This window comes from Amycolatopsis sp. NPDC043887 (assembly GCF_056435665.1).
The window spans coordinates 1-57671 of sequence record NZ_JBWKEB010000022.1 but is presented as its reverse complement, the minus strand read 5'-3'; the positions used below and the strand labels follow the sequence as shown (position 1 = coordinate 57671).

Sequence of the window (57671 nt, the reverse complement as noted above, 5' to 3'; positions counted from 1 at the left end):
GAAACGACCGTCCCGAACACGACGTCCGTCCGGGCGGCCAGCCGCGACAGGACCAGCGCCCACGCGCCCTGCACGATCGTGCTCAGCGTCAAGCCGTGACCGCGGGCGAAGCCGGTGAGGTTCCGCGTCGCCGTCTCGGGCAGCGATTCGGCGTGCTCACCCGGCACGACCATCGCCTTGTCCGCGTCGGCGTCCACCACGGTCGGCTCGTCGGAACCGGCGAGTTCGGCCCGCCACGCCGCCTGGGTCGCCTGCTCGTCCTGGCGGCTCAGCCAGGTCAGATAGTCCTTATAGGACGGTGACTTCGACGGAGCTTGCCCGCCCGCGTAGGCGATCGACACCTCGCCCAGGACGAGCGGCGTGGACCAGCCGTCGAGGAGGACGTGGTGCGACGTCAGCACGAACCGGTGCCGCACCGGGCTGAGCTTGATCAGCATCAGCCGGAGCAGCGGCGCCTTGGTAACGTCGAACCGCTCCGCCTGGTCTTCGGCGAGCAGGCGTTCGATCTCCGCGGCCGCGTCCGCCTCCCCGACGTGCGACAGATCGACCTCACGCCAAGGGATTTCCGCTTCGGCGGCGACGACCTGCACCGGCTCGCCGGAAGCCAGCTGGTGGAAACCCGTCCGGAGCGAATCGTGCCGGGCGACCACCTGGTTCCACGCGGCGCGCAGCCGACCGGCGTCGAGCGGCCCGTCGAGATCCAGGATCCGCTGGCTCTGGTAGACGTCGACGCCGTCGTCGGCGACGGCTCGCTCGAAGAGCATGCCTTCCTGCAGCGGCGAGAGCGGCCAGATGTCGGTCAGCCCCGGCGTCGCGGCTTCCAGCTCCGTCACGTCCTGCTGCGCCAGCTCGACGAGAGCGAAGTCGGACGGCGTGTGCCCGCCCGCGGCCGGATCGTCGGCGAGCGCGTTCAGTGTCGCCAGCCAGGCCTCGCCGAGGCGCTCCACCGTGGCGGGGTCGACATCCCGGCCGTCGATGGCGAGCCCGAGCCGCGGCCCGTCCGGCGTGTCCTGCACCTCGGCGCCGACCTCGACGGGGTGGGCCAGGATCATGTCCGGCCCACCACCGAGCGGCCCTTCGCCCGCTGGCTGCCACGCACGGTCCTTGGCGGAAAGACTTGTGCGGCCGAGATAGTTGAAGCCGATCTGCGCGGACGGCAGCTCCGCGAGCCTGGCTCCGGTGTCGGGGTTGAGGTACCGCAGCAGTCCGTAGCCGAGCCCGTCGCCAGGGACGGCGCGGATCTGTTCCTTGGCGGTCTTCAGCAGATTCCCCGACGAGACGTCGAAGCGGACCGGGTGCACACTCGTGAACCAACCCACAGTGCGAAGCAGGTCCTCGCCGTCGGCGGCCTCACGGCCGTGGCCTTCGACGTCCACCAGCACCGCGCCGCCGGTCCCGCGCAGCCGCGTCACCGCACCCGCGAGCCCCGCCAGCAGGACGTCCTGGATCCCGCAGTGGAAGGCGCTCGGCAGCCGGGTCAGCAGGTCGTTCGCCACGTCGCCGGACAGCGTCGCGGACCACGAGTGCGTCTTGCCGGGGCTCAGTTCCACGGCCGGTTCCGCGCCGTCGAGGAGGGCGATCCAGCGTTCGGCTTCGGCCACGGTGCGCTCGTCGCGCGCCTGCTCGGCCAGCCTCCGCGCCCACTGCCGGTATGGCGTCGCCACGGGTTCGAGCGCCGCGTCTTCGTAGGCCGAGCGCAGATCGGGCAGCAGGATTCCCCACGAGACCGCGTCGACGGCCAGGTGATGCGCCACCAGCGCCAACCGGCCCTGCCCGGTTTCCGGGGAGTCGATCCACACCGCGCGCAGCATGGTCCCGGCCGCCGGGTCCAGCGCGGCCGTCGCCTTGCGGACCTCGCGTTCGGCGGCCTCGTCCAGGTTCTCGGCGACCACCCGCGTCACGAGGGCGGCCGCGTCCACCGCACCCGGCTCGGGGACGATCAGCCGTCCCGATTCCACCCGCGCCCGCAGCAGATCGTGCGTGTCCAGCACGGCCCGCACGGCCTTGACCAGCGCGTCCTGGTCGAAGCCCTCGGGGGTGACGATCACCCTCGCCTGCACGAAGCCGGGGCGCACGGCGTTCTCGCCCAGAGCGAGCATCACCGGTGTCATCGGGATCTCGCCGACGCCTGTGTCCACAGTGGAGGGCTTTGCCGGAGCTTCCTTGGCCAGCGCCGCCAGCCGCTCGGGCGTCCGGTGCTCGAACACCAGCCGCGGCGTCAGGGAGATCCCCTCCCGCCGGGCGCGGGCGGCCACCTGCATCGACGAGATCGAGTCGCCACCCAGCTCGAAGAAGCTGTCTTCGACGCCGACCCGCTCCAGGCCGAGGACGTCGGCGAACACTCCACAAAGGACTCGTTCGTCCTCGGTCGAGGGCTCCCGGCCCGCCACCTTCGCGGAGAAGTCCGGCTCGGGAAGTGCCTGCCGGTCCACTTTGCCGTTGACGGTCAACGGAAGTTCGTCCAGCACGAGGATCGCGGCCGGGATCATGAACTCGGGCAGCGTCTCGGCGAGTTGCCCGCTCAGGCGCGCCGGGTCGAGATCCTGCCCCGCTTCGGGCACGGCGTAGCCGATCAGCTGCTCACCACGGGCGATCACCACGGCCTGAGCGACCCCGGGCAGCCGGGCGATCGCCACCTCGATCTCCCCGGGCTCCACCCGGTAACCGCGGATCTTCACCTGGTCGTCGGCGCGCCCGGCGAACGCCAGCGTGCCGTTCTCCGTCCAGGACGCGAGGTCCCCGGTCCGGTACATGCGCCCGCCGGGCACGAACGGATCCGCGACGAATCGTTCGGCCGTCAGCATCGAGCGGCCCAGATAGCCTTGCGCCACGCCGGCTCCGGCGACGTACAGCTCGCCGGGCAACCCCGCGGGCACCGGCCGCAGGAACGCGTCGAGGACGTACACGCGCCGTCCCGCGAGCGGGCGGCCGATCGGCAGCACCGACCCCATGTCGTCGCCGGGTTCGAGCAGCCACCACGTCGCGCACAGCGTGGCCTCGGTGGGCCCGTAGAGATGCCGCACCCGCACGTCCGGGCAAGTCTCGCGGACCCGCTCGACCGCCGCGGGCGGCACCGCGTCGCCTCCGGTCAGCACCTCGCGCAGCCCGGCGACCGATTCGGGCGCTTCCTCCGCCAGCACCCGGAAACTCCCGGCCGTCAGGTGGGCCGCCGTGACCCCGGCCGCCACGTAGCCGGCCAGCGCCTCGCCGTCCACCGCACCCGACCCGGCGAGCACCAGCCGGGCACCCGACAGCAGCGGCACCCACATCTCGAACAGGGAGATGTCGAAAGCGTGCGACGCGTGCATCAACACCGCGTCGCCGGGACCGACGTCCCAGCCCGGCTCACCGACCAGCGCCGCGACGTTGCCGTGCGACACCGCGACACCCTTGGGCGTTCCCGTCGAGCCCGACGTGTACATCACGTACGCGACATCGTCCGCCGTGGCGCCGATCGACAGCCGGGCGGACTCCGCCACCGCTCGCCGGGTCTCCTGGTCGTCGAGGACGATCGGTTCCAGACCACCATCCAGGACGGCGTCCCGATGCGCTTCCGAGCACACGACCGCCGACGGCTCCGCGTCCGCCAGCATGAACTTCACGCGTTCCGCCGGGTACGCGGGGTCCAGCGGGATGTACGCCGCGCCCGCCTTCCACACCGCGAGCAGCGTCGCGATCAGATCGGGCGACCGGTCCATCACGACGGCGACCCGGTCGCCGCGCCGGACTCCCTTGCCGCTCAAGTACCCCGCGAGCCGTTCGGCACGCTCGGCCAGTTCCCCGTACGACAGCGTTTCGTCACCGGCGACGACGGCGACCGCGCTTTCGACCTGACGCGAGAACAGATCCGGCGCCAGTACGTCCGGTGCCTGCTCAGCCGAGACACCCCACTGCCCGACCGTTTCGCGCTCGACCGCGCTCGTCACGTCGATGTCGGCGACGGTGAGGTCACCCGACAGCTGACGCAGCACACCGGTGAACCGCTCGACGATGGCTCGCGCGGCCGCCTCGTCGTAAAGGTCCGTCAGGTAGTCGAGTTTGACGAGCATCGATTCGCCGGGGACGGCGACCAGCGTCAGCGGGTAGTGCGCGGCCTCCTGGCCCTGGTTCACGCGAATGCCGAAGGGCGCGGCGGAATCCGGCCCGCCGAGCTCACGCGGGAAGTTCTCGAAGACGATCATGGTGTCGAAGCTCGCGCCGGGTCCGGCCGCCTGCTGGATGTCCGCCAGCCCGACGAACTGGTCGGGGATGAGCGCCGACTGCCGCTTCTGCAACTCCGCCAGCATCTCGACGACCGGCGCCGAGCCACGCAGCCGCGCGCGCACCGGAACGGTGTTGAGGAAGAGCCCCACCATCCCCTCCACGCCGGGAAGATCCGGCGGGCGCGCCGAAACGACCGCACCGAACACGACGTCCGTGCGGCCGGTCAGGTGCGCCAGCACCATCGCCCACGCGCCCTGCACGACCGTGTTCAGCGTCAATCCGTTGCCGCGGGCCAGGTCCTCCAGCGATCGGATGAGCTCCGACGGCAGCTCGACCGTGATGCTCTCGGGAATTCCCGGCGCGCGTCCCGGATCGGCGGGCGCCACCAGGGTCTGCGCCTCGAGATCACCGAGTTCCTTCGTCCAGGCCGCGAGCGCCTTCGTCTTGTCCTGGCGGTTCAGCCACGCGAGATATTCGCGGTACGGCGTCACTTCCGGCAGCTCCGCCGCCGCGTACAGCGCCGACAGCTCGTCGAACACGATGGGCAGCGACCAGGCGTCCATGATCGCGTGATGGCAGGTCACCACGAGGCGGTGGCTGTCGTCGCCGAGCCGGATCAACGTCAGCCGCAGCAACGGCGCCGTCGCGAGGTCGAACCGCCTCGTCCGGTCCTCTTCGGCCAGCTCGTGCACGGCGGCTTCGGGCTCTTCGAGGTGGGACAGATCGATCTCGCGCCAAGGCAGTTCGACCTGCCTGGCGATGATCTGCACGGTCTCACCGGTTTTGCGCTGCCGGAAGCAGGCCCGCAGCGAGGCGTGCCGGGCGAGCAGCGCTTCCCACGCCGCGCGCAGCCTCGCCGCGTCCACGGGCCCGTCCAGCTCCAGGACCCAATGTCCGATGTAGACGTCGAGCCCTTCACCGTCGTAGACCGCATGGAAGACCAGCCCTGCCTGCAACGGCGACAGCGGCCAGATGTCCTCGATCCGCGACTGAGCCATCAATATCTCCCTCGATCAGCGAAGTTCTTCGGCGAACCAAGCTCGAATTCCCCTGCGCGAAGCCGAGGCGCCGACGTCGAATGCGGCATGTCCCCCCACCGAATCGTCGCCCGAAGGGCCGACCCGGACAACATGTCCAACGGGCCCCGTTTTCCTGCGGTACAGGGGGCCGCCCCAGGCCCCGGTCTCGCGAAAGCCACTTTCGCGACACGGCCCCCTGCACCACCGGAAAGCGAAAGAGGGTCGTGAGTGGCGTTTCGGGTAAGAACCCGAAACGCCACTCACGACCCCAAAGCGAAAAGCGAGCCTTACACGGTGTCGAACTCGGACTCGAGTTCCTCGATCTCGTCCTTCCCCATGTCGACCAGTTCGAAGTCGGCGGCGGGCTTCCGCGCCGCGGGGACCTCGTCCGGCTCCTCCCCCAGCTCGACGAACGACGCGAGCCCCGCCGGTGTCCGGTACTCGAACACCTCCCGCGCGCCGAAGGTCATCCCCTCACGCCGGGCCCGCGCCGCCAGCTGCATCGAGACGATCGAATCCCCGCCCAGCTCGAAGAAGCTGTCGTCCGCGCCCACCCGGTCAAGCCCGAGCATCTCGGCGAAGAGTTCGCACAGCAGCCGCTCGATCTCCGTGACCGGTTCCCTGCCGGCGATATGCCCGCTGAAATCGGGCTCCGGCAGCGCTTTCCGGTCCACCTTCCCGTTCGCGTTCACCGGCAGCGCGGCCAGCGCCATCACCACCGACGGCACCATGTACTCCGGCAGTAGCCCGGCGATCCGGTCGCGCAGCCGCACCGGGTCCACCCCGGCGCCGGACACGATGTAGCCGATCAGCCGTCCGTCGCGGACCGCCACCACCGCCTGGTCGACGCCCGGCTGGTCCGCCAGCACCGCCTCGACCTCGCCCGGTTCCACGCGATAGCCGCGGATCTTGACCTGGGTGTCCGCGCGTCCGGCGAAGACCAGCTCGCCCTCGTCGTTCCAGTACGCCAGGTCCCCCGTCCGGTACATGCGCTCGCCGGGGGTGAAGGGATCGGCGACGAACCTTTCGGCCGTCAACGCGGTGCGACCGAGGTAGCCGTGCGCCACCCCGGCGCCCGCGATGTACAGGTCGCCCGCGACACCCGGCGGCAGCGGCCGCAGGAAGACGTCCAACACGTACAGCCGCCGCCCCGGATGCGGTTTGCCGATCGGCAGCGTCGAGCCCAGCTCGTCACCGGGCCGGATCACCTTCCACGACGCGCAGAACGTCGTTTCGGTCGGCCCGTAGGTGTGCAGGACGCGCAGGTCCGGGCACGCCTGCCGCACCCGCTCCACCGCACCGAGCGGCACCACGTCCCCGCCGGTCTGGAAGTAACGCAGCCCCGCGAAACAGTCCGGTTTCTCCTGCACCAGCGCGCGGAACTGGCCGGCGGTGAAGTTCACCGACGTGAGGCCTCGCGCCGCGTGCGCGGCGAGGGTGTCCGCGTCGATCACGCCCGGACCGGCGAGGATCACCCGCGCGCCCGCCACGAGCGGCACCAGGACCTCGTACAACGCCGGGTCGAACGTATGCGGCGCGTGCATCAGCACCGCGTCACCGGGGTGCAGATCCCACACCTGGTAGCCCAGCAGCGCCGCGACGCCGCCGTGCGAGACGGCCACGCCCTTCGGTGTTCCTGTCGAGCCGGACGTGTACATCACGTACGCCAGGTCGTCCGCACCGACCGGGACCAGGGACGCCTCGCCGTCGACCGGATCGTCCACGTGGATCCGCGGATACCCGGACGGCGTCGCGGTCCCGGCGCGGCACACCACCGCGGCCGCCGAGGAATCCTCCAGCATGAACGCGACCCGCTCGGCCGGATAGTCCGGATCGATCGGCACGTACACCGCGCCGGCCTTCCACACCGCGAGCCAGGCCGCCAACAGTTCCGCCGACCGTTCGACCACGACCCCGACGCGGTCACCACGCCGCACACCTCGCGCGGTCAGCACCGTCGCGAGCTTGCCGGACCATTCGTCGAGTTCCGCGAACGAATACTTCCGGTCCGCGGCCACGATCGCCGTCGCGTGCGGAGTCCGTTCCACCTGGCGGCCGAACAGTTCCACCGCTGACGACGCGTCCACGATGTCGTCCGTTTCGTTCCAGCGCTCGACCACCAGCTCACGGCCGGCGTCGTCCAGCACGTCCAGCCTGCCGACAGGCGTCCCCGGTGCCGCGATGATCCGCTCCAGCACCAGGGTGAGCCCGTCCAGCGCCGCCTTGGCGACCGAGGCCTCGACAGCGTGATACTGCAGTTCGATTTCCAGGCTTTCGCCCGGCATCACGCCGAGGGTCATCGCGTACGGCGTCGCCTGGTTGAAGTCGCGCAGGGTCAGGCTGAGTTCGGACGGCGAGTCGGTCGCGGGGTCGGCGTAGTTCTCGAACACGACGATCGTGTCGAAACCCGCCTCGCCCAGCTTCTGGATCTCCGGCAGGCCGAGGTGGTGGTGCGCCATCAGGTCCGACTGCCGCCCCTGCAGTTCCGTGAGCATCTGCAGGACCGGCTGGCAGGCGTCCAACCGCACACGGACCGGCACCGTGTTGATGAACAGCCCCACGGTCTGCTCCGCGCCGGGCAGTTCGGCGGGCCGCCCGGAGACCACCGCGCCGAACACGACGTCCTGACGGCGCGCCAGCCGCGCCAGCACCAGCGACCACGCGCCCTGCACGAGCGTGTTGAACGTCAATCCGTTGCGGCGGGCGAACTCGGCCAGCGCGGAGGTGAACTCCGGCGAATGGCGGACCACCTCGCTCGACGGCAGCCCATGCGCCTTTCCGGGAGTTTCGGGAAGCCCGAGCGACGTTCCGTCGGCCCCGTCCAGCTCCACGCGCCACGCCGCCTTGGCCGCCTCCTTGTCCTGCTTTCCCAGCCAGGCAAGGTAATTCCCGTAGGAACCGGGAGCACGCGCGACGCCACCCGTCGCGTAGATCTCCAGGAGATCCGCCTCGATGAGCGCCCGCGACCAGCCGTCGATGAGCAGGTGATGGCTCGTGGTCACGAGGCAGTGCTTGTCCGGGCCGAGCCGGATCAGCATCAGCCGCAGCAACGGCGGCCGCGTGAGGTCGAACCGCGTGGAGCGCTCCTTCTCCGCGATCGCGCTCACCTCGGCCAGCGCGTCGGGTTCTGACAGATCGGACAGATCGCGTTCGGCCCACGGAAGCTTGACATCCCGGGGAATGAGCTGGATCGTCTCGCCGTTCTTCCGCCGTTGGAAGCTCGCCCGGAGCGCCGCGTGCCTGGCGAGGACGATCTCCCAGGATCTCCGGAATCGCTCCGTGTCCAAGGGCCCGTCGATGATCTGCGTCTGCTGGATGAGGTGGATGTCGGGCGCCTCGTCGTCCAGGGAGGCGTGGTAGAGCATGCCCGCCTGCATCGGGGAAAGCGGCCAGACCTCGGCCAGTGCCGATCCAGAAGGGGCCGATCCAGAATTTGTCGTCGAAGTGTTCACGATGCCCGGCCTTCGCTGAGTTCCGCTGCCAATGCTTCGAAGCTCTCGATCTCGTCCTGGTCCAATTCGAGGAGACCGAAATCGGATGCGGTGTGCCCGCCCGCGGCGGGGTCTTCCGCTTGGGAAGCCAGTCCGGACAACACATCCAGCAATTCCTGGACCAGTCGTGCGATTCCGGCTTCGTCGAACACGTCGTCCGACCATTCGAGCATGAGGATCAGCTCCGGCCCGTCCGGCAGGTCCTGGACGATCGCGTTGACGTCGAGTGCGTGCGGCAGCCGCATGTCCGCGTCGATCGAGCCGCCGATCTCGCCGACCTGCTGCCACGCCCGCACATCGCCACTCTCACCGGCGGCGAACCGGCCGAGGTAGTTGAACCCGATGCGCGCCGACGGCAGCGCCGCCAGCAGCGGCTCCGTCTCGGCGTTGAGATGGCGCAACAACCCGTACCCGAGCCCGTCGCCGGGCACCGCGCGCGACTGTTCCTTCACCGCCTTCAGCAATGTCCCGGCCGCAGCGTCACCGACGAGCACCCCGGCCAAATCGATCCCGGAGACGTCGAGCCGCACCGGATGTGTGCTGGTGAACCAGCCCACCGTCCTGGACAGGTCCATCCCCTCGGCCGGATGACGACCATGGCCCTCGACGTCCACCAGCACCGAGTCCGACGCACTCCACCGGGCCACCGCTCCCGCGAGCCCGGCCAGCAGGACCTCGTGCACGCCGCAGTGGAACACCACCGGAGCCCGCCCGGCCAGCACCGACGTCTGAGCCGAAGGAACCACCCACGACTTCGAGCGCACCTTCCCCGCCGGGGCACGTCCGGGCTTTTCCTCCCGCCCGAGAATCGCTTGCCACGCCGGGAGTTCCGCGACCCGCTCGGCGGAGACCGCCCACTCCTGGAGCAGACCCGCCCACCGGCGGAACGACACCGCCACCGGCTCCAGTTCCGGCTCCCGACCGGCCGCCGCGGCCTCGCACGCCGCTCGCAGATCGGACGCCAGGACTCGCCACGAGACCCCGTCGACCACGAGATGGTGCGCCACCACGATCAGACGGCCGACCCGGTCCGCTCCGGCGTCCAACCACACAATTTGGACGACCACGCCCGCGGCGGGATCCAGCCGTCCGACGGCCTCCCGTGCCGCGGCGGCCTCGTCCAGCGCGCCGTCGACCTTCACCCGGGTAAAGGTCGCGGGAGCGCCGCGCTCGCCGACCACCAGCCGTCCGTCGGCGACCCGCGCCCGCAGCATGTCGTGCGTGTCCAGCACCGCCGAGAGCCCGGCTGTCAACGTTTCTTCCGTCAGATCCGCCGGGGCACCCAGAACCATCCACTGCGCGAAGCCCGGCGCCGCGACGCCGTCCCCGAACAGCCGCATCACCGGCGTCAGCGCGACTTCACCGATGCCATCGGTGGCCCTGCCCGATTCCTGCCGCGGCGCCAGCGCCACCAGCTGCGCGAGCCGTTCCGGGGTCCGGTGTTCGAACACCTGCTTCGGGGTCAGCGCGATGCCGTCGCGACGCGCGCGGGACGCGACCTGCATGGACGAGATCGAATCCCCGCCCAGCTCGAAGAAACTGTCCTCGACCCCGACCCGCGCCAGCCCGAGCACCTCGGCGAAGACCTCGCACAGGATCCGCTCGGCCTCGGTCGCGGGCTCCCTGCCGACCGTCTTCGACGAGAAATCCGGTTCGGGCAACGCCTTCCGGTCGATCTTCCCGTGCGCGGTCAGCGGCAGGACGTCCAGCGCCATCACCGCCGCGGGCACCATGTACGCGGGCATCCGCTCGGCGAGTTCGGTCCGGAGCGCCTCCGGGTCGACGTCGCCCGGCGACACGTAAGCCACCAGACGGCCTTCGCGAACGGTCACCGTGGCCTGCGTGACCCGGGGATGGTTGGACAGCGCGAACTCGATCTCGCGCGGCTCGACCCGGAACCCGCGGATCTTGACCTGGTCGTCGGCCCGGCCGGCGGACACCAGCTCGTCCTCGTCCGTCCAGTACGCCAGGTCGCCCGTCCGGTACATCCGCTCACCGGGGACGAACGGATCGGCGACGAACCGCTCCGACGTCAGCGCCGCGCGGCCCAGATAGCCCCGCGCCACCCCGATCCCGGCCAGGTACAGCTCACCGACGACGCCGCGCGGCAACGGACGCAGGAACGCGTCCAGCAGATAGCCGCGCACCCCGGCGATCGGCCCGCCGAACGGGATCACCTCGCCGTGCGGCGCCAGCGGCATGCTCACCGTCGCGCAGATCGTGGTCTCGGTGGGCCCGTAGGCGTTGAGCATCCGGCGGTCGGCCGAGAGCCGGTCCACCAGTCCCGGCGGGCAGAGCTCCCCCGCCGCGGTCACCGTCTCGACCCCGGCCGGGAACACGTCGACGGTGGCCAGCACCGACGGCGGAGCCTTCACGTGCGTGACGTCCCACCGCTCCAGCGTGTCGCTCAGCGACGCCTGCGGCGGCAGATCCTCGTCCGGCGGCATCACCAGCGTCGCGCCCGAAAGCAACGCCATCATCACCTCGGACACGATGGTGTCGAAGCCGAGCGCCGCGAACTGCAGGACACGGGACGACGGCGTCACGGCCAGGCGTTCGATATGCGCCATCGCCAGGTTGCCCAGGCCCGAGTAGGTGACGATCACGCCCTTCGGGGTTCCGGTCGATCCCGACGTGTAGATCACGTACGCCGCGTCGCGCATCCCCACCTTCGGCAAGACCACGTCCGGGGCCGCCGAAAGGTCCAGCTCGTCGAGCACCACGAGCCGGTCCGCGAACTCCTCCGGCACCGCGTCGCACGTCTTTCCCTGACACACCACCAGCATCGGATCCGCGCTGCCGAAGATCAGCTTCACCCGCTCGGCCGGGTACGCGGGATCCACCGGGACGAAGACGCCGCCCGCCAGTGAAACCCCGAGCATCCCGATCAGCCACCACGCGGACCGTCCGGCCACCAGTCCGACGCGGCACTCCCGGTCGACGCCCGCCGCCCGCAGTACGGCGGCGAACCTCGTCGCCCGGTCCCACAGTTCCGCGTAGGTCAGGTCGCCTTCGCCGTCCGTGACCGCCACCGCGTCCGGCCGCTCGGCCGCCATCCGCCCGATCAGCTCCGGCAGCGGCTCGCCGTCCAGCAGCGCGGGTTCCCAGCGGGGCAACGGGATCTCGCCCATACCGGTCCGCCCGACGAGACCGGACGGATCTTCGACGATCGCGCCGAGGGCACCGGAGAACCAGTCCAGCAGGGAATCGGCGACGGCCCGGTCGATCTGCCCGCGCCAGTAGGCGAGCTGGATCCGGAACTCCTCGCCCGGGATCACCCCGACCGTCACCGGGTAGTGGGTCCCCTCGACCGTGCCCAGATACGAGAACTGGTCGGCGAAGTCCCGAGGGTAGTTCTCGAACACCAGCAGCGTGTCGAACATCGCGCCGGGTCCGGCCGTCTTCTGGATCTCCGTCAGCCCCAGATGCTGATGCGGCATCAGCTCGACCTGACGCCGCTGAAGGCCGGCGAGCATGTCCGCCACGGACTGCTTTCCGTCCAGCGAGACGCGCACCGGGATCGTGTTCATCATCAGTCCCGGCATCGACTCGACGCCCGGGAGTTCGGCGGGACGGCAGGCGACCGTGGTGCCGAACACGACGTCGGTTCGCCGCGCGAGCCGCGCCAGCACCAGCGCCCACGCGCCCTGCACCACCGTGTTGAGCGTCAGCCCGTGGTCGCGGGCGAACGCGGTCAGCCGGGTGTAGATCTCCGGTGCGAGATGGGTGACGCGGTAGTCGTATTCCGTCGCGGAGTCCGACTTGGCGACCAGTGCGGGCACGTCGATGTCCGACAGCTCCGCCTGCCAGGCCGCCCGCGCCGCTTCCTTGTCCTGCCTGTCCAACCACGCCAGATAGTCGCGGTACGAGGCGGCCGTCCGGTCCGGGAAGCCGCCGGAGGTATAAGCCGCGGACACCTCGTTGAGGATCACCGCCACCGACCAGCCGTCGGTCAGGATGTGGTGGTTGACGACCAGCAGCCGATGCCGGTCCTCGCCGGTCTTGATCAGCACGAGCCGGAACAACGGCGCCTTGGCGAGGTCGAACCGGTCCCGCTGTTCCTCCACGGACAGCGCCTTGACAGCCTCTTCGACATCGCTCGCGCCGGTCAGGTCGACCTCGCGCCACGGCAGCTCGACGCGTCCGGCGACGGCCTGCACCGCCTTGCCCGACGCGAGCCGGTGGAACGTCAGCCGGAGTTCGGGGTGCCGGGCGAAGACCGCCTCCCACACCGACCGCAGCCTGGCCACGTCCAGCGGCCCGGTCAGCTCCACGATCCACTGGGTCTGGTAGATGTCGGGACCCTGGTCGTCGAGGGTCGTCTGGAAGAGCAGACCCGCCTGAAGCGGCGCCAGCGGCCAGACCTCGACGGCGTCGGGGACCGCGGCCGCCAGTTCCGTCTCGTCTTCCGCGGTCAGCTCGACCAGGGGCCCGTCGACGGGCCGGTCGGCCTGCACGGCACCCGCCACCGCGGCCAGCCGCGCGGGGGTCCGCTCCCCGAAGATCTGCGACGGCGTCACCAGCAGACCGGCCTTCGCCGCACGGGCCGCGACGCGCACCGCGAGGATCGAGTCCCCGCCCAGTTCGAAGAAGCCGTCGTCGACGCCCGCCCGGTCGATGCCGAGCACTTCGGCGAACAGTCCACAAAGGACACGCTCCGCCTCGGTGACGGGTTCGCGTCCGTCGGCCTTCGCCGTGAAATCAGGCGCGGGCAACACCGCCCGGTCCACCTTGCCGTTGCCGGTCAGCGGCAGCGCGGCCACCGCCATGACCACGGCCGGGACCAAGTAGTCGGGCAGGACCGCCTGAAGCCGCTCGCGAACGAGCGCGGGATCCACGTCCGCCACCACGTAACCGATCAGCCGTCCGTCGATCGGCACCACGACGGCCTCGTGGACGTCCGGCTGGGCGGTCATCGCGGCTTCGACCTCACCGGGTTCGATCCGGAACCCGCGGATCTTCACCTGGTCGTCGACGCGGCCCGCGAAGAGCAATTCGCCATCCGGTGTCCACTTCGCGAGGTCGCCGGTGCGGTACATCCTCTTGCCCGGCGCGAACGGATCCGCCACGAACCGCTCGGCGGTCAGCCCGGCCCGGTCGAGGTAGCCGTCGGCCAGCCCGGCGCCGGAAAGATACAGCTCGCCGACCACGTCCGGGGCGACCGGCCGCAGCGAGTCGTCCAGCACCCAGGCCTGCCGTCCGGCGAGCGGACGGCCGATCGGCAGCACCGGCACCGGGTCGTCCTCCGGTTCGAGCACGTGCCACGTGGCGCACAGCGTCGTTTCCGTCGGCCCGTACAGATGCCGGATCCGCGCGCCGGGCGCGGCGTGGCGCACCCGGTCCACCGCGTGCGCGGGCACCAGGTCCCCGCCGGTCAGGATCTCGCGCAGCCCCGCGAACGACTCCGGCGCTTCCTCCGCCACCGCACGGAAACTGCCCGCGGTGAGATGCGCCCGCGTCACCCCGGCCGCGACCGCCTCCCGCAGCCGGCGGGCGTCCACCGGCCCCGGCGCGGCGATCACCACCCGGGCACCCGACACCAGCGGCACCCAGATCTCGCACAGGGACGCGTCGAAGGAATGCGGCGCGTGCATGAGGACCGCGTCGTCGGGTTCCATCGCCCAGCCGGGATCCCCCACCAGTTCCGCCACGCTGGAATGCGGGACGGCGACGCCCTTCGGCTTGCCCGTCGAGCCGGACGTGTACATCACGTACGCCAGGTCCTCCGGGCTCGCCGGAGCGACCGCGACGGCACCCGCTTCGTCCGCGACGACGATCGCCTCGATTCCGTCCGGGACGCTGTCGCGCGTCGCGGCCGAGCACAGCATCAGGGACGCACCCGAATCCGCGACCATGAACGCCACCCGCGCCGCGGGATACGAGGCGTCCACCGGCACGTACGCCGCGCCCGCCTTCCAGACGGCGAGGAGCGCCACCAGCAGATCCGCCGAGCGGTCCAGCATCACCGCGACCCGGCGGGCGCCCAGGGCGACCAACCGGCCGGACAGCCTGCCCGCCAGCTCGTCGAGCTCCCGATAAGTGAGGAGCCGGTCCCCGTCGGCCACGGCCACCGCGCCGGGCGCCCGGCCCACCTGCCTGGCGAAGAGATCGAGCACCGTCGGTGCGGCCTGCGCTGCGGAACTCATCGTCATCCTCCGTAGACCACGGTGTCCAGCGGTTCCGGCTCTTCGTCGAACTCGTCTTCCTCGGGCTCCGGCTTGGGCGCGTTGTTCTCCGGCCTGGCGAACTGCGTGTGGTAGAGCTCCGAATACAGCCCACCCCGCGCCAGCAACTCGTCGTGCGTCCCGCGTTCACGGACCGTTCCGCCGTCGATCACGAGGATCTGGTCGGCCTCGCGGATCGTGGACAACCGGTGCGCGATCACCAGCGACGTCCGGTCGCGCAGCGCGGTCTTGAGCGCCCGCTGGACAGCGGCCTCCGACTCGGAGTCCAGATGCGCGGTGGCCTCGTCCAGCACGACGACCGTGGGCGCCTTCAGCAGCAACCGGGCGATGGCCAGACGCTGCTTCTCGCCACCGGACATCCGGTAGCCGCGGTCGCCGGTGACGGTGTCGAACCCGCGGGGCAGCGACTGGATCAGGTCCCAGATCTGCGCCCCCTTGCACGCTTCGACCAGCTCTTCCTCGGTGGCGGTCGGACGGGCGTAGAGCAGGTTCTCCCGGATCGTGTCGTGGAAGAGGTAGGCGTCCTGGCTGACCACCCCGACCGTGCCGCGGATCGAGTCGAAGGACAGGTCGCGCAGATCGTGCCCGTCGAAGCGGACCGCGCCGGCGTTCGGGTCGTACAGCCGGGAGACCAGGTGGGTGATGGTGCTCTTCCCCGCGCCGGACGGGCCGACGAGCGCGGTGAGGGTCCCGGCGGGCGCCTCGAAGCTGATGCCGCGCAGGACGTCCGCCGTCTTGTCCCCGTTCTCCCGCTTGGTCCGCAGGTGTTCGAGCGACGCCAGCGAGACCTCGTCCGCGGTGGGATAGCGGAACACCACGTCGTCGAACTCGATGCCCGGCGCCGCGTTCTTCTCGAGTTCCTTCGCGTCCGGGCGCTCCTGGATCAGTGGCTTGAGATCGAGCAGCTCGAAGATCCGCGCGAAGCTCACCACCACGGTCTGCGCGGTCTCCTGCAGCCCGGACAGCTGGGTGATCGGCCCGAACAGCCGCCCCAGCAGGGTGGCGATGGCGATGAGCGTCCCGAGCTGGAACGCCCCCTCGATCACGAGCCCGCCGCCGACCCCGTAGACGACCGCCGTGGCGATCGACGCCATCAGCGCCATCATGGCGAAGGACATCCGGGCCCAGATGGAGATGCTCACGCCGATGTTGCGGATCTTCCCGGCACGCTTGCGGTAGTCGGCCATCTCCTCGTCCGGGCGGCCGAAGAGCTTCGAGAGCATCGCACCCTGGACGTTGAACCGCTCGTGGAGGAGCCCGCCGAGCCCGGCGTTCGTCTCCATCAGCGTTCCGGTGCGGCGCTGGATGATCCGCCCCACCCAGATCCAGGGAATGACGAACAGCGGGACCAGCACCAGCGTGACCACGGCGACCAGCCAGGACAGGTAGAACAGCTCGGCCAGCACGAGCAGGACGGTGACCACGCTGGTGGCCGCCATCAGCAGATGACCGAACGCCTGCTGCGCCATGATGAGCTCGGTGTGCAGCCTGCCGACCAGCACCCCGGTCTGGGTGCGGGTGAAGAACGCGATCGGCAGCCGCCGGACGTGATCGAGGGCCTGCACCCGGAGGTCGTAGGTGACCCCCTCCCCGATCTTCGCGGAGACGTAAGCGGACAACAGCGACAGCAGCGCGCCCGCCACGGCGAGGCCGGCCGTCAGGACCGCCATCAGGATGACGACCCCGAAGTCGTTCTTCAGGATGCCGCCATCGATGAGCTCCTTCATCAGCAACGGAGTCGCGACGACGACGAACGCCTCCATCGCGGCGATGAGGACGAAGATCGCCACCTTGCCGACGTGGGGGCGGAAATACGCGAGGACTCTGCGCACCGTCCCCGGACGGACCCGGTTCGACCAGGGATCGGGGTCGTCATCGCTCTTGGGCGACGCCCCGAAGCGCAACATTACTTCCATTTGGGCATCCCTCTCACGCACGAAGTCGGCGAGTTCAATCGTGCTGAATCGTGTCGATGTCCACGAGTGGCCCGGCGAACATCTCCGGTCTGTTCGTCCACAAGGGACGTTGTCCGCTCGGCGGCCGTGTCGCGAAAGCCACTTTCGCGACGCCTGATGTCCCGAAAGTGGCTTTCGCGACACGCCTCGGCCACCTGGGCAGGCCGACGTGGGCCGAAGGGGCCCATCACCGCATCAGATGCAGCGAAGGACGCCTTCACCCCGCTACCGGGCCACGGCCGGCCCGGCGGGGATCCGGCCCTGGCCGTCCACCCCACGCCACAGCAGATCCGTCACGTCGTCCAGGTCGCCCGCCCGCAGCGCCGACGCCGCCTCGGCCAGATCGGCCGCGATCCGGTCGAGCACCGCCGCCACCGGCACCGCGTTCCCGGCGAGGATCTTCCGCCACAGCAAAGGATTTCCGGCCGCGATACGGGTGACGTCGCGCAACCCCTGCCCGGCGAGGCGCAGGGCGACGTCGTCGCCGCCCGCCAGGCTCGCCGCCACCGCCGAGGCGGCGACGTGCGGAGCGTGCGACACCAGCGCCACCGCCGTGTCGTGCTCGGCCGCGCCGACGGTGACGGCCTCGGCCCCGCACAGCGACACCAGTTCGTGGGTCAGCCGTAGTGCCTCGGCCCCGGTTTCGACGCCGGGGCACAGCGCCCACGGGCGGCCCGCGAACAGGCCGGCACGCGCCGCGGCCGGACCGGATCGCTCCCGTCCCGCGAGCGGATGCCCTGGCACGTAAGAGATCAGGTCGCAGCCGAGCCGCTCCGCGTCGGCGATCGGACCGGCCTTGACGCTGGCGACGTCGGTGTACGCCCGTGCCGCGCCCTGCTTCTGGAGCGCGGCCAGCCGCTCCCCCACGAGGTGCGGTGGGACGGCGATCACCGCCAGATCCACTTTCTCGCCGGTCCATTCGCGGCCGGCGCCGAGCTCCCGCGCCACTCGTACGGCGTGTTCGTCGATGTCGGTGAGATGGACGGTGACACCCTTTTCCCGCAGGGACAACGCGGCCGACGTGCCGATCAGGCCGGTGCCGACGACGAGCGCCTTCTCGATGGTCACAGCTACTTCTTAGGCCGCTCTCCCGGCGATGTCGAGCCGCGCGGCCTGGGCACCGCGCGAGAAACACGAAGAGGACTTCTCCGCGTGTGGTGCGGAAAAGCCCCCTTCGCGCCTACCCGATGCCGCCCGCGATCACCGTGCGGCCAGATCGGTCGCCCGGCTCTCCAGGTGATCCGCGAACCCCGCCCAGACCCGGGCGTGATCCCTGGCGAATCCGGCGACCACGCCGTACAGGTGCGGCGGGACACCGTGCAGGATCCGTTCCCATTCCTGCCCGTCCATGGAGTGCATGGCGAGCATGCGCAACAGGATCCGGCCGACCTCGCTCAACCGCAGCGCCGGGTCGGCCTTGAGCCGCTCCAGCACGGTGAGCCGTTCCCGGTCCAGCGAGTGACCGAGGTCGGTTTCCGTCAGGCTCAACGGATCCGGCTTCGTGCGCAGTCTCCTGCTCCCGTCCGGGGTCGGGCTTTCCCCACGCTCCAGCCTGCCGCGCACGTCCCGGACCGTCTCCGGGGAGATGCCGACCTGCTTGGCCACCTGACGCAGTGAAAGACCGGGATCGTTGCGGATCAGCTCGGCGGCGAGCTTCCGCCGCTCCGAGCTGTCGACGGGCCGGATCCGCCCGTCCCGCCCGATCCTGGCGCCGTTTCCGCCTTCGCCGCCCCGCCTGCGCAGGTCCGCCACGGTTCCCGCGGAAATGCCGGTCGCCGAAGCAACCCGCCGATCGGACCACTGCGGATGTGTCCCGATGATCTGGACGGCCGCCCGTTTCCGATCCGCGAGGGAAAGCGGCAGACCGTGCCGGATGTTCGCTTCCACCGCGAGCACGAAGGCGTCGGACTCGGCGCCGTCGATGAACCTCGCGGAGATTTTCGTATCGCCTCGTACTCGTGCCGCCTTCAGCCGGTGCAGGCCATCGACCACCTGCATCGTCGGTCGGTGAACGAGAATGGGCGGTAGCTCCCACTCCGCCGACAACAGTGTCTCGACATGCTCTGGATCCTCGCCCGAAGTGCGCGGCGAACAAGCAGTGGACAGTCTCGACAGCTCGATTTCGACGACAGGGAGAGCGGACAAGTCAACTCTCGTCGGATCCACCTAGCCCCCATTGAATCTGTTGATTCAGCAACTTTCAGACACGGCACGGAAACCCACCGTCCAACTGCTCGGCTTCGGTGCTTGGACACCATGAACCCGTCCGACGCCGGCCTCGGCCGCAGGGCGGGATGTCCTCGACGGTGAGGAACCCTCAAGCGCCACAGGCAGAACCGCATGCGGCGGCCCGCCTCGACGGTCTCCCAGCTGACCGTTGGCGCGTATTCCGACGAACTACCGAAGCTGAACGGCATCCTCCCATCGCCCCGACGGCGATCTGCGAGACGAAACGCTCGACGGCTTCGGCCCGGCAGGACCGACACTTGGTCAGCCTGACGAAACCGACACCCGCTTCAGCGCGAGTCCCGGACATGTCCGATCTTATGACTCCATACCTGCTCGGTTCAGAGGATCGGCGAGTGAAGTCTTTGGTTTGGCTCGTGGTCGCGAGTCACCGACGCACCCCCTCTGTCCCCAGCAAAGCGTGCACACCATGTCAGCCCCAGCTGATGCGCACCTGTGCAGCATGGCATGAACAATCCATGTCGGCAATTGACGAACAGTGTGATTTTCGTAGTGAACAGGGGGCTCAAGATCAATATCCGGAACTCCGCATGCCGTATTGACTCGTTTGGCGAACATAAGTAAAGGGCCCGCGTACAAGCCTTGTTCCTGTCGTCCGGTTAGCCTGTTCGCAGGTCTTGTTAGGCCGTTCGCGCGGCTCGTCTTCTCTCCGGATGATCACAGCACCGGCGGTTCATGTTCCGTTCTTCGGCACTTGTTCACACGAACGGCCGAGCCCGCGTCCCACGGTCCGGGCGGAATCTCACCCGGCCGGGGATCACCCGCGAGCAAAGCGAAGCGTGGCAGGCTGGAAGCCGGCCCCGGTTCGTCCGTGCCGCCATGGTCGGCGGCGCCGTCCACCGATCCACCGGAAGGAGGTTTCGTGCGCACAGGACAGGAAGAGGACAGCGTTCGACCTCCCCCGATCACCACGCGGGACGGACCACACCGTCCGGCCCCCGCACGGAAATTCATAGGATGAAATGGTGTTCGCGGCAATTGTCGCCGCGAGAGTGCCTTCACAAACCCCGAAGCGCGTGAAGGCCCCCTTCCCTCGGCTGAACCGAGGGAAGGGGGCCTTCACGCGCGACACCTACGCGATGGGGAAATCGAAATAAGTGTCCGGGTAGGGCTCGTCCTTCAGGCTGTAGTGCCACCACTCGCACTCGTACGAGCTGAAGCCCGATCCCTCCATGGCCGCGCACAGGTGCGCGCGGTTCTTCGCGGCCTCTTCCGTGACGCCCGCCGCCCCGTGATGCGAGACGACGTCCATCAGGTCGTGGTCACCACCCATGTCGGCGAGTTCGCCGGTGTCCAGGTGGTAGAGCGTCAGGTCCACGGTGCTGCCGCGGCTGTGGCCCGACTTGGTGGCCACGTAGCCCTTTTCGAACATCTGAGGCCGGTCGATGTTCGGGTAGTGCCTGACCTTCTTCCGGCCGTCTTCGGGCTCTTCCGCCCAGCGCATGAAGCGGTCCACGGCGCGCTGCGGGCGATACCCGTCCCACAGGAGCAGGCCGAAGCCGAGTTCCTCGGCCTTGTCCCGCGCCTTCTCCAGCGCCGCGCAGAACGCCCGCGTGCCGACGATCCGGTTCACCAGGTACCCGTCCACCGGCTTGCCGGTGAAGTTGTCCCACGTGGCGTACTTGGCGTCCCAGCGAATTCCGGAGACGACCTCGTCTACGAAGACGAAATCATCCTTCATTCGTCACGGCCCGCCAGCGTCAGGTTCACCAGCCGGTCGATCACGTCGCCGAGCGAGAGGCCGGCGGCGTTCATCATGCGCGGGTACCGGCTGTACGAGGTCAGGCCCGGCAGGGTGTTGACCTCGTTGAGCACCACGCTGCCGTCCTCCTTGAGGAACAGGTCGACGCGCGCGAGCCCGCGGCAGCCCAGGGCACGGTAGATGACCTTGGCCGTCTCCTGGACGAGGTCACGCGCCTCGTCCGGGATGTCGGCCGGGACGATGAAGCTGGAGTTCTCGGAGCCGGTCTCGGGGCTCTCCTCCTGGTGGATCTTGAAGAAGCCGTGGGTCAGCGCGACCCGGTCGACCTCGCCCGCGAACAGGTCCTCGTCGTTGCCGAGGATCGAGCAGCCGATCTCGCTGCCGATGACGGCCTCTTCGATCAGGACCTTCGCGTCGTACTGGCGCGCCTCCGCCAGCGCGGCGGGCAGCTCTTCCTTCGCGGAGACCTTGCTGACGCCGAACGCCGAGCCGGAGCGGGCGGGCTTCACGAAGACCGGGTAGTTCAGCTGATCCGGGTCGACGTCGTTGTCCGGCGTGACGATGTAGAAGGTCGGCGTCGCGATGCCCGCGCCGCGGACGACGGAGTAGGTGAGGGACTTGTCGATGCACATGACCGAGCTCGGGAGGTCACAGCCGACGTAGGGGATGCCGGAGATCTCCAGCAGGCCCTGCATCGCGCCGTCTTCGCCGAACTTGCCGTGCAGCACCGGCAGCACCACGTCGAGGGCGATCGTCTCGTACTTGCCCTCGTCCAGGACGAGCAGACCGTGCACCCCGCGGTCCGGCGACAGCACGGCCGGACGGACGTTCCCGTTCTCCCAATCCCCGGCGGGACCGTCGCAGAGCATCCAGGAACCGCTCTGGGTGATCCCGATGTAGTACGGCTCGTACTTCTCGAGGTCGAGGTGCTTCTGGACCTCGCGCGCAGATTTGATGGAGATAGGATGTTCTTCGGAAAGCCCGCCGAACAGAATTCCGATTTTCAGCCTACCCATACTACTTCCCGCTTTCGAATTGGAGACAATTGATGATGGAGTTTTCGACAGTGTCACTCAGCGCGTGGTCCGTGTAATAGGCGGTATGCGGACTGATGAGCACGTTCGACAGTTTTTCCAACCGCAGCAACGTCTTGCTCTCTATCGCCTTGTTCCGGCAGTCGGCGTAGAAGATGCCTTCCTCTCCTTCGAGGACGTCCAGCGCCGCTCCGCCCAGTTTTCCGCTTTCCAGTGCCGAAATGAGGGCTTCGGTTTCGATCAGCGGGCCACGTCCGGTGTTGATGACGTACGCGCCGTCCTTCATCCGCTCGATGTTCTTCTCGTCGAGGAGATGATAGGTATCCGTGGTGAGCGGCACGTGCAGTGTCACGATGTCGCTCTGCTGCAGCAATTCGTCGAGAGGGACGTACTCGGCCGACGCGGTCAGCACCGTGTCGTAGGCGAGCACCTTGCAGCCGAAACCGCGCAGCCGCTCCAGGACGGCGACCCCGATACGCCCTGTTCCGACCACTCCGACGGTCAGATCGCGCAGTTCTTTCCCGCGCACCTCGTTCAGCCGGTAGTCGTGGACCTCGGTGCGGCGGATGATGGACTTGGCGTCGCGCACCGCCATCAGCATGAGCATCAGCGTGAAGTCGGCGACGCTGTCCGGCGAGTAGGCGACGTTGCCGACGGTGATCCCGACGCTCGCCGCGTACTCCACGTCGATGTGGTTGAAGCCGATGCTCCGCGTGGAGATGTATTTCACGCCCGCTTCGCCGAGCGCGAGAAGAATGGAGTTCGTGACCTTGGTCTTGTGACCGATACTGATACACCTGTTTCCGGAGACCAGTTCGATATTGGCCTCGGATACCGGCTCCTCCACAATGGTCGGCACAATGCCGAAACGAGGTGCCATATCCCGGAACAGGGCGGCCTCGTCCTGCCCGCATCCATAAATCGTGATTCCCGTTGCCAAGACGGCCGAGGAGGGGGCGGACGCCAGCGATCCGGTGCGGGGGGCAGCTGATCGCGCTGGTTCGCTGTAGGTCATGCCCGACATTGTAGGCAGCGCGATGTTGCCGCTTCTTATGGGGTTTTCGATGCCCCGACAATAAGTTACCAACTGGTAGCGCCGAGTGCACGACGCTGTCCTTCACCTGCGCCGTACAGCTCTATCGCAGATCTTGCCCGCCTGCCCCCGGCGTCGAAACCGTCCCGTGACGGATGCCACAAAGCCACCCCGACACGAGGTCCGCGAGGGCTTCCGGAGCGTCTCTGGCCACGAGGTGACCCGCCGCCGGGACACCGGGGACGGCGACCCGGGGATTGGCTTTGCGCAAACGATCCACATCGGCGTCGCGGAGCGGTGAGTTCTGTCCGGCGTGCACCACCAAGATGGGCATGTCCAGGGCCCCGGCCGTCGCGAGCAGGGCGGAACCCGAGCCGAGGACGTCCTCCACCAGGCGGGTGTAGCGACCGGCGAGCCCGTGGAAGTCGAGCCACGCACGCGCCCTGGCGGGTTCGATGCCGGGTACGACGTCGACGAGCACGAGCCCGGTGGCTCGGGCCGCGACGACGGGGTCCGCCAGCGCGGCGATGGCGGCCAAACCGCCGACCGAGGCCCCCACGAGGACGATCGGCGCCGGCTGACTCCCGATCATCCCGGCCACGTCGCCGGCCAGTGCCCGGAGCGTGGTCGCCCGGCCGGAACTGTCCCCGTGACCACGCAGGTCGAAGGCCACCGACCGGAACCCGCGCCGGGCCAGCACCGCGGCGACCGGCGCCCAGACCGCGCGGCGTTCCCCGCCCGCGTGCAGCAGCAGAACCGTCGGACCGGCGCCGGTCACCGTGCCCCGCAGGATGACATCGCCCAGGTCAAGACTGGTTTCGGCACTCATGACCGCCCTCCTCACCTTGAGGCGCCAAGGTAGCGCGGATACCTTGGCACCTCAAGGTACGATCCCGATCGTGACGACTCCCCGAGCACGCCGGACTCCCGAAGAGGCCCGGCGGCTGATCCTCGACGCCGCGGCCTCACTGCTCGGCGAGTCCGGTGTCGCCGCGGTCCAGATGCGGGCCGTTGCCGCGCGGGTCGGCATGACCGACGCCGGCGTCGCCCATCACTTCGGCAACCGCGAGAAACTGCTCGCCGAACTCCTCCGGCACGGTGGCCGCCGTCTGCGGGACGCCCTTCAGGACCTCCTCGCGAGCTGGCTCGACTGCGGCGCCGACCTGCTCGAACTCGTCGAGGCGCTGCACGATCTGTACCGGAACGGCTACGGCGAGCTCGCGGTGGCACTGCACGCGGCGGGCTGGCGCGACCCGGGCAGCGGGATGCTCGACCCGGTCGTCGACGCCCTCCACCGGCTGCGGCCGCCCGGCTGCTCCCTCGAAGACACGCGGCTCGCCGTCGCCGCCCTGCATCAGGCGATGGCCACGGAGGCCCTGTACGGGAGCGATTTCCGGCGCAGCGCCGGGATCACCGGAGCCGCGTCGGACGATTCGGCCGCGCAAGTGCGCTGGTGGGCGCGCCAGCTCCACCTCGCGCTCGGACTCAGGCCCGATGACCGGGCGGGCGACCGCGGGGTCGTGAGTGGTGAGGACGGTTAGAACCCAATGCCACTTGGCTTATCTTGAGGATGAAACCCAATTCCGTGTCTTCGTTGTCCTGGCCGGGGCCTGCGTTTCGCTGAGTGCTTCTCGGCGGTGCTGGTGTGGCGGGTGTGCCGTGTGGCGCCGGTACAGGGGTCGTGAGTGAAAAGGGTCGTTCTAACGACCCGGATCACTGACGACCCCGCGACCCCCGCCCGATGCCCGCACCGACAGTCGCCACCGACAAAACCGCAGGCCAAGAGATTGATCAACTTAAGCTACGTGGCATTGGGTCAGAACCGTCCTCACCACTCACGTAGACCCGGAAGGTCAGCGAATACCCTGCGAAATGCGCTCGCCCAGGCCTTCGACGTCATCGAGCGCTGCTCGCAGCTCGGCGGCGTACTCCTCGGCCCCGGCCCGCAGGCCCCGTTCGACGACGCCCACGGAGTCGAACGCCTCGACGTCCCCGCCGCTCAGCGCGGCGACGGACTCCTTGACGACGGCACCGAGCAACAATTCTTCGGGCACCCCCGGCTTCCCTTCCAGCGGCCAGACGAGGTCGTCGAGCACACTCTGTCCGCCGACCTCGCGGACCAGTCCGGCCGCGGTGATCCCCGGCACCCGGAAACCCTCCGGCAGCACCGCGCGGACGCTCAGGTTGCGCGAAAGCCAGTACAGCAGCTGCGCGTTCACTTCCAGCTTGACCGGCCTCGGCGCCAACCACAGCGTGAGGTTCACGTAGTACTCGGTGAGGCGGTCGAGCACCTCGCCGCCGTTCTGGAAACCCCACAGGTTGATGTCGAAATAATGGTGCCACGTGGCGTCGGCGACGATCCGCCCGACCCCGGCGGCCACACCGTCGTACACACTGGACACGCCGTAGACCTGACCGTTGCGCTTGTCGGTGCCCTGCGCGACGATCTCGGGTTTCGGCTGTCCCGCGCGCCCCGACGGCCACACGTCCGACGGATACCGCTCGGGAATGAGCAGCTGGCCCTCGTGCATGTGGTCCGGGAAAACGGTGATCGGACCCCGCCTGCCCTGGAACAACGCGTGCGGCCTGCCGAGCCGCTTCCGCAGGATCAGTTCCTGCGGGTACGGGTCGAGGTCGTTCGGGATCGGGTTGTCGATGTCGCTGCCCCACGGATCCGGCTGGTGGGTGTTGTGGCTGAACTCGATACTCGCGTCCGGCCGGTCGTTCCACACCCGCAGCTCACCCGCGCGCGGAACCCGGTGCCCCAGCGCCCGCCCCAGGTTCAGGTACTCGGGCAGCGACGGATCCGCCCCCGGCGGACGCGGATTCGAGTGATCACCGGTGATCAGCACGCCACCACCGGCGTCCATCCATGCCCGCAGCGCGGCGACCTCCGCGTCCACGAGCTCGTTTTCCGGCTCCCCCGGCATGTTGGACTGCAGCAGTCCGAAGAACCACACCTGCTCGTATCCGCCGAGGACATCGGAAGTGAGTTTGTTGGCGGCGTGCCCGCCCTCGTGCCGGTTGATCAAATCGATCTCGAACTGAGCGAAGAAAGGCTGATTCGCCAAGATCAGATCACGGACGATCCCCAATGAGAATCCGTTGTTCCCGGTGAAGCCGACAAAATCCGTGTAGAACAGGATTCTGATCTTCGGCTTGGCGAGCGGACTGACCTGATCGGCGACAATACGTGCGTCGAACATCGATTTCCCCCTTGTTTGAAGCGCCATGCCGTCCTCCCCGGCGGCGCCGTCCCTTCCACGTATACCGGAACTTCCGGCGGGCGCGCAGGCGCCGACGCACGGCTGAGGAATTCGCTGCGATCAAGCGGTGAGTCGGCCGAATTCCCTCTTTCACGGTTCCAACCGTCCTCACCACTCACGAGAGCCGGCGCGGCGCGGCCGCCTCAGGGACGGCAGCTTTCGCCCACGCCGGGTGACCTCCGGACGGTGATGCCCTGCCACCGTGGAACAGCCGATCGCCAGACCGTCTCCGGAGGATGCCGCATGGTGCGAATCTCATTCGACGATTTCCCATCGCACCCGCTCCGCCGGCCGCGATGGGCACGCCACCGCCGGGCAACGGACGAGCGACAGGAAGTCAGCCGCTTCGCGAGAGGGCTCTCCACCGGCGCGCCACCGGTTCCGTCGCCGCCTCCCGCCCTGCGGGGCACCGGCGCGCCACTGCCCCGCGCGCTGGTGGTGCTGCTCGGTTCCGCCGCCGCGGTCATCGTGCTGGCCGGACTGAACGCCGTCGCCTGGCTCGTCGGGCCCGTGTTCCTCGCCCTCGTCATCGTGATCACCCTCGATCCGGTGCGAGCGTGGTTGCGCGGCAAGGGTTTCCCGCGCTGGCTCACGGTCGCCGTCCTGGTCGTCACCGTCTACGCCGCGTTGCTCGTGCTGTTCCTGGTGATCGTGGTGTCCCTCGCGCAGTTGTCCGCCCTGCTCCCCCGCTATGCCGGACAGGCCGACGAACTGCTCCGGGACGGAATGGCGTTCCTCGGCCGGTTCGGGATCGGCGATCCACAGATTCGGGAAATGATGTCCGCTGTGGACACCGGGAAGCTGATCGGTTTCGCCGGTTCCCTGCTCGCGAGCGTCGGCGGCCTGGTCACGAACCTGGCCTTCCTGCTCGCCCTGATGTTGTTCCTGAGTACCGAATCGGCGTGGGCCGGGCAACGGCTCGGACAGATCGCGCGCGATCGGCCTTGGGCGAGCGCGGCGTTGCGCCGTTTCGCCTTCGGCACCAGGAGGTACCTGATCGTGACGACGGTGTTCGGCGGAGTGGTGGCGGCGCTCGACATCGTCGCGCTCGCTCTTCTCGGCATCCCGGCGGCCGTGCTGTGGGGCCTGCTGTCCTTCGTCACCAACTACGTGCCCAACGTGGGCTTCGTGATCGGTGTGGCCCCGCCCGCGCTCATCGCGCTCCTCGACGGTGGCTGGCGTGTCATGCTCATGACCGTCGCCGTATACGTCCTGCTGAACTTCGTGGTGCAGTCGTTGATCCAGCCCCGGTTCGTCGCGGAGTCGGTCGGTCTGTCCACTTTGGTCACCGTGCTGGCGCTCGTCTTCTGGACCTGGCTGCTCGGTCCGCTCGGCGCCGTCCTCGCCGTGCCGGCGACGCTGTTGGCCAAGGCCTTGCTCATCGACGTCGATCCGCGCGCCCGGTGGGCGGAGGCGCTGCTGTGCGCGCCGAACCGGGAGAAGGACTGACCGGTGCGGTCAGGTCAGGCCGTGATGGCGCGCGACCACCACGGCCGACCGGCGGTTGTTCACCCCGAGCTTGCCGTAGATGGACCGGACGTGGGTCTTCACCGTGTTGACCGAAACCGTGAGGTCCGACGCGATCTCGTCCAGCGAACGCTGGGACGGCAACCGCCTCAGCACCACCTGTTCTCGATCGGTCAGCTCGCTGGACGAGGTGTCCGGGACGAGACGGCCGCGGACCGTCTGCGCGAAGCGGTCCAGCGAGCCGAACCCGCCCGAATGGTCGATCAACAGGTTCCTGACCCGCGGCTCGGCGAGCGCGAACGGACGTACCAGCCGATGTGGCCGGGCGAGGATGAGCGCGCGGTCGAGCGCGTGCAGCGCCAGGGTCCGCCGATGGGAACGCAACGCGAGCGCGGTCTCCGCCAGGCAGGTGTCCACCGGGGTGGCGGGCAGCAACGCGGGAGCGGCGGCGGTGGCCCGCAGGGCCTTCTCGGCCAGATCGGTCTCTTCGGCCGCGAGGTGGGCCCGTATCCGAAGCAGTGCCAGCTCGGCGGTGCCGGGCAATCTCTCCTGCGCCCAGGCGAACACCTCGGCCGCGTGCAGCCCTTCGCCGACCACGAGCGCCGCGTGATGTTCCACGACCGTGCACATTCCCGTGATCTCGCGAGGCAGGTCCAGATCCGCGAGCCGTCGCCGTGCCGTCCGCATGGCCTGCGAGCCCGCCACCCGGTCGCCGCCGTCGAAGCTGACCATGCCCTCGAAGAACCCGCGGAGCGGTCCGAGAACCGGCGCGGAGCCGGGCACCTCAGCTCGCGGGGCACTGGCCAACTCGCCTGCCGCCGCCACCGGCTCGAAGCGCATCAAGTCGTCGTAAGCCAGCATCAGATGGCATTCGGCGACACCCGGTGACCGGCGCCACCCGTGCCGTCGTGCGACGGCGAGCGCTCCGATGCATGCTCGCCTCATCGCCGTGTGGTCACCGAGCAACGCCGTCGCGACAGCGAGCGCGAGTCTGCTGTGGAGCACGAGGTGTTCGAGACGTTCTCCGTGGGCCAGGCGCAGCGCTTCTTCGGCGCGGGTGACGGCGTGGCGCCGGGCGCCCCGATGCAGGGACCGCCAGACCAGATCGAGCTTCTCCCAAGCGCCTGCCTCCGGGGCCCCCGCCACCCGGGGCACCGTGGTCTCGGGTGGGCCGCTCCCCGTCACCAGCGCGAGATGGGGCACGGCCAGCAGGCGCAGGCCGTCGTCGCCGAGATCGGTGGCGGCGGCGGTGAACTCGCCGCGCTGGACGTGGTCCAGCGCGGACGCCAGCCGGAGCCGTGGGCTCGCGACCAAAGCCCCCTCCCCCAGGTAGGCGAGCGCTCCGCGGACGAGTTCCCCGTCGCCGGCCAGCACCTGACGCACCGCGTGGTCCCGCGCCAACCCCAGGACACGTTGGCGGTCACCGCCCGCGATGGCGTGCGTCAGTGCTTCCCCGAACCGCCCTTCCCCGGCGTACCAGCGGGCCGCGATCCCCTGCAGCCGCCGTACCCGCGCCGGGGACCGGCGCGCCAGCTCCGCCTGCAGGAAACCCCGCGACAGGGCGGGAAGCCGGTAGGTGTCGGCCGGTGTGCGCACGACAAGCCCGGTCTCGCGCTCCAGCTCGTCCAGTGTCACTCCGGCGTCCGGCGAGCCCGACAGCCGGGCCGCGAGGCTCGCGCTCACCGTGTCGCAGACACTGATGCACAGCAAGAGATCCGACGTCGCTGACGGCAGCGAGGCGAGGACCTCGTCGGCGAAGAACCGGGCCACGGCGAGCTCGTCGCCCCCGACGGCGCCGACGAGCCCGTCCGTGTCCCCGGCATCGCGCAGCGAAACAGCGGCCCAGCCGAGCGCGGCCGCCCAGCCCGCGGTGCGCTCGGACAGATCGCGGACGAGGTCTTCGCTCACCGCGGCCCCGGTGGCGCGGAACAGGCACGCCGTCTCCTCCACGCTGAACCGCAGTTCGGCGGCACCGAGCCGCGAAAGCGCGCCTTCGACGTGCAGGCGGGCCAGCCGGAGTTTCGGCTCGACCCTGGTGGCCAGCATCAGCCGCAACATCGGAGGCTGATGCCGGGCCAGCGCCGCGAGCGCCTCCAACGGCTCCGGGTCGGAAATCTCCTGGACGTCGTCCAGTACGAGCCACACCGGTTCGCGCAGTCCGGCGAACACTTCACCGAGGTCGGCCAGGAACTCGGTGCGCCGCCCGGGCACCGGCGGCCTGAGCCGGAACTCCGGCAGGCGGGGGCTACGCCGCAACGCGAGGAGGATCGCCGCCCACAGACGGCGTTCGTCGTTGTCGTCGTCGTCCAGCGACACCCAGCCGACGTCCCGCCGATCGCGGGCCCATCCGGCCAGTGCGGTGGTCTTCCCGGAACCGGCCGGGGCCCGGAGCACGGTCACCGGCCGGGTGCCGGCGCGGTCGAACAGGGCCATGAGCCGGGAACGGGGGACGAAGATGCCCGGCACCCGCGGCACCATCACCTTGGCTCCGGGCATCCGCCAGGACCGCGACGTCGTTCGAGCGGGCAAGTCAACCTCTTGATCGTCCGAGGGACCGCGACCCCGGCGAGGCCACGACTGTGCTGGTCAGCGGTGTGGCCTCCGGATCACCAGAGCTCTTCCGCGGCCTCGTCCCCGTGCACCAGCACCGCCCAGATCACCAGGACGTCGAGAGCGATGACGACCACGCCCCAGATCGGATACGCGGACAGGAACACCATCTGCGCCAACGCGTTGAAGCCGGCGAGCACGACGGTGATGATGCGGGCCCACGGAGCCCCGGTGAACAGCGCGCTCCCCGCGAGCACCGCGAGGGCGCCGACGATCAGATGGATCCATCCCCAGGCGCCGAGGTCGAAGACGAGCAACCCCGATGGGCCGAGCAGGTAGTAGTTCTGGTCGAACAGCGCGACCAGTCCTTCCACGGCGGTGAACAGACCGGCCATGACGGTGATCGACCCGGCGAACCAGATCCAGCCAGACCGCCGCGACCGGGAGGCGGCCGGATCCGGCGGGGACGGCGGCCCTGTGCCGGGCGTGGTTGTCCGGTGGTGCGCTCTTTCGCTCATGATTCCTCTTTCCGGGAGGAGGGACTGCGGACTCGGGTGATCATGATGGGTTCGCCATGACGGCGGCCTCGCCCGCGTCAGGTGAGATCAGGCGCTGCCGGAACCGCACCGGCTCATCCGGCGCGGGCGATGCGGGGCGGGGGCGACCCGGAGCACAGTGCCGCTCGGACCACCGATTCCGGATCGAGGAGGACCGCATCATGACTTCGCTGACCGTATGGGCCTTTCCCACCGCGGACGGCGCGGAGAACGCGCTCGCGCTGCTGGAACGACTGCAAAAGCAACAGCTCATCTCGATCGCCGACGCGGCCTATGTCACCTGGCCCGAAGGCCGGAAGAAGCCGAAGACCAAGGAACTCGGCTCCTTGACCGGCTCCGGGGCACTGGGCGGCGGGTTCTGGGGGCTGCTGTTGGGCCTGATCTTCCTGGTGCCGCTGCTGGGGATGGCCGTCGGGGCGACGATCGGGGCGATGACCGGTTCACTTTCCCGCGTCGGCATCGACGACGAGTTCATCGCCACCGTCCGGAACCGCGTCACGCCGGGCACGTCCGCGCTGTTCGTGATGTCGGACGACGCCGTCCTGGATCGGGTCGCGGAGCCCTTCAAGGAGACCGGTGCCACCCTGGTGACCACGAATCTCTCCGACGAGGAAGAGGCACGACTGCGCACCGCGTTCGGCGAGTTCCCCGTTCCCGGACGGCTCTGACCCGGTCCAGGCACTGGACGGTAGGTCCGTGAAGGCCTCCTTGAGGGACTCTGGGTCCCTCAAGGAGGCCTTCACGGACGCCACGGCACCTTCCCGGATCACCGCGTATTCGGAAAACGCCCGCCGATCTCCCGCAGGGGAAGTTCCCTGACCCGGTGCACGGACTCCACACACATCCCGAGTGCCTCGAGCGTCCGCAGAATGCGCGAGATACTCCCCTGATCGGTGACGGTGCCGAAGACGATCATCTCCTTGCCGACCGGGACCACGAGCATTCCCCGGAAATCGTCTACCACCCTGGCCGCCTGTTCAGGGATTCGACCACTGCCCCGGAAGACGTAATTCGCTCCCGTCAACGGTCCACGCCGAGCCGGAATCGGCAGGCTCATCGGTTCCCCTTTCCCCCGCCTGCCCGCCCCGCCGAGAAAAACGCCGCGGCGAGCACAGCCAGATCGACCGCCAACATGATCGACGACCAGGTGTGCGATGGCAGGAAGAGCGACCGCCCGAGCAGGTCGAGACCGGCCCTGACGGCGAGCCGAACCGAGGTCACCGAGGTCAGTGTGGCGAGGAAGGCGGCGAGCGAGAACACCATCGCCTCGGTGCCGACACGGCCGGTTCGCAGAACGTCGAGTACCACGAACTCGACGGGACCGACCCAGAATAACTGCATCGTGACGAATGCGAGCGTCGGCCGATTTCCGGTTTTCCGCTTTCTCCATGAATCTCCACGAACTTTCACAGAGCACACGATTCTGCGCGCGGTATTCCTTTTCCTCGCCCAGCGCGGGTGAGACGGCCGAATTTCCTGGCAGGATCCGCCATGGGGGTGTGAAACTGACCGTGAAGGAGGCAGGCGCATGCTGGAGAACCAAGTTATTTCGCCGCGGAGACGGGTGCCGAAGACAAAGGTGACCATCCCGGATCCCCCCGGAGATCTCGTTCCCAGACCGCGACTGCTGACCGCCTTCGACAACGCGGAAGAGCGGTCCATGGTGTTCGTCGGGGCACCTGCCGGTTACGGCAAGACCGTGCTGCTCGCCGACTGGGCCGCCCGCCACCGCGGCGCGGTCGCCTGGGTCTCCGCCGACGCCGAGGACGACGACCTGTTCTTCTGGTCAGCGGTCCTCGAAGCGCTCAGCGGCTGCGCCCGGATCCCGGCGGGAAACCCGGTGCGGTCACTCGCGGTGCCCGCCACCCCGGGCACGGACCTCGCGTTCCAGGCCAAGGTCGCCGACGCGCTGGACATGCTGCCGGAACCCGTTCTGCTCGTACTCGACGGCGCTCAGGAGATCACCGATCCGGGCACGTGGCGCGGGCTGCGGGCGCTCCTGCGGCACCAGCCGTCGGGACTGCGCCTGGCGATCTCGAGCCGCAGTGAGCCACCGCTACCGCTGGTGCGCGCCCGCGTCGCGGGCAGGCTTCTCGAAGTGAATGTGGACCGATTGCGGTTCTCACCGGAAGAGGCCGGAGCACTCGTCGAGGCGATCGGGCCGGGGATCCCGCCGCATCAGGTCGGTCTGCTCGTCGCCAGGACGGGCGGCTGGCCCGCCGGACTGCGCCTCGCCGCCGCTTCCGCGGCACGGCAAGGAAATCTCGCCGACTTCTTCGCCGGACGGGACCGGGCGGTACTCGATTACCTGACCGACGAGGTGCTCGCTCCCCTGACGGCCGCGCAACGAGACCTGCTGCGCGCGATCAGCATCTGCGACGAAGTCCCGGCCGGACTGGCGGCCGCCTTGGCCGACCGGCCGGACGCGGAGGCGATGTTGCGTGAACTCGGCGAACCGGCCGGGCAGTTGGTGGACTCCGGCGGGACACCGGCACGCCATCGACTGCCACCCCTGCTGCGCACCTACCTGCGGGCCGAGTTGCTGCGGCGGGCCCCGGAGCGAACCAGGACCCTGCACGCGGCGGCGGCGCGCTGGTTCGCCGAACACGACCGGGCCGCCTCCGCGTTATTGCACAGCGTCCGCTCCGGCAACACCACGCGCGTCGGCGAATTGCTGCGCCGCCACGCGGTGACGCTGTTCCTCACCGGTGAGCACGACGTGCTGCGGCTCGCGCTCGCCGTCCTCGGCGACCGGCGGGCCGCGGCTTCCCCCCTGCTCGCACTGATCTCGGCCGCGCTGCACCTGGAGCGAGGCGAGCCGACGTTGGCGGAGTCGCAGCTGAGCTGCGCGGAAGCGGCCTGGCCGGAAGAACCCGAAGCGGAGCTGACGGTGCTGCGGCAGCTGGTGCACTCCCGGCTCGCCCAGGTCGATCGCGGGCCGGCGCAGGCCGTCCGCGCGGCCGAGCAGGTCGACGAGTACCTGGCGGCGGACACCGGGCTCAGCGGGTTGGCGACCCTGCACCGGGTGTGCGTCCTGACCGCCCGCCGTGATCGGGGTTCGGCGCGGGATGCCCTGGCACGCGTAGCCGAATCCGCCGAGAACGCGCGGCACCACTTCCTCGGCACCCAATGTCTCATCACCCTGAGCGGACTGGCCGGGTCCGACGGCGACTACCGGGCGATGGACACGCTCGCGCGCCGGGTGCGGGCCCGCCACGTGGCACACGACCCGCATCGCTCGCTCGAAGGAGCCCAGGTGTCCGCCCAGCTCGCCTACGGCTCCTTGCTGCGCGGTGAGGCCGCCGAATGCGTCGAACACGCGAAGCAGATCGGGCGGATGCTCGGCGACGCACCCGCCCGGGCGGCCCGGAACCTGGGCCTGATCGCCGAAACCCTGCGAGGTGCGGCCGAATTCGAGCTCGGCGGCTGGCACTCGGGACTGCGGCGGATGCGCCGCGCACGCACGCGCCTTGGCACCGGGCGGAGTTTCTCCGCCGAACACGCGGCGTGGTGCGCGCTACTGGAGCACCGGGCGGCGCTGCGGCTCGGCGCGGCGGCTCAGGCGAGGGAGACCTTCCGCTGGGCCCAGCCGGTCATCGCCGGTTCGGGCGAACTGCTGCTGATGCGGGCCCGGACCCAGCTACGGCTCGGCAGACAGGGCGCGGCGAGTTCCGTGCTGCGGTCACTGTCGGAAGAGGACGCGCCGATGCTGTTGCCGTGGGCGGGGGTCGAAGCGTCGCTGGTCGGCGTGCGGGCGGCGCTGGCGGCCGGGGCGCCGGAGCGGGCGGTGCGGTCGCTGGACGACGCCCTGCGCGCCGCCGAACCCGGTGACGTCCGGTTCCCGTTCGTGTTCGCTCCTTCCGACGTCATCGCGTTCCTGACCACGCGACTCGGCAAACTGGGCACCGGTGAGCGGTTCGCGGGCCAGGTGCTCGCCTGGCGACGCGAAGCGTGCACTCCGCCGATGCCGGCGCCGCTGACCGAACGGGAACGCAATGTCCTGCGCCTGCTGCCCACCCAGCGGTCGATCGACGAGATCGCCCAGGACCTGACGGTTTCGCCGAACACCGTCAAGACCCACGTCCGCGGGATCTACACGAAACTCGACGTCCGCACCAGGCGCGACGCCGTGGCGATCGCGCTCCGGCGCGGTCTGCTGGACATCGAGCTCACCGATTTCCCGGGCTGACGCCCGCTCGCCTCACCTGTCCCGGGTGAGGCGAGCGGGCCCTGGCTCCGGTCAAGTGAAGCGGACCCGACCGATCCGGTGTGAGGAGAGATCATGGCCTTGGCGAGCACGGACTACCCGTTCTCCGAGCTGATGTGGACGATGCTGGTGTTCTTCTGCTGGGTCGCCTGGTTCTGGCTGTTGTTCCTCGTCCTGAGCGACCTCTACCGCAGGCCAGGAGTGTCCGGCTGGGCCAAGGCGGGCTGGACGGTGCTGGTGTTCTTGCTGCCCTTCGTCGGTGTCCTGCTCTACCTGGGCACCCAGGGCAGGCACTCGCGGTCTTCGTCCACAGTGGGCAAAGATGCCGCGGAGCGGATCGCCGAGGCGAAACGCCTGCTGGACCAAGGAGCCATCGACGAGGAGGAATTCCGCGTCCTCAAGCGGAAGGCGCTCTCGTCTTGACGTCGGCGTCCGGATGGCGGTTCTTCCACCTCGCGGTGCTGCGGCCGCTGCTGACGGTCACCGCGCTGCTGTGCCTGTACTACCTGCTCCCGGTCGACCAGGGGTTGCACGCCTGGACCGTGGCCGCCTTCGCCTGCGGCCTCGCGATCGTGGTACTGATCGTCGTCGGCGAGGTACGGATGATCCTGCGTTCACCGTTTGCCGCCCTGCAAGGGATCCAGGCGCTGGCCTTGATCGTGCCGCTGTTCCTGCTCCTGTTCGCCGACGGCTACTACGTGCTCGGCCAGGACCAGCCCGGCTCGTTCGGCACCGAGCTGACGCGGACGGATGCCCTGTACCTCACGGTCACGATGTTCACCACGGTGGGTTTCGGTGACATAGGACCGGTTTCGGCCACGGCACGGATACTGGCGACGGTCCAGACGGTGGCGAACCTGGTGGTGCTGAGCATCGCCCTGCGGGTGATCGTGACCGCCGTCCGGCGCCGAGGTCCGCGGCGAGCACGCTGACGGCCACGGTCATCGTCGTCGCCGCGTAGCCGGCTACGTATTGGTCGAGGGCCAAGGGCGGGACGATCATGGCGTGGCCGGGCGGGGACCGACCACGTACCCCCGCCTTCGTCAACAAGGCAACCTTTGCCTTACCCCTCAATAAGAACCACTTCACCCCGGACGGATGAGGCGGTGCCAGCCCGCCGGGACGACGGTGATCGAGACCGCACCCGATACCCGAGGAGGCACCATGCCCGAAACCGCGATCGCCGATCACGACCAGTGCGGCGATCTGCAGACCGCCGCACTGGTCACCACCGGCGGGTCGATCGACTGGTTCCGCAGCCCGCGCTTCGATTCACCGTCGGTCTTCGGCGCGCTGCGCTACGCCGAGGAGATCGCGCCGAGTGGCGAGCAACTCGGCAACTTCCCCCAGGCCTTCACTCACCTCTCGCTCATCGACGCCGCGGTCACCCTCGACGCCGCTCTGGGGTGATTGCGCGAAGATGCGGGGATGGGTTACCGGACCTGGATGCGGTACTTCACACCGTCCGCCGTGCACCGACGGCTGGGCCTGGTGTGCCTCGGTGTCGGGCTGCAGCACGGCGTCCTGCCCGTGGTGGGGCCGCGCGTGCTCGACCATTACGTGGCCGTCGTGGTGTCCAAGGGGCGCGGGTGGTTCGCCGTGGCGGGCGGGGAACGGCAGGAGGTCGTCGCGCCCGCCCTGCTGTGGCTCGTCCCCGGGGTCGGGCACCACTACGCGCCCGACCCCGCGCACGGCTGGGAAGAATGTTTCGTCGACTTCGACGGCGGCGCCGTGGACGCCTACGTGGAACTCGGCTACGTCACACCCGGGACGCCGGTGGTGCCGCTGGGCGACGTCGAGGTCGTCCGCGACATCGTGAGCCGGATCGTGCGCTGCGCGCGAGGCGGCAGCCCGCTGGCACAGGTCGACGCTTCGGCGGCCGTGCATCACCTGCTGGTGGCCTTGCGGCGGGCCGGCGCCGACAGCACACCGAGCGGCGGATCCCTGCTGGAGGCGCTGGCGCGGGACGCCCTGCTGCCGATCAGCGTCGCGGAGATCGCGGCCCGCCGCGGCATGACGCTGCCCGAACTGCGCGCCGCCGTGCGCCGGAGCACCGAGACCGGTTTGAAGGACCACCTGCTGACCCTCCGTCTCAACCGCGCGAAGGAACTCCTGACCACCACGCGGATGCCGGTTCAGGAGGTGGCCCAGGCGATCGGCTACGAGGACGCCGCCTACTTCAGCAGGCTCTTCACCCGCCGGGTCGGGGTCTCGCCCGGGCGCTTCCGCGAGTCGCGCGTCCAGGCCGTCCCCGGTGGCTGGAGTTCGCGGATCCCCTCGCCCGACGATCCGCCGCTGGTGCCGACGGACGAGCCGGAGTGAGCTTGGACTTCCGTGCGGCACCGCTTGGACTTTCCGCGCAATAAGTGCATGAACGACGCTTGAAGTTGAATGAACGCGTTGACTTACGCGCAATAACGTTCATAACATCGGCGACCGCCCCGCCAACTGTGGTGCGGGTCACCCTTGGGAGAGAGTCATGCGGACCCTGCCTCTTCTCGGCGCCGCGGCGTTGGCCGTGGCGGCGACCACGGTGGTACCGGTGTCGTCCGACGCCGCACCGCCGGACGCGACGTACACCATCACGGTCGACGCCAAGAAGTCGTTCAGCCCGACCACCGACACCCCCGCGAGTAGCTATGTCGACAAGGACGGCACGTTCTACTTCCAGCAGGCGGCCGCGCTCTACGGCGCGGACCAGCCGCGTGAGTGGGATTTCTACAGCGGGCGCGATTTCGACAGCTTCACCAAGAACCCCATCAGCACAGCGGTGAACCCGGCCAACCCCGCCGACCGCAACGACGACACGACCTGGCGCTGCAACAACAGCCCCACCGGCAAGGAGTCCACCTACCCGCCCGCCGGGTCGGGCTACTCGCAGCGCAACTTCTGTGACCTCGTCGGCACCTGGGTCGATCCGGACACCGGCGACTGGTACGGCCTGATCCACAACGAGTTCACGCCCGAGCCGTTCGGCGCCTACTCGTTCTCCCACTACGACGCGATCGACATGGCCGTGTCGAAGGACCAGGGCAAGACCTGGACCATCTCCGACCACGCGATCACCTCGCCTTACAGCACCGAACGCGGTGACACGTCGGCCTTCCCGCATCAGACGTTCGACTACGGCGACGGCGACCCGCGCCTGTTCGTCGACACCGCCTCCGGGTACTTCTACGTCTACTACGGTTCGCGCATCGTGCCGAAGGCGGGCGCCGGCGGCCCGATGACCGGGCTGGCGCACGTCGCCCGCTCGCCGATCTCGGCCAAGATGGCGTCCGGCTCGTGGCAGAAGTGGTTCGACGGCGGATGGACCCAGCCCGGTGTCGGCGGCCGCGAGAGCAACATGGTCCCCGTGTCCGCCCCGGGCGACACCGGTTACACACCCGTCGCGGACGACTACGACCCGGCCAACACCGGCAACGTCAGCGAGCAGATCGCCGCGGGACAACTGCCGCGCAAATCGGATCTGTTCATCATGAACATCGCCTACAACGCGCATCTCGGTCTCTACATCGGCGCGCCGGAGGCCGTGGACAGCGTCGTCCCCCAGCGGTATTACGTGACCGACGATCTGACGACGCAGAAGTGGCGGCTGATCGGCGACACCGGGAGCTACACCAACCAGTCGTGGTACCGCTGGTTCGTGGACGCCGCGAACAAGACGAACTCGACCATCATCGGCAAGCAGTTCCGGTCGTACTGCGCGGTGGCGTGCTCGAACAACGCGGGCGGTGAATACACCACCCAGACCATCACGTCGTCCGCACCCGCACCGTCCCCTGTGGACACTTCACGCAAGTACCGCATCGGCCTCGGCGACGGCCGGGTTCTCGCGCAGGGAAACGGAACCGCGACGACGTCCGTCGCGAGCACGACCGGCTCCGACCGCGAGGCGTGGCAGTTCTCGTCCGACGGCGACGGCTCGTACCGCGTCACCAACGCCGCCACGGGCCAGCTCCTCGGCGTCGACGCCGTGCAGGCGGGCCGGACGTGGGGCGCGAAACCCACCGTGACGTCGTCCTCGACGGTGGGGCAGCAGTGGTTCGTCATCCCGTCCACTGCGGACAAGGGAACCTTCCGGCTGGTGAACCGCTACAGCGGGCTCGTGCTCGGCCTTTCCGGCAAGGCCTCGCGGCTGGCGGAGACCACCCCGCTGCGCTCCTGGACAGACACCACCGGGAACGCCGTCGGAGGTGGCCGGACCGCGGCCGAGCAGACGCTGAAGTTCACCGACGCCGGCGCCGGCACTCTCGGCGGGGTCCACACCCTGGCCGCGGCAGGCAAGAACCTCGACGACCCGGACTCGTCGACGGCCGCCGGCACACCTCTGGTCACCTGGACGCCGAACCAGGGCGCCAACCAGAAGTGGCTGTTCACCAGGCAGACCGACGGTTCCTACACCCTGACCAACACGCATTCGAAACTGTGCGCCGACGTCGAAGGCGGAGCCACCACCGCGGGCGCGCGCGTCATCCAGTGGACGTGCACGGGCGGGTCCAACCAACGCTGGACCGCGGCGAAACAGCCCGACGGCACCTACAAACTCGCCAGCGTCCGTTCGGGCCTGCTCCTGACCACGGCGTCCACTTCGGACGGTGCGGCCGTCACACAGCGGGCCGACATCGGTTCCGCGCTCCAGTCGTGGTCGATCGGCTGATCCGGGCGGCCCGCTCCTTCGGGGGCGGGCCACCCGGGTTGCGTTCGTGTGGCACATCACACTCTCACTGCACGCTCCCGCGCCGCAACCGTCTCCCCTCATGAGAGCACTTTCGGTGAAAAGTTCACCGAAAGCGTGGAGGGAGAACACCATGAAGCACACCGGCATCGTCCGTACCGCCACCATCACCGGCGTCGCCGCCGCGCTGAGCCTGGCCGCCATCGTCCCGGCGCTGGCGAGCCCGCTGAACAATCCGCTGACCCCGCCCTCCGGCGACCCGGTCACCACCGTGGCCGACCTCGACGGCAACGGCGAGATCGAGACCGTCACCGCCCAGCTCACCGGCGACAACGACCAGGTCGTCTCCGCCACCGTGAACGGCACCTTCACCTCGATCCACCTCGGCGCCGACAGCTCCGTCCCGCTCGAGGCCCCGCGCGTCACCGACCTCAACGGCGATGGCCGTGCCGAACTGATCGTCACCCAGTCCGTCGGCGCCAACACCACCTTCTTCACAGCTCTGCACTACGACGGCCGCAACCTCAGCCAGGTCGTCGACAACGACGGCAAGCCGCTGTCGATCGCCGAAGGCGGTGGCGTCGCCGCCCACCTGGGCTACCGGTGCACCCCGCTCGAAGGAGGCGGCCGCACCTTCGAAACCGTCGCCGCCGAAGCCGACGACGTCGGCGCCGACCCTCTCACCTACTCGGGCACCCGCACCGTCTACACCCTTCGCGACGGCGCGCTGACCACCCAGAAGACCATCCCGATCACCAACCGCCCGGTGACCGACCCGGTGCTCGGCACCGACGCCGCCACCTGCGACCAGGCCGGGAGCTGACGTCGCCCGCGAACAGTCGTGAGTGGCGATTCGGGCTTATCGAGGGGGCAAAGGTGGCATGTTGCGAAAGCCTCTTTCGCAACGTGACGGAGGCGGGGTGCGCGGTCGGGTCAGGTGGTCGTGAGTGAAAAGGGTCGTTCTAACGACCCTTTTCACTCACGAATCGCCACTCAGGGCCAGCCGTACCCGCTACGGTGCGTAGGTCAGGCAGTTGGCGGCATGGTCACCCTCGCCCGGCCCTACCCGGACACTCGATGCGGTGCATTCCAATGCGGAATTGTGGCGGCAATCGGACCGGGAGCAGGCTCCCACCTGCGCGGTCACTCGATCGAGTCCGCCTTTGGTGTTGAGCGGGACGAACGTTCCGCAATCGGCCGATCCATTGCCGCCACCCACCGTGATGGCGAAAGCGTGACAGCCGTCGTGGTTGTACGAGCATCCGCTGACCGTGCATTCGTGGACAGCGGGCATTTCGGTGGTGGTCATAACGACTCCTGTACTTCGTGGTGGTGGTGTCGTTCGGTATGACCAGGGTTACACCGCCCCGTTCCCGCGGCAATTCGGAGAAATTCGTTCACGTCCGGCGAGCAGCCGTTCCAGCCAGGACTCCCTGGCGGCGAGGCACGATCGGGCGACGGCCGTTTCCGGCGCGAGATCGTAGAAGCCGTGGAAGGCGCCGCTCCAGACGTGCAGTTCCGCGTCTCCCCCGGCGGCCCAGATCGCACTCGCGTACGCCACGGCCTCGTCCCGGAACACCTCGACAGCGCCGACGTCGATGAAGGTCGGCGGCAATCCGCTGAGATCCGTCGCACGGGCCGGGGCGGCATACGGTGAGACATCGGGGGCGCCTCGCCGGTCCCCGAGGACCATCGTCCACGCCGTCAGGTTGCTGGTCCGGTCCCAGACGCCGACACCGTCGTACCGGCGCGCGGACACGGTCTCGTTCCGGTCGTCGATCATCGGGCACTGGAGCAGCTGACCGGACAGCACCGGCCCGCCGCGGTCGCGCGACAGCAACGTGACCCCCGCGGCGAGACCGCCTCCGCCGCTCCCACCGAAGATGATCAGCTTGCCAGGGTCGAAGCCCAGCTCGTCCGCGTGCGCGGCCATCCACTCCAGTCCGGCGTAGCAGTCCTCCACCGGCACCGGATGCGGATGTTCGGGCGCACGGCGGAATTCGACGGTGACCGCGACGGCGTCGTACTTCATGGCCCAGTCGACGAGCGGATGCACCGACGCGAACCGGTCGCCCATCACCATTCCGCCGCCGTGCACGTGGTAGATCCCCGGCCCGCCGCCGCGATGATCCCGGCGTGCGATGACGGAGACCGTGATCTCCGCGCCGTCGTACCCGGGGATCTCGTGGTCGGTCCAGGTGACCGGACGGTCGCCGATCTGCTCTTCGATCGTCGGGAAAGGCAGCGCCCGGTAGCGCTCCAGCTGATCCGCCGTCATGCCGACCGGCACATTCCCCGCGAGCACGGGCAGTACGGCGGCGAGTTCGGGATCGTATGCGGGTTCCACCATCCGCGCGAGCCTAGCGACCGGGCGCCGACATTCCGTATACGCCGGCTCAGAGATCGAGGTCGAGACGTGAAGACGCGCGGGAGACACAGCAGTACATCCGTCCCGGTGGCGCGCCGCCCGCACCCGCCGCAGGAGGGTCGTCGAGAAGCAGCCGAGCGGTTGAGCTTCGCACGACTCGCTCTCCCTTTGTCTTTTTCTCCTTTCCTCACGGTAAAATCGGCTCCGTCGGCCGCGCCGGCATCACCACACGACAGGGCGAGCGACCGGAACCGCCCGTCCAGAGCCGGAACTCGCGAGTTCGCCGCTCAAGCACGCGAGTTCGCCGTCCAAGCACGCGAGTTCGCCGTCCAAGCACGCGAGTTCGCCGTCCAAGCACGCGTGAGACGGGCTGAATCCGGCGAAAACACCTCGATAGGCCGGAAAAGTGCGCTAGCCGCCCCGTTCCGGGCTGCCTACGCTGAATTCCGCGCACGGGAACCACAAACGTCCTCGGGAGTCTCCGATGAGAGCAACGAGAATCGTGTTCTGCGCCCTGTTCGCCCTCGGCGCCGCCTGCCTTTCCCCGACGGCTGCGGCGGAGCAAACCGCGTTCACCCTGTCCAGTTCCGCGTTCGCCGACGGCGGCCTCATGCCCAAGGTCCACGAGTGCACCAGCGGCGGCGGGCAGGACCCGGCCAAGAAGAACGAGTCGCCGCCGTTGGCCTGGTCGGGCGCTCCAGCCGGGGCCAAGAGCTACGCGATCGTCATGCGCGACCTCGACAACGCCGGCCTGATCCACTGGGTCATCTACGACATCCCGGTGACGACGGCCTCGCTCCCCCAGAACGTCCAGCACGTCTACCGGCCACCGGTGCCCGTCGGCTCCAGGCAGGTCTACTACCGCGGGAGCGCGAGCCTCTACGGCTACCAGGGCCCGTGCTCGCCCTCCACCGTGAACACCTACGAGTTCGTCGTGCACGCCCTCGACCAGACGTCGCTCACCGGCCTGAACTCCGGTTCGTCGACCCGGACCGCCGCCAGGGCGATCACCGCGGCGTCGATCGGCTCGGCGAGGATCACCGGCGAGTCGTAAGTCCCCTGGTCACCCGTGGCAAAATCGGCCCAATGCAGATCGGGATGCTGGGGCCCTTCGAGGTGCGCACGGACGACGGCGGTCTCGCCGACGTGCCGGGTGCCCGGTTGCGCGGGTTGCTGATCGCGCTCGCGCTCGAACCGGGCCGGGTGGTCCCGAAGGCGACGCTCGTCGACTGGATCTGGGGCGAACAACCTCCCGCCGACGCGACGAACGCCTTGCAGCGCTTGGTTTCCCGGCTGCGCAAGGTGCTGCCGGAAGGGGTCGTCGAGGGCCAGACCGACGGCTACCGGCTGAAGGTGTCGCCCGACGCCGTCGACGCCGTGCGGTTCGAGCGTCTCGTCGGCCAGGCCCGCGGCGACGAGGAGCCGAAGCGGCTGCGTGAGGCCCTCGCCCTGTGGCGCGGCGCGGCCATGCAGGACGTCGGCCTGCAGGACAGCGGCGCCTTCGACGCGGCGATCGCCCGGCTCGAAGGGCTTCGCCTGACGGCGCTGGAGGATCGGTTCGACGCGGAGCTCGACCTCGGCCACGGCGCGAAACTGGTCACCGAACTGACCGATCTGGTGGCCGCGCATCCGCTGCGTGAGCGCCTGGTCGCCGCCCTGATGCGGGCCCTCGCGGCGACGGGCCGCGACACCGAAGCGCTGCTCGTGTACCAGCGCACGCGGGAAGCCCTGGCCGACGCGCTCGGCGTCGATCCGTCGCCGGAGCTGTCCGCGGTACACGTCGCGCTGCTGCGGGGCGAGCTGGGACGGCGTGAAGAGAACCGCAAGACCAACGTGCGCGCCGAGCTGACCAGCTTCGTCGGCAAGGACGCCGACGTCGCCAAGGTCCGCGACCTCGTCGCCGGGCACCGGCTCACCACGCTGCTCGGTCCCGGCGGCTCGGGAAAGACCCGGCTGGCCACGGAAACCGCGCGCACCTTGCTCGGCGATCTGCCGGACGGGGCATGGCTGGTGGAACTCGCGGCCATCGGCCCGGAAGATGATGTCGCGCAAGCTACTCTCGCCGCGCTCGGGCTGCGGGACGCCCTGCTCGGCGACTCGTCGAACGCGGAGCCCGTCGAACGGGTCATCGCCGCGATCCGGGACCGGGAAGTCCTGCTGATCCTCGACAACTGCGAGCACGTGATCGAGGCGGCCGCGGCGTTCGCCCATCGTGTGCTCGGGGAATGCCGCCGTCTGCGGATACTGGCGACGAGCCGGGAGCCGCTCGGTATCACCGGCGAGACGTTGTGGCATGTCGTGCCGCTGGCGGTGCCGGACCGGCACGCCGGCGCCGCCGAGATCGAATCCTCCCCCGCCGTCCGGTTGCTGCGGGACCGGGCGAGCGCGGTACACAAGGATTTCGTGGCTGACGAGACGACTCTGTCCACCGTGGCGCGCGTGTGCCGGATCCTGGACGGGATGCCGCTGGCGATCGAACTGGCCGCGGCCAGGCTGCGCACCATGTCCATCGAGCAGCTCGCGAACCGGCTCGACGACCGGTTCCGCCTGCTGACCGGCGGCAGCCGGACCGCGCTGCCCCGGCACCGGACGCTGCGCGCCATGGTCGACTGGAGCTGGGAGCTGCTGTCCGACGCCGAACGGACGGTCCTGTGCAGGCTCTCGGTGTTCTCGGGCGGGGCGAGCCTCGAAGCGGCCGAGCGGGTCTGCGTCAGCGAGGCGGTCGAGCAGTACGAGGTCCTCGAACTGCTCACGACGCTGACCGAAAAGTCGCTGCTGGTCGCGGCGGGCGACGAAGCGCCGCGCTACCGGATGCTCGGCACGATCAAGGAGTACGCCGCGCAACGGCTCGCCGAGGCGGGCGAAACGGTGGTGGCGCGCCACGCGCATCTCGCTTATTTCACCGAGCTCGCCGAGGCCGCGGAGCCGATGCTCCGTCGCGCCGAGCAGCTGGAATGGCTCGCCAAACTCAAGGCCGAGCACGACAACATCACGTCCGCGATGCGTGGCGCCCTCACCGCGGGCGAGGGCCCGGAGGCGATGCGGCTCGCGGCGGCCTGCGGTTGGTACTGGTGGCTCAGCGGGCACCGCACGGAAGGCATGGAGCTGGTCAGCGCGGCCGTCAGGACGCCGGGCGAGGTGTCCGACGACGTCGCGGCCGTGGTGTACGGGCTCGTCTCGCTGTTCGTGAGTTCCGGTTTCGCCGACGAACACACCGCGGCGAAGTGGATCCACGAGTCGTACCGGCTGGGCACGCGCAGTGAGAACAAGCACCCGCTGCTCGGGCTCGTCGTCCCGTTGGAACGCATGCTGGCCGGGGACGAAGCGCTGTCCGCGTGGGAACCGGTGCTGGGGGACGAGAACGACTGGGTCCGCGCGCTGGGCAGGCTGCACCTCGGCAAGATGCGGATCACGCTCGGCCATCCCGGCCGGGAGGCGGACGAGTATCTCGAGCAGGCGCTCGCCGAGTTCCGGGCGATCGGCGAACGATTCGGGATCTCGTTCGCCCTGACCGAACTGGCGGACCGCATCGCCACTCGCGGCGAGTTCGCCACCGCATGCGCGTACTACGAAGAGGCGGTCACGGTCGTGACCGAGGTCGGCTCCATGGAGGACCTCATCCGGCTGCGGTCGCGGCAGGCGCAGCTGTACTGGCTGATGGGCGACGAGGAGGCCAGCGCGGCCGCGGTGGCCGAAGCGCAGCGGTACGCCGAACGCGTCACCTGGCCGGGCGCGCTGGGCATGCTCGCCCTCGCGCACGCGGAACTCGCCCACTGGCGCGGGGAAACCGAGGAGGCGGCGCGGCAGCTCGACATCGCGACGACCGTGATGGGCGACGAAGCCGGCCTCGGCCACGTTCGCGCCATCAGTCACGACCTTCTCGGCTATTTCGCGGAGGAGCTCGAAAAGTCCCGTGAACACCGGCAGGCGGCCTGGCACGCGGCCGCCGAGGTGCGGCACGTGCCCCTGATCGCCCACATGCTCGTCGGGATCGCGGATCTGGCCCTGCGCCAGGACGATCCCGAGCAGGCCGCACGGCTGCTCGGGGCGGCCGACGAGCTGCGCGGGCTGCCGGACCGGTCCCGTCCGGACGTGACCCGGATCGAGGAGACCGTGCTGCGCCGCCTCGGCGAAGCGAAATTCGCGGAGGCGGCGCGAGAGGGCACCGAAGCGGACTGGAAGCGGCTGGCCGAGGTCACGCTCGCTTCTTGAACGTCGAGGACGCCCACAGGTATCCGGCGAGCGCGATCCCGGCGCACCACCCGAGGGCGGGGAGCACGTCGCCCGCGGCCGGTGCCCCGTTGAGCAGCCCGCGCAGGGTCTCGATGATCGGCGTGAAGGGCTGATACTCGGCGAACTCCCGGAGCCCGGGTCCCATCTTTTCGGCGGGCACGATCGCGCTGCTGAAGAACGGCAGCATGACCAGCGGCACCGAGGCCATCCCCGCGGTTTCCGGCGATTTCGCCGACAGCCCCAGCGCGACCGTGAGCCAGGCCGCCGCGAAACCGAGCAGGACGACGATCCCCACCACACCCAGCCAGTCGAGGAAACCGGCCGCCGGGGAGAAGCCGAGCAGGAAGGCCACCCCGGTGAGTGCCGCGATGGCGAGCAGGTTGGTCAGCACGCTGGCGACGACATGCCCGTTCAGCACCGCGCCGCGGGAGACGTCCATGACCTTGAACCGGTTGATGATGCCCTTGGTCATGTCGGAGTTCACCGCGGTCGCGGTCGCGCCGAGCCCGTAGCAGACGGCCAGCAGCATCAATCCCGGCGTCGCGTAGTCGACGTAATCGACGCCGACGCTGAACGCGTCTCCGAACACGTACACGAACATCAACATCATCACGACCGGCATCAGGATCGCGTTGAACACCGAGGTCGGGTTGCGGACGAGGTGCTTGAAATTACGGCGCAACATCACCGTGGACGCGGATTTCACTTCACTGCCTCCGTGCTGTGGCCCGTCAGGGCGAGGAAAACGTCATCGAGATCAGGGGTGTGGACGGAGAACTCTTCGGCGGCGACCGCGTACTCGTCGAGCCGGTCCAGCAGCGAGCGCAGCGATTTCGTCCCGCCGTCGCTGGGGATCCGCAGGGCGAGCGCCTCGTCGTCCCTGGTCGCCCCGGGGAGGATCCGCGCGGCCGCGTCGAGTTCGGCGACGGTGGTGAACCGCAGCCGGACATGCGTTCCGGGCATCCGGCGCTTGAGTTCGTCGGGAGTGCCCTGTGCGACCAGGCGGCCCTGGTCGAGGACCGCGATCCGGTCGGCGAGCTGGTCGGCTTCCTCGAGGTACTGGGTGGTGAGGAAGACGGTGACGCCGCCGCCCACCAGCTCACGGATGATCGACCACATCGTGCGACGGCTGCGCGGGTCCAGTCCCGTGGTGGGCTCGTCGAGGAAGATGATCCGCGGATCGCCGACGAGCGTCATCGCCAGATCCAGTTTCCGGCGCATACCGCCGGAGTAGGCCGCCGCCGGTTTCCGCGCCGATTCCACCAGGTCGAAGCGTTCCAGCAGGTCGGCCACGACCCGCTTGCCCGCGGTCCCGCGGCTCAGATCCGCCATCAGCTGCAGGTTCTCCTGGCCCGTCAGCAGTTCGTCCACCGCCGCGAACTGGCCGGTGACCCCGATCGCCGCGCGCACCGCCTTGGCCTCGGTCACGAGGTCGTGGCCGGCGACCTTCGCCGTCCCGCCGTCGGCCTTCATCAGTGTGGTCAGCAGGTTCACCGTCGTGGTCTTCCCCGCCCCGTTCGGGCCGAGCAGGGAGAAAATGGTGCCGGCGGGGACTTCCAGGTCGATACCGTCGAGCACGACCTTGTCCCCGAAGGTCTTTCGCAGTCCCGAAACCGCGATCGCTGTTTCTGTCATGGGCACACTCTGGGCGGCCACGCTGACACGCCCCCGCCACGCCGCTGACACGGGTGGTGTCAGCGCCGTGTCAGCCCGATGTCAGGGCTCGCGAGGACGGTGGTGGTCACAACCACCACGAAAGGCGAAGCGATGACTCAGACGGTTCCCATCCCGCAGGGCCTCCCGATGGACCGCGACGCGGGCCCCTTCGACCCGCCCAGCGAGATCACCCGGCTGCGCGAGGCCCGCCCGGTGAGTCCCATGGTCTTCCCCGACGGCCACGAGGGCTGGCTCGTCACCGGCTACGACGAGGCCCGGCAGCTGCTGGCCGACACCCGGTTCAGCTCGCGCCAGGACATCGGCATCCTCCACGCGCCGTACGAGACCCCGGGGATGCCCACCCCGACCGAGCCCTCCCCGCCGATGCCGGGCATGTTCGTCGCCATGGACCCGCCGGACCACGGCCGGTTGCGCAAGCGGCTCACCGGCGCTTTCACCGTCAAACGGATGAAGCAGCTCGAAGACCACATCGTCGAGATCACCGAACGGCAGCTGGACGCGATGGCCGCGCTGGTCCCGCCGGTCGATCTGGTCAAGGAGTTCGCGCTGCCGGTGCCGTCGCTGGTGATCTGCGAACTGCTCGGCGTCCCCTACGAGGACCGGGAGAACTTCCAGGCCGACTCAGCCCAGCTCATGGTCAGGGACCAGACGCTGGAGGAGAAGATGGCCGCCTTCATCGGGATGAACACCTTCCTCACCGAACTGGTCACCCGCAAACGCGAGACTCCCGGCGACGACATCCTGTCCGATCTCGGCCGCCACGACGACCTCACCATCGAGGAGCTGACGGGAGCCGCTTTCCTGCTGCTGCTCGCGGGCCACGAGACCACCGCGAACATGTTGTCGCTGGGCACTTTCGCGCTACTGGAACACCCCGAACAGCTGGCCGAACTGCGTGCCGACGCGGAGCTGCTGCCCGGCGCCGTCGAAGAGATGCTTCGCTACCTGTCCGTCGCCGACATCTTCTTCCGCTACGCCACGGAAGACCTGGAACTCGGCGGTGAAACGATCCGCGCGGGGTCGACCGTCATCATCTCGCTGCTGGCCGCCAACCGTGACCCGCGGCGGTTCCAGAATCCCGACGCGTTGGACCTGCGTCGCAACGCCCGCGGCCTGTTGTCCTTCGGGCACGGCATCCACCAGTGCCTCGGCCAGCAGCTGGCGCGGATCGAGATGAAGGCGGGTTTCGAGGGATTGCTGCGCCGCTTCCCGACGCTCGCGCTCGCCGTCCCCGCCGGCGAGGTCAGGCTCAAGACCGACATGAACATCTACGGCGTCCACGAATTGCCGGTCACCTGGGAGTCCTGAGTGTTTGGCTCAGCGTCAACGCGGTGAGCGCGATGGCGAAGCCGGTGAGCTGCCAGCCGGTGAGGGCCTGGCCGAGCACGAGGAACCCGGCGGCCGTGGCGACGAGGGGGTTGGTCAGCGTCAGCAGGGAGACCGACGCCGGGGCGAGGCGATCGATGCCGCGGAACCACAGCGGATAGGCCAGCGCGGTGGTGACGATGCCGATGTAGGCGTAGCCGAGCAGGTTCGCGGTCGTCAGCGAGTCCGGGAGACCTTCGAACAGGAGCGTCGCCGGGGCCAGGACGACTCCGCCCAAGGTCAGCTGCCAGCCGGTCATCGCCAGCGGATTCTCGGGGCGGCCCCATTTCTTGGTCAGGATCAGGGAAACGGCCATGAGCCCGACGGCGGCGAGCATGGCGGCCAGGCCGAGCGGGTCGAGGCGGGCTTCCGCCGAAAGGGTCAGCAGGGCGACACCACCGGCGCCGACGATCGAGGCGAGCAGGATCGGCGCCGGTGTCCGGACCCGGAGGATCGGCAGCGCGAGCAAGGCGACCAGCAGCGGTTGGAGGGCGCCGAGGGTCGCGGCGACCCCGCCGGGAAGGCGATACGCGGCAAGGAAGATCAACGGCAGGAAGGCACCGAAGTTGAGCATTCCGAGCACGGTCGTCTTCCACCACCAGGATCCGTGCGGGAGCCGTCTGGTCAGTGCCAGCAGGAGCAGCCCGGCCGGGAGAGCCCGCAGCGCGGCGGCCAGCAGTGGCCGGTCCGGGGGCAGGAGGGTCGCGGTGACGACGTACACGGTGCCCCAGCTGGCCGGTGCCAGTGCGGCGAGCGCGGCGTCACGGAGCGTCGGTTTCGCGGCCGCCTGCTCGGTCGGAGCGACAGGCCGTTCGGCGATGACCGCCATGATGTCTCCTCACTGATAATCTCAACGTTGAGATAACAGCAGCGACTTCTGTCAATGTCAAGTCTCTTAATGTTGAGACGATTGGAGGGTGTCATGGCCGACGCGGTGGACGCGGTGATCGCGCTGTGGCGGCACGAGCGGCCGGACCTCGAAGACAAGCTCTGGCCCGCCGAGGTGATCGGCCGCGTTCAGCGGCTTTCCCGGATCCTCGACCGGAAGCTCAAGGAGTTCAACGCCCGGCACGACCTGGAGTCGTGGGAGTTCGACGTGCTCACCACGCTCCGCCGATCAGGCGAAGCCGACGGCCTGACACCCGGCGCGCTGCTCAAGGCCGCGATGGTCACCTCGGGGGCGATCACGAACCGGATCGATCGCATGGAGGCCAAGGGCCTGGTCGAGCGGGTGCGCGACAGTGACGACCGCCGTTCGGTCAAGATCCGGCTGACCGGCAAAGGCCGCGAAGTCGTCGACGAGGTCTTCGTACTCCACCTGGAGAACGAAGCCGACCTCCTGCCCGATCTGAAACCGGCGCAGTGGGCCGAACTGATCGGCGGCCTGCGGCTGCTGCTCGAACACTTCGGCGACACGTCACTGGAGTGACTTCAGCGCGGGCGGTGTACACCCAGCCACCGCGTAGCCGGGCCGAAGCCTCACGCCGGGTCGGCGAGGATTCCGCTCACGTAAGTCCCCGGATGCGTGGCGGCCAGTTCGCGGTGAGCGGCTGGGTCCGGCCCGGCGGAATGGTCGTCACCCGCGTCGGCTTCCACGTGCCAGAACCCTCGGCGGGCTTCAGGATCGAGAGTAGACGGGGACCGTTCGTGTCACGTCCAGCCGAGCGGGGTGACCTCCGCCGCCGACGTCCACGGGCCGCGCCCGCCCGCCTCGGTGAGGGCGCGGAACCGCACATAGCGCGCCCGAGTGGGCCAGAACCGCAGGGTCTTCCGGGCGGCGTCGTCGGCGAAGGTACCCGTGGCGACGGGGCTTCCCCAGGCGGACCCGTCGGTGCTCAGGCAGACCTCGTACGCACCGACGCGGCCGTGGCCGGAACCGTCCTGGCGCGGCAGGTAGGCCAGGCCGGTGACGGTGCGGGCGGCGCCCAGATCGAGCTGGATTTCGTGGGGCAGCGGGTCTTCCCCGCCGGACCACTTGGTGTGCCAGTGGGTGGCGGGATCACCGTCGACGGCGTTCGTGGCGGCGCCGGACTCGCCCACGGTCTCCTGGCTGTCGGCCGAGCGGACGGTGGCGGCGAGCGGCCCGGAGCCCATCACCGGGTCGCTGATGCTCTCGGCGCCCGTCTCGACATGCCCCGCGAAGCGACGAAGGAAGCCGTCCGGCCCCTGAACGGTCAGGTCGTACCAGCCGCCCATGCCGCCTTCGGTGCTGAACCAGTCCTCGACCGTCGCGCCTTGGGCGACCGTGTACGTCCACGGTCCGCCACCCCGGTTGCCGGTGCGCACGGTCAGCTCGCACGCCGCGCCGGCGTTGGTCATCGTCAGGTACACGACGCCGGAACCCGGCCGCAGCACGACTTCCGGATTCGGCGCGCCGCCGGTGGTCGCGGTGATCCGATTGCCCGCGAACCGCCTCAGGAAACCGTTGGGGCCGTGCGCGGTGAGGTCGTACGCGCCCTCCGGGGAACCCACCTGCCAGTAATCCGAGAGCGTCGCGTTCCCGCCGAGTGTGTAGCGCCAAGGCCCATCGGTGCGGTGCGCGTTGGCGTACACGGAGAAATGGGCGCCCGCGGTTCCGGTGTTGGCGAAGTCGATCCAGAACCGCTCGGCCGTCACTCGTCCGGAAACCGCCAACCGGTAAGGCAAGGGCCTTGCGGGCCGGACACCGGTCTCCGGCACCGGAAGCTTCTGCACGGAAGGCGGCTGCGGCTGAGTGTTCCAGGGCCCGCTCGTCGGCACCGGTTCGGTCAGCGCCGGATAGGTCGCGTTCGGCGCCGTGGTGTCCAGCGCCGAAGTCAGGTCGCCGCATACGGTGCGCCGCCACGGCGAGATGTTCGGCTCGGCGACGCCGCTCCACCGTTCCAGGAACCGCAACACCGAGGTGTGGTCGAAGACCTCCGAGCACACCTTCCCGCCCCGGCTCCACGGCGAGATGACGAACATGGGCACCCGCACCCCCAGCCCGATCGGCTCACCGGAGACGAATTCGTCGGTCGTGGCCACGGAACTCTTGCCCTCGTCGTCCGAGGCGGGTGGGGCGGGCGGTGGCATGTGGTCGAAGAAGCCGCCGTCCTCGTCGTAGGTCAGCAGGAACAAGGTCTTGTTCCACACGCCGGGTTTCGAGGCGATCGTGTCGAGGATCGACTTCACCAGCTCGGCCCCGGTGTTGGGCCCCCACGCGGGATGTTCGGTCTGCGATTCCGGCGCGACGATCCACGACACCGACGGCAGCCTGCCCGCGTCGACATCGGCCTTGAAGGCGACCGGCAACTGCTTCGGCGCGACCCTGGCCAGGCCCCGGTCGTACAGAGCGCGCTCGGTCGCGGTCAAGGTCGCCACCCCCGCGGCCAGTCCGTCGAGCAGCCGGGTCCGTTCGGCGGCCGAGGCCGAATCCAGGGCGTAGTAGAAGTACTCCAGCTTCGGGAAGGCTTTGCCCGCGGAGTCCTTCACCTTCGACAAGGCCTTGGCGCCGACGGCAAGGAAACTGCTGAAATAGTCCAGCGAATTGTCGCCGTAATTGTCCCATTCCTGATACACCCGCCAACTGCGGCCCGCGGCCTGAAGCCGCTCGGCGTAGGTCTTCCAGGTGTAGCCGGTGTGCCCGGGGTTCTGCCACGCGTCATTGCCGATCGCGCGGGTCGTGCCGTCCGGTTCGAAGCCGAGTTTGCCGGTGAACAGATACATCCGGTTCGGGTTGGTCGGCCCCATTTCCGAGCAATGGTAGGCATCGCAGACCGTGAACGCGTCGGCGAGTTCGTGATAGAACGGCAGCGCCGAACGCCGGTGATAAGTCAGCGAGCGAACACCCTTGGCCGCGCGCCACGCGTCGTGGCGGCCCTTGTTCCACGCCCGGTGCCCGCCGGACCAGCTGTGGTCGACGTCGGCCATGAACTGGTCGTCGATCGCGTACGGCAGGAGCGTTCCCGCGCCGTCGGGCTGCTGGAAGACCGAGGCCCCGGAAGGCAGTTTGATCGCGGCCGGATCGGCGAATCCCCGCACACCGCGCAGCGTCCCCAGATAATGGTCGAACGACCGGTTCTCCTGCATGAACACCACGACATGCTCGATGACGTCGAGCCCGCCCGTCGGCGCCTCGGCGGCGAGCGCCTGCCGGACGCTCGCCGGGAGCAAGGTGAAAGCGGAAGCCGCGCCAGCGGCTTTCAGCAGGGTACGACGGCGCACGGAGCCCTCCCGGAATGGCGTTGAACCCGGTCGATCATGTTCGAAACTGCACCTTTTCGGCGACTATCGAGCAGATAGAAGCATATGGTGCTGATCCGTTCAAGGGTTCCGCCCGCGGGCTGCATGATCGGAGCAACAAGACACGACTTTCGTAGCCGGTTCAGAGGTCGTGAGTGGTGACCAAGGTGTCTTGGCTACCTACGCGGATTCTGCGGCGGTCGCCCCTGGCCTTCATGTACTCGTGAGCGTTAAGGACGGTTATAGAGAGGTAAGGCAAACGTGGCGTTCCGGAGTTGGCGGCAGGAGCGGGACTAGCCGACCAGGCACCTTTCCCACTGTTCATAACGGACTTTTCCGCGGTGAAAGTGTCTGACTTGGGTGATTTGCACGGTTCGGCGAGGGGGTCGTGAAATCGCCCATCTGGGCATCACTCGGACATTGAGTCAGCGGAAAGTGTCCTTGGTGGACACTCGGGGGCGCGGTCAGCTCCTGTCGGCCAGTCCAGAACCACGGCCGCGAAGGCCGCCTCTGCCTTGAGCTAGTGAAGGGGTCCTTCACCGCAGAGGCCCGAACGGCCGGTACTCGTGATCCGGCAGACGACTCGCGCACGCCCGGGTTCCGCCGTGTGTCGTCCATCCAGTCACGCGAAACCCGCGCAACGGCACCGAACACACCGCCAGTTTCCAACTCCCCCACCGATCACGCGGCGGAAACCGTGGTGGGGGCCGCCCCCCTTGAGCGTCCCCCACCCGGTTCACCCGGCCGGCAACCGGCCGGACGTCATTTCGTGTCGCCGTCCGGACGCCCGGACAACGCCGCCACCGCGAGCACCATGACGACAGGCCAGATCACGGCCATCAACGCGATCCCGCCGACGGTGATCGCCGTGACCGAAGCCGCCGTCGCGATCAGCCCGCCGACGGGTGACACGTAACAAAATCCCAACGGGCCCAGAAAGAGCACCCACGACAACGCCACTTTCACCGATTTGGCGGGCGGGCGCGGAACCGGATACCGCCCCGGGCCGACGACCTCCTGATCGTCGCCCTGGTACCACCCGCCGGACATCAGCGGCGGGTGCGGCGCGAAGAAAGCCGGTCTTCGGCCGAACGCCTTGGGCGTCCGCGGATTCGGTACGGCCGGCTCACGCCGGTGATCCTTCGGCCGTCCCATGACACTTTCGGCGCTGCGCATGACGTCCTCCCCTGTCGCCGGCCCGAGGCCTGGTGAAGTCACCCCTTGCCTGGCACAATTACCGGTTGCGGTGCGAAACTTCCGGGTCGTTCTGCCCACTGACCATGCTGACGAGTCGGGGGAGTGGCTGATGCGTCAAATGGAACACAGCGCGAATCCGGCCCCCGGCGATCCGGAGGGCCAGGATGACCGGTTCTCCAACGGGTGATCACGGGGGCTTCGGAACCTGGGGGCGGCTGACGCCCGCGGAGCAGGCCGCTCTCCGGCGCGCGGGCCATGTGAAGGTGTGGCGGCCAGGGCAGATCCTCGCCCTCCAGGGCAGTCCGCCCACCAGTATGTTCGTCGTCCTCCACGGCTGGGTGAAGATCAGCGCCACCAACTATCGCGGCGAGGACGCGCCGCTCGCCGCCCGCGGCCCCGCGGAGATCGTGGGCGAGCTGGCACCGATCAGCGGACTCCCCCGGTCCGCCACCATGTCGGCGATCGACGAGGTGCGCACCCTCGTCGTGCCGAGGGAGAAGTTCCTCGGCGTCCTGCGGGACCGGCCGCGTATCGCGGAAGAGATCTTCCGTACCGCGGCGATCCGGCTGCAGCAGTCCGACAGGCTGCGACTCGAAGCCGGCGGGCCGGATTTCCCGCAACGCCTCGCCGCGGTCCTCCTGGAACTGGCGTTGCAGCACGCCGTCGACTGGACGGACGGGCAGCAGGTCGATCTCCGGTTCAACCAAGGGGAATTGGCGGGCTTCGCGCGCGTCTCACGCAGCACCCTGATCCGCGGCCTCGAAGAACTCCGGCGGCTGGGTGTCGTGCGCACCGCGCGTCAGCGCGTCACCATCACCCGTCCTCGCGCCTTACGGGAATTGGCGGCCGGGCGGCCACCGCCGCCCGTCGAGGCCTGATCGGTCACGAAATCTCGGCTATCCTTGTCGAGGTTCAACTCTCGCAACCGTTTCACGGGGTGGAGGGAATCGGCACGATGAGTTCTTTCTCGGCGAACACCGAACCGGACATCGAATCGGCGTTGATCGATCTCGACGCGGTCTCCTTCACCGCGTTGCGGGAGCTGGACGGGGAAGCCTTCCGCCAGTCGGCGCACCACGTCGTCGAACGCACGACCCTCGTCCGCGCACGCTACAGAAGCGGAAACCCCTCCGGTGGCGAGCGCATCGACTGATGTCGCCGCCTGCCGAGGTTCGCCCCGTGTTCCACCGGTTGTCGTGGCGGGACTTCGACGCGCTGGCGCGCCTTGACGGCGACGAGGAAATGGCCCGGCGGCTGCGGCGGGCCGAGCGAAGCCGTCGCAAACTGCTGATCCACGCGTTGCTGACCGAGGCCACGAAGACAGTGGATCATTCGGGTCCCCTGCCACCGTTGGATTCCGCCTGGGAACTGCTCGCACGTGCGGAAGCACGAGCACCCAAGGCAGTGAACCGGATGCTCACCAACCCGTACACCGGCAGCTGGGCGGGCTACACGACTCGTTTGCTACGCAACGGAATCGACGGCATCGGTCCTTTGTGGATGCATCTGGGCCACGCGCACGCGATCGCGGCGGCAGCGGCGATCCGGGCGGAGCTCGACTTCGAGACGACCATCCCGGCCTGGCACGGCAACGCCATGCTCCCTTCCCTCGGCATGGCGAGATTTCCCGGTACCGCGGCGTTTTCTTCGGCCGTCGTACGAGGCGATAACGGCCGGTACCTCATCTCGAACGCCGAAACGACGGTCCGCCTGCCCGGCTCGCCCGACGCCGATGCCCCGGGCTGGTGGGGAATCCGGCGAGTCCGGAGCCAGGTCGGCGCGCACCGGTTCTCCCTGTGGCTGGACGATCTCGACCCCTATCGGGGGCTCTACGAACCGGTCCCACCGGAAAGGCTGCCTGGCAAGGAATTGGCGGATTGGCAACGGCTGATCGACGAAGCGTGCCGCCTGATCACCGCCCATCTCCCCGGTTTGGCCCGCATCATGCCCGTGGGGCTCGCCTCATTGGTGCCGAGACCCCAGGTGCTCTTCCGGAATCCGAGCGCGTCGACCGGGGAGGCGTTCGGCAGCGCGGTGGTCGGCCTGCCCGCCGACGGCGCGTCCCTCGCGGAGACCTTGATCCACGAGTTCCAGCACATCGTGCTCGGCGGTCTGCTGCATCTGGTCGAATTGTACGAGCCGGATCCCCGTGAACGGATCTACGTGACGTGGCGGGATGATCCGCGGCCCGTGAGCGGTGCCCTGCAAGGGGTCTACGCCTTCTTCGGGGTCACCGCGTTCTGGCGCGCGCTGACCCATGCCGGTCACAGCCCCCGGCGCTCCGGCTTCGAATTCGCGTTCTGGCGCGAGCAGACGTGGCGCACCTTGCGGGTCCTGCGCGAGGACCCGACACTGACCGACGCCGGACGCCGGTTCCTCGATGACATAGCCGAACGCCTCGGCCCCTGGCAGGACGAGCCCGTGCCGGCGGAGGCGGGCGAACTGGCCGCGGCCGCCGGCCGGGATCACCTCGCCGGCTGGCGGGCCCGCCACCTGCGGCCGGACCCGGCCGTGGTGACCGAGCTGGCGGCGGCATGGCTCAGTGGCAGGCCGAGGCCACCCGCCACACTCGACGCCCCGGACCTCCCCCCGACTCCGGTACCGGACGGAGCCTGGTCCCACGCCAGAACGGACCTGATCCGGCTCGCCGTCGGTGGCACACCGCTGTCGCCGGACGGACGCCCGCCGGCGGTGCCCGGCGCCACCGCCGCGGACCTCGCTTACACCGCGGGCGATTTCCTCGAAGCAATCCGGGGCTACCGGCGGGAACTCGCCACGGACCCGGACCGGCCGAACTCCCTGGTCGGGCTGGGCCTCGCGCTCGCCGCACGAGGCCAACACCCCGCCGCCCGCGCCTTGCTGCACTGCCCCGAACTCGTCCGGGCCGTGCATCGGCCCTTGCGAGCCGTTCCACGGCCCCCGACCGTGGAACAGCTCGCCGCCTGGATCGGGCAGTTTGTTCCTGGTTGAGTCACATCAGGATCGGGTCGATGTCGCAGTTGGCGCGGGCGCCTCGGCCTGCTGCTTGTGTTCCGGG

The 57671-nt window shown here is 69.2% G+C and carries 37 protein-coding genes and 1 pseudogene (1 of these 38 running past the window's edge); 17 read left to right on the top strand and 21 right to left on the bottom strand.

The genetic code is table 11. The annotated features are described in order from the left end of the window. From AC069H_RS38270 to AC069H_RS38230, 9 genes and pseudogenes are all read right to left on the bottom strand, one after another. Positions 1–5201, bottom strand: partial view of a non-ribosomal peptide synthetase gene (locus tag AC069H_RS38270; RefSeq protein WP_478235565.1) — the 5' end (the start) only. Its footprint begins 6814 nt before the window's first position; only the first 5201 of its 12015 coding nucleotides appear in the window; it begins with the start codon at positions 5199–5201; its stop codon lies beyond the left edge, outside the window. A gap of 308 nt (positions 5202–5509) precedes the next feature. After that, positions 5510–14805, bottom strand: a pseudogene (locus AC069H_RS38265) (amino acid adenylation domain-containing protein). Positions 14806–14861: 56 nt separating this feature from the next. Continuing rightward, positions 14862–16814, bottom strand: coding sequence for an ABC transporter ATP-binding protein (locus tag AC069H_RS38260; protein ID WP_478229826.1), 1953 nt, complete (start codon positions 16812–16814; stop codon positions 14862–14864). A gap of 264 nt (positions 16815–17078) precedes the next feature. After that, positions 17079–17921: a prephenate dehydrogenase gene (locus tag AC069H_RS38255; protein ID WP_478235564.1), complete on the bottom strand. Its 843-nt coding sequence runs from the start codon at positions 17919–17921 to the stop codon at positions 17079–17081. 132 nt (positions 17922–18053) lie between these two features. Beyond that, positions 18054–18851 carry a helix-turn-helix domain-containing protein gene (locus AC069H_RS38250; protein ID WP_371878873.1) on the bottom strand — a complete coding sequence of 266 codons (798 nt, stop codon included), beginning with the start codon at positions 18849–18851 and terminating at the stop codon, positions 18054–18056. Positions 18852–20172: 1321 nt separating this feature from the next. Beyond that, positions 20173–20781: a D-Ala-D-Ala dipeptidase VanX gene (gene vanX / locus AC069H_RS38245; protein ID WP_478229824.1), complete on the bottom strand. Its 609-nt coding sequence runs from the start codon at positions 20779–20781 to the stop codon at positions 20173–20175. Further along, positions 20778–21818, bottom strand: coding sequence for a D-alanine--(R)-lactate ligase VanA-Ao2 (gene vanA-Ao2 / locus AC069H_RS38240; RefSeq protein WP_478235563.1), 1041 nt, complete (start codon positions 21816–21818; stop codon positions 20778–20780). The genes vanX and vanA-Ao2 overlap by 4 nt, the downstream gene beginning before the upstream one ends. Position 21819: 1 nt before the next feature. After that, entirely contained in the window at positions 21820–22851 is a 1032-nt protein-coding gene (vanH, locus tag AC069H_RS38235) for a VanH-AOV family D-lactate dehydrogenase (RefSeq protein ID WP_478235562.1), read from the bottom strand. Positions 22852–22972: 121 nt separating this feature from the next. Next, positions 22973–23698 (bottom strand): alpha/beta fold hydrolase, encoded by a 726-nt coding sequence (locus AC069H_RS38230; RefSeq protein ID WP_478235561.1) that lies wholly within the window; start codon positions 23696–23698, stop codon positions 22973–22975. 70 nt (positions 23699–23768) lie between these two features. On the opposite strand from AC069H_RS38230, the gene AC069H_RS38225 reads away from it, so the two are divergent. After that, positions 23769–24410, top strand: a complete 642-nt coding sequence (locus AC069H_RS38225) for a TetR/AcrR family transcriptional regulator (RefSeq protein WP_478235560.1) — start codon at positions 23769–23771, stop codon at positions 24408–24410. Positions 24411–24722: 312 nt separating this feature from the next. On the opposite strand, the gene AC069H_RS38220 is transcribed toward AC069H_RS38225, so the two are convergent. Then, positions 24723–26075, bottom strand: coding sequence for a hypothetical protein (locus AC069H_RS38220; RefSeq protein ID WP_478235559.1), 1353 nt, complete (start codon positions 26073–26075; stop codon positions 24723–24725). A gap of 303 nt (positions 26076–26378) precedes the next feature. Here AC069H_RS38220 and AC069H_RS38215 point away from each other — a divergent pair, with 303 nt between their 5' ends. After that, entirely contained in the window at positions 26379–27584 is a 1206-nt protein-coding gene (locus AC069H_RS38215) for an AI-2E family transporter (protein ID WP_478235558.1), read from the top strand. 9 nt (positions 27585–27593) lie between these two features. Here AC069H_RS38215 and AC069H_RS38210 read toward each other — a convergent pair whose 3' ends face one another. Further along, on the bottom strand, positions 27594–30098 hold the full coding sequence (locus AC069H_RS38210; protein WP_478235592.1) for a winged helix-turn-helix domain-containing protein: 2505 nt from the start codon (positions 30096–30098) through the stop codon (positions 27594–27596). Positions 30099–30208: 110 nt separating this feature from the next. Then, positions 30209–30670, bottom strand: coding sequence for a DUF7144 family membrane protein (locus AC069H_RS38205; RefSeq protein ID WP_478229816.1), 462 nt, complete (start codon positions 30668–30670; stop codon positions 30209–30211). A gap of 200 nt (positions 30671–30870) precedes the next feature. Here AC069H_RS38205 and AC069H_RS38200 point away from each other — a divergent pair, with 200 nt between their 5' ends. Beyond that, positions 30871–31377 carry a DUF1269 domain-containing protein gene (locus tag AC069H_RS38200; protein WP_478229815.1) on the top strand — a complete coding sequence of 169 codons (507 nt, stop codon included), beginning with the start codon at positions 30871–30873 and terminating at the stop codon, positions 31375–31377. A gap of 98 nt (positions 31378–31475) precedes the next feature. Here the strand turns inward: AC069H_RS38200 and AC069H_RS38195 are convergent, their stop codons facing one another. Next, complete coding sequence (locus tag AC069H_RS38195; RefSeq protein ID WP_478235557.1) at positions 31476–31673, bottom strand: hypothetical protein; 198 nt, start codon at positions 31671–31673, stop codon at positions 31476–31478. A gap of 89 nt (positions 31674–31762) precedes the next feature. Beyond that, positions 31763–32050 (bottom strand): hypothetical protein, encoded by a 288-nt coding sequence (locus tag AC069H_RS38190; protein ID WP_478229813.1) that lies wholly within the window; start codon positions 32048–32050, stop codon positions 31763–31765. A 187-nt stretch (positions 32051–32237) separates the two neighbouring features. Here AC069H_RS38190 and AC069H_RS38185 point away from each other — a divergent pair, with 187 nt between their 5' ends. From AC069H_RS38185 to AC069H_RS38155, 7 genes are all read left to right on the top strand, one after another. Then, positions 32238–34898, top strand: coding sequence for a winged helix-turn-helix domain-containing protein (locus AC069H_RS38185; protein ID WP_478235556.1), 2661 nt, complete (start codon positions 32238–32240; stop codon positions 34896–34898). Positions 34899–34991: 93 nt separating this feature from the next. Further along, the gene (locus tag AC069H_RS38180; protein WP_478229811.1) at positions 34992–35339 is read left to right on the top strand and encodes an SHOCT domain-containing protein; all 348 of its coding nucleotides are present in this window, start codon (positions 34992–34994) and stop codon (positions 35337–35339) included. Further along, positions 35336–35848, top strand: a complete 513-nt coding sequence (locus tag AC069H_RS38175) for a potassium channel family protein (RefSeq protein WP_478235555.1) — start codon at positions 35336–35338, stop codon at positions 35846–35848. The genes AC069H_RS38180 and AC069H_RS38175 overlap by 4 nt, the downstream gene beginning before the upstream one ends. Positions 35849–36080: 232 nt before the next feature. Continuing rightward, complete coding sequence (locus AC069H_RS38170) at positions 36081–36326, top strand: hypothetical protein (RefSeq protein WP_478235595.1); 246 nt, start codon at positions 36081–36083, stop codon at positions 36324–36326. 18 nt (positions 36327–36344) lie between these two features. Beyond that, positions 36345–37238, top strand: coding sequence for a helix-turn-helix domain-containing protein (locus AC069H_RS38165; protein WP_478229809.1), 894 nt, complete (start codon positions 36345–36347; stop codon positions 37236–37238). A gap of 157 nt (positions 37239–37395) precedes the next feature. Continuing rightward, positions 37396–39576 carry an RICIN domain-containing protein gene (locus AC069H_RS38160; protein WP_478235554.1) on the top strand — a complete coding sequence of 727 codons (2181 nt, stop codon included), beginning with the start codon at positions 37396–37398 and terminating at the stop codon, positions 39574–39576. Between the two features lie 151 nt (positions 39577–39727). Further along, complete coding sequence (locus tag AC069H_RS38155; RefSeq protein WP_478235553.1) at positions 39728–40417, top strand: VCBS repeat-containing protein; 690 nt, start codon at positions 39728–39730, stop codon at positions 40415–40417. Between the two features lie 189 nt (positions 40418–40606). On the opposite strand, the gene AC069H_RS38150 is transcribed toward AC069H_RS38155, so the two are convergent. Further along, positions 40607–40903, bottom strand: a complete 297-nt coding sequence (locus tag AC069H_RS38150) for a DUF1540 domain-containing protein (protein WP_016331847.1) — start codon at positions 40901–40903, stop codon at positions 40607–40609. A gap of 48 nt (positions 40904–40951) precedes the next feature. Next, the gene (locus AC069H_RS38145) at positions 40952–41944 is read right to left on the bottom strand and encodes an alpha/beta hydrolase (RefSeq protein ID WP_478235552.1); all 993 of its coding nucleotides are present in this window, start codon (positions 41942–41944) and stop codon (positions 40952–40954) included. A gap of 502 nt (positions 41945–42446) precedes the next feature. Between AC069H_RS38145 and AC069H_RS38140 the strand changes: the two genes are divergently transcribed. Beyond that, positions 42447–43016 carry a YbhB/YbcL family Raf kinase inhibitor-like protein gene (locus AC069H_RS38140; protein WP_478235551.1) on the top strand — a complete coding sequence of 190 codons (570 nt, stop codon included), beginning with the start codon at positions 42447–42449 and terminating at the stop codon, positions 43014–43016. 32 nt (positions 43017–43048) lie between these two features. Further along, positions 43049–46174, top strand: a complete 3126-nt coding sequence (locus tag AC069H_RS38135; protein ID WP_478235550.1) for an AfsR/SARP family transcriptional regulator — start codon at positions 43049–43051, stop codon at positions 46172–46174. Here the strand turns inward: AC069H_RS38135 and AC069H_RS38130 are convergent. Next, positions 46158–46880, bottom strand: a complete 723-nt coding sequence (locus AC069H_RS38130) for an ABC transporter permease (protein WP_425342090.1) — start codon at positions 46878–46880, stop codon at positions 46158–46160. The genes AC069H_RS38135 and AC069H_RS38130 overlap by 17 nt on opposite strands. Before the next feature lie 17 nt (positions 46881–46897). Continuing rightward, complete coding sequence (locus AC069H_RS38125) at positions 46898–47830, bottom strand: ATP-binding cassette domain-containing protein (protein WP_478235549.1); 933 nt, start codon at positions 47828–47830, stop codon at positions 46898–46900. A 132-nt stretch (positions 47831–47962) separates the two neighbouring features. Between AC069H_RS38125 and AC069H_RS38120 the strand changes: the two genes are divergently transcribed. Continuing rightward, on the top strand, positions 47963–49180 hold the full coding sequence (locus AC069H_RS38120; protein ID WP_478235548.1) for a cytochrome P450: 1218 nt from the start codon (positions 47963–47965) through the stop codon (positions 49178–49180). On the opposite strand, the gene AC069H_RS38115 is transcribed toward AC069H_RS38120, so the two are convergent. Beyond that, the gene (locus AC069H_RS38115) at positions 49164–50066 is read right to left on the bottom strand and encodes an EamA family transporter (protein ID WP_478235547.1); all 903 of its coding nucleotides are present in this window, start codon (positions 50064–50066) and stop codon (positions 49164–49166) included. The genes AC069H_RS38120 and AC069H_RS38115 overlap by 17 nt on opposite strands. Positions 50067–50159: 93 nt before the next feature. On the opposite strand from AC069H_RS38115, the gene AC069H_RS38110 reads away from it, so the two are divergent. Continuing rightward, the gene (locus AC069H_RS38110) at positions 50160–50666 is read left to right on the top strand and encodes a MarR family winged helix-turn-helix transcriptional regulator (protein WP_478229800.1); all 507 of its coding nucleotides are present in this window, start codon (positions 50160–50162) and stop codon (positions 50664–50666) included. Positions 50667–50887: 221 nt separating this feature from the next. Here the strand turns inward: AC069H_RS38110 and AC069H_RS38105 are convergent, their stop codons facing one another. Both AC069H_RS38105 and AC069H_RS38100 read right to left on the bottom strand, forming a co-directional pair. Continuing rightward, the gene (locus AC069H_RS38105; protein ID WP_478235546.1) at positions 50888–53419 is read right to left on the bottom strand and encodes a phosphocholine-specific phospholipase C; all 2532 of its coding nucleotides are present in this window, start codon (positions 53417–53419) and stop codon (positions 50888–50890) included. Positions 53420–54199: 780 nt separating this feature from the next. Beyond that, positions 54200–54613 (bottom strand): hypothetical protein, encoded by a 414-nt coding sequence (locus tag AC069H_RS38100; protein ID WP_478229798.1) that lies wholly within the window; start codon positions 54611–54613, stop codon positions 54200–54202. A gap of 185 nt (positions 54614–54798) precedes the next feature. Between AC069H_RS38100 and AC069H_RS38095 the strand changes: the two genes are divergently transcribed. From AC069H_RS38095 to AC069H_RS38085, 3 genes are all read left to right on the top strand, one after another. Further along, complete coding sequence (locus AC069H_RS38095) at positions 54799–55512, top strand: Crp/Fnr family transcriptional regulator (protein WP_478229797.1); 714 nt, start codon at positions 54799–54801, stop codon at positions 55510–55512. A gap of 77 nt (positions 55513–55589) precedes the next feature. Continuing rightward, positions 55590–55787 (top strand): hypothetical protein, encoded by a 198-nt coding sequence (locus AC069H_RS38090; protein ID WP_340684921.1) that lies wholly within the window; start codon positions 55590–55592, stop codon positions 55785–55787. 26 nt (positions 55788–55813) lie between these two features. Continuing rightward, the gene (locus tag AC069H_RS38085; protein WP_478235545.1) at positions 55814–57604 is read left to right on the top strand and encodes an aKG-HExxH-type peptide beta-hydroxylase; all 1791 of its coding nucleotides are present in this window, start codon (positions 55814–55816) and stop codon (positions 57602–57604) included. Positions 57605–57671: the final 67 nt, after the last annotated feature.

Excerpts from the sequence above, each read along its gene's own strand:
- AC069H_RS38260 (WP_478229826.1), bottom strand. The coding sequence starts at position 16,814 with ATGGAAGTAATGTTGCGCTTCGGGGCGTCGCCCAAGAGCGATGACGAC.
- AC069H_RS38250 (WP_371878873.1), bottom strand. The coding sequence starts at position 18,851 with ATGCAGGTGGTCGATGGCCTGCACCGGCTGAAGGCGGCACGAGTACGA.
- vanX (WP_478229824.1), bottom strand. The coding sequence starts at position 20,781 with ATGAAGGATGATTTCGTCTTCGTAGACGAGGTCGTCTCCGGAATTCGC.
- vanA-Ao2 (WP_478235563.1), bottom strand. The coding sequence starts at position 21,818 with ATGGGTAGGCTGAAAATCGGAATTCTGTTCGGCGGGCTTTCCGAAGAA.
- vanH (WP_478235562.1), bottom strand. The coding sequence starts at position 22,851 with ATGACCTACAGCGAACCAGCGCGATCAGCTGCCCCCCGCACCGGATCG.
- AC069H_RS38230 (WP_478235561.1), bottom strand. The coding sequence starts at position 23,698 with ATGAGTGCCGAAACCAGTCTTGACCTGGGCGATGTCATCCTGCGGGGC.
- AC069H_RS38220 (WP_478235559.1), bottom strand. The coding sequence starts at position 26,075 with ATGTTCGACGCACGTATTGTCGCCGATCAGGTCAGTCCGCTCGCCAAG.
- AC069H_RS38215 (WP_478235558.1), top strand. The coding sequence starts at position 26,379 with ATGGTGCGAATCTCATTCGACGATTTCCCATCGCACCCGCTCCGCCGG.
- AC069H_RS38210 (WP_478235592.1), bottom strand. The coding sequence starts at position 30,098 with ATGCCCGGAGCCAAGGTGATGGTGCCGCGGGTGCCGGGCATCTTCGTC.
- AC069H_RS38205 (WP_478229816.1), bottom strand. The coding sequence starts at position 30,670 with ATGAGCGAAAGAGCGCACCACCGGACAACCACGCCCGGCACAGGGCCG.
- AC069H_RS38200 (WP_478229815.1), top strand. The coding sequence starts at position 30,871 with ATGACTTCGCTGACCGTATGGGCCTTTCCCACCGCGGACGGCGCGGAG.
- AC069H_RS38190 (WP_478229813.1), bottom strand. The coding sequence starts at position 32,050 with ATGCAGTTATTCTGGGTCGGTCCCGTCGAGTTCGTGGTACTCGACGTT.
- AC069H_RS38185 (WP_478235556.1), top strand. The coding sequence starts at position 32,238 with ATGCTGGAGAACCAAGTTATTTCGCCGCGGAGACGGGTGCCGAAGACA.
- AC069H_RS38180 (WP_478229811.1), top strand. The coding sequence starts at position 34,992 with ATGGCCTTGGCGAGCACGGACTACCCGTTCTCCGAGCTGATGTGGACG.
- AC069H_RS38170 (WP_478235595.1), top strand. The coding sequence starts at position 36,081 with ATGCCCGAAACCGCGATCGCCGATCACGACCAGTGCGGCGATCTGCAG.
- AC069H_RS38165 (WP_478229809.1), top strand. The coding sequence starts at position 36,345 with ATGGGTTACCGGACCTGGATGCGGTACTTCACACCGTCCGCCGTGCAC.
- AC069H_RS38160 (WP_478235554.1), top strand. The coding sequence starts at position 37,396 with ATGCGGACCCTGCCTCTTCTCGGCGCCGCGGCGTTGGCCGTGGCGGCG.
- AC069H_RS38155 (WP_478235553.1), top strand. The coding sequence starts at position 39,728 with ATGAAGCACACCGGCATCGTCCGTACCGCCACCATCACCGGCGTCGCC.
- AC069H_RS38150 (WP_016331847.1), bottom strand. The coding sequence starts at position 40,903 with ATGACCACCACCGAAATGCCCGCTGTCCACGAATGCACGGTCAGCGGA.
- AC069H_RS38145 (WP_478235552.1), bottom strand. The coding sequence starts at position 41,944 with ATGGTGGAACCCGCATACGATCCCGAACTCGCCGCCGTACTGCCCGTG.
- AC069H_RS38140 (WP_478235551.1), top strand. The coding sequence starts at position 42,447 with ATGAGAGCAACGAGAATCGTGTTCTGCGCCCTGTTCGCCCTCGGCGCC.
- AC069H_RS38135 (WP_478235550.1), top strand. The coding sequence starts at position 43,049 with ATGCAGATCGGGATGCTGGGGCCCTTCGAGGTGCGCACGGACGACGGC.
- AC069H_RS38130 (WP_425342090.1), bottom strand. The coding sequence starts at position 46,880 with ATGTTGCGCCGTAATTTCAAGCACCTCGTCCGCAACCCGACCTCGGTG.
- AC069H_RS38125 (WP_478235549.1), bottom strand. The coding sequence starts at position 47,830 with ATGACAGAAACAGCGATCGCGGTTTCGGGACTGCGAAAGACCTTCGGG.
- AC069H_RS38120 (WP_478235548.1), top strand. The coding sequence starts at position 47,963 with ATGACTCAGACGGTTCCCATCCCGCAGGGCCTCCCGATGGACCGCGAC.
- AC069H_RS38115 (WP_478235547.1), bottom strand. The coding sequence starts at position 50,066 with ATGGCGGTCATCGCCGAACGGCCTGTCGCTCCGACCGAGCAGGCGGCC.
- AC069H_RS38110 (WP_478229800.1), top strand. The coding sequence starts at position 50,160 with ATGGCCGACGCGGTGGACGCGGTGATCGCGCTGTGGCGGCACGAGCGG.
- AC069H_RS38100 (WP_478229798.1), bottom strand. The coding sequence starts at position 54,613 with ATGCGCAGCGCCGAAAGTGTCATGGGACGGCCGAAGGATCACCGGCGT.
- AC069H_RS38095 (WP_478229797.1), top strand. The coding sequence starts at position 54,799 with ATGACCGGTTCTCCAACGGGTGATCACGGGGGCTTCGGAACCTGGGGG.
- AC069H_RS38090 (WP_340684921.1), top strand. The coding sequence starts at position 55,590 with ATGAGTTCTTTCTCGGCGAACACCGAACCGGACATCGAATCGGCGTTG.